The organism is Aliidiomarina celeris (assembly GCF_003316875.1).
GTDB classification, from domain to species: Bacteria; Pseudomonadota; Gammaproteobacteria; order Enterobacterales; family Alteromonadaceae; genus Aliidiomarina; species Aliidiomarina celeris.
The window spans coordinates 806,527-864,197 of the sequence record NZ_QMIL01000001.1; the positions used below are offsets into that span (position 1 = coordinate 806,527).

The window sequence follows — 57,671 nt, forward strand, 5'->3', positions numbered from 1 at the left end:
CTGTGCAGGCATTGGGCTGAGTGGCTGTCAAGGCACACCTTATGCTAATCCTGCATTAAACCTTAACGTAAGCATGGAACAAACAGCACCGGCCTTCCCCCTGCGCTTGGCTGCACAGAGCCTGCAGGTTATTGACCGTCGCCCGCAGCATCATGTGGTGCGCATACATCGTGGCAATAAACCCGCAGAGTTTGCCACGTCTAGCCAGCCCTTGGCTACTCTGATCAGTACCCCGCTGCACGCGTATTACCGAACCGAGAGCGCCCAAACCGATACCGACACAGGGCAATTAACCATTGCCATCGAGCAAACACTCTGTATCGTTCAACAGTCATTAACGCGGCATCATGCGGAATGTACCATTCGCTTAGAAGCCCAAGCTGAAAGTGACCAAGGCCGCTTAGCCAAAACCTATACCTACGCTCGGCAACGCGAAGGAAGCCTGAATGTTTCACTGCAGCATTTAAGTGACGACCTCTCCACCCTACTCAGTCAAGCCTTGCGCGACATTCAAGCCGACAACGCATTGCACGAATGGCTGCAACCCTTATCTTCAAACCCTAACAATGAGTTTTCCCAATGAAATTTCGCACCCTTTTTCTTCTTGCAGTTTTATTTTTTGGTGTTTTCGGAACCAGCCAAGCGCTCGCAAACGCTTCGGCAGACACACAGCCGAATAATATTTTCCCGCGCGTAAAGTTTGTTACCAACAAAGGCACCATGGTGGCGGAATTAAACCGTATGCGCGCTCCGCTCACAGTGCAAAACTTTCTCGAATATGTGGTCGACGGCAGTTACAACAACAGCCTTTTTCACCGTGTAATTAACGACTTTGTGGTGCAAGGCGGAGGTTTCGATACCGAATGGAACGAACTTCCAACCCGCAGCGCAATTGTGAATGAGTCGGGTAACGGCCTACCGAATCGTTATGGCACCCTCGCTATGGCACGAGAAAGCGCACCTCATACCGCTACCCGCCAGTTCTATTTTAATGCCAACGACAATGAGAGTTTAAACCCAAGCACACGTCGTTGGGGCTACACCGTGTTTGGTGAAGTGATTGAAAATGCAGAGCTACTGCGCGAATTAATGGCAGTAGAAACCGGTACCGACGACACCTACGGCTACAGCGATGTACCCGTGGAACCGTTAATTTTAATTCGCGTGGAACTGCTCCCAGAGGGCGGCACGGAATGACAAACACAAGCGCCGCGCCGAAGGGCTTTGTTGAAGCATTTAAATTTTATACCCAGCGCCGACTGCTCAGTATTTTCTTATTGGGCATGGCCAGCGGCTACCCTTGGGTACTCATTGGATCGTCGATGTCGGCGTGGCTGAACGAGTCGGGCATGAGTCGCTCAGCCATTGGCTACTTTGGTGCGGTGTTCGCCATGTACTCCATTAACTTTCTTTGGTCGCCACTTGTAGACCGTATTCGCGTGCCGCTGTTAAGCGCCTGGCTTGGTCATCGGCGCGGTTGGATTCTATTTTGTCAGCTCGGCATCGCACTTTCCTGTTTTGCACTCTCGGGGATTAACTTTGAGCAACACAGCTTAGTCACCGCTGGCTTAATTGCCCTGAGTATCGCTATTTTCTCCGCCACGCAAGACATTGCTATCGACGCGTTTCGAATCGACTCCATTGGCGAACACGAAGGCCACGTGCAGTCGGCGGGCGCCGCCATGACCACCTCAGGTTGGTGGACCGCGTTTGCCGGAATAGGCTCTATTCCGTTTTTCCTGAGCGACTTTACCGGCTGGAGTTGGAGCACTATCTACCAAGGCTTAGCCGTTATCATGTTGCTCCTCTCCGTTGGCGTTTGGTTTGCTCGCGAGCCGAAAACCAATCGTGCCGAGCAACAACGAGAAACCGAATTATTCTATCGCCAAGTGGCTGCCAACAAACCACAGGTTACTGCCACCATGCCAATTATTGGCGTAGCGCTCTTTGTCGCTATCGCCTATGCATTTAGCGGTATGGAAAACGCAGGGCTTGCCGGTTGGCTACTGTGGGTTGGCGTTGTGATTGTGCTCTTAGGCCTCCTAATTCGCGTACTTATTCGTTTGCAAAGCCAAGCGCCCACTACGCAGAACAGCGGCTCCTCGCGGCCCTTGCCCATTCGCACCGGTCACAAAATTACCGCATGGTTAATTGTCACCATGATCGAGCCCTTAGCGGAGTTCTTTCGCCGCAATGGTGTGCGCTTTGCACTCTCCATGCTGCTGTTTGTTTTGTTGTTTAAAATTGGGGAAGCCTTTCTTGGCCGCATGTCCATTGTGTTTTACCAAGAAGTGGGCTTTACCAACGCCCAAATTGGCCTTTACTCTAAGTTGGTGAACTGGTGGGTCACTATTTTATTTAGCCTCATCGGTAGTTACGTAACCATGCGCTCCGGTATTGTGAAGGGCTTGTTCATTGGAGGCTCTGCTATGGCGGCAAGTAATTTGTTGTTTTCGGCATTGGCACTTACCGGCCCCAGCGTACCCTTACTGCTCGCCGCTGTTATTACCGACGGCTTCACCTCTGCGTGGTCAACCGTGGCATTTGTTGCCCTTATTAGTTTACTGGCGAACCGCGCATTCACCGCGTCTCAGTACGCGCTGATGGCGTCTATTGCCACGCTTGGGCGCACCGTACTGGGCAGTTACAGCGGTGCGTTAGTCGATTTTCTCAACGGCAACTGGTCGCTCTTTTTCTTGCTCACCACCCTCATGGTTATTCCAAGTCTGTTGTTTCTTTGGACCATTCGCAAGTCTATCGCCAAGCTCGAACACGACAATAGGGAGCGGTTTCGCACATGACAAACTGGGTTGTCGTTGGCCCCGGCGCCGTTGCGAGCGTGGTTGCCGCGCGTCTTGTTGAGCAACAGCAGCCGGTATTCTGTGCTAACCGCTCCGGCGAGCCTCATGAGCTTCGGGTGACCGGCCATACTCAACACCAATCGGTGTTACCGAATATTAACGAGCAGCCTCATCGCGTTGCCGATGCTTCTTGGTTTATTGCCGTAAAAGCCTGGCAACTCCAAAGCGTTCTTTCTCAGTTCAGCGCGCCCTTGTCGCACGCCGGCGCCGTAATATTGAGCCATAACGGTTTTATTCATGATCCCTTAACCGCCCCCTCATTTCCCGCAGACCGCTGCTTCGACTGGGTGACCACCCATGGCAGTTATCGCCAGAATGGCACTGTTGTGCATAGCGGGCTCGGGGAAAGTTGGCTTGGCTTGCGTCAACCCGCGCAGCAACCCACCGAGCAGTGGCCCAGTGCACCGAATTGCCATGCCGTGCTCGCACAGGCCATTGCGCCCGTGTATTGGGATTCCAACATTGTCCAGCGGCGTTGGCATAAGCTTGCTGTGAACTGTGCCATCAATGCCATAGCGAGCCTCGCGAATAAACCCAACGGGGTTGTCCTTGAAGCGGAACATCGCAGTACTGTGGCAGGCGTGTGCCGAGAAGTAGCAGCCATTATGGTTGCCGAGCTGCAACTGGCGGTAGCGCCGCAAGCTTTGGCTGAAAGTATGTGCCTGCAGGCATTAAAAGTGGCTGAAAACACCGCCCAGAATACCAACTCCATGCTACAAGACTTGCGTAACCAGCAGCCTACTGAAATTGATTATTTAAATGGTTTTGTGCATAAAAAAGGCCAGCACTTACAGGTGCCGACCCCTTTTAACACAGCGCTTTACCAGCGCATAAAAGCCCTCGAAAACAAGGGGTTTTCATTGCCTTAGTTTTATCCCTGCCTTAGCAACTTATTTGTCTTCAATAAAATCGACCACTTCCAAACCAAAGCCCGACAATGCCGAATACTTTTTCGGGCTGCTTAATAGGTGCATTTGGTGCACGCCAAGATCTTGCAGAATCTGCGAGCCTACACCCACATTACGCGACTGATTCGACAGTGTTGCCTGTGGTGTGGTTTCGCCTTTGTCTTCCGCTTCAAAGTGGCGAACTTGGGCGATTAAGTCGCGCGGCGTTTGTTGCCGCCCCAGCAACACAAATACCCCACCTTCTTCCGCAATTTTGCGCATGGCGCGGTACATCGGCCAACTGCGTCGTTCTGCGCGGCTGGTCGCCAATAAGTCGTTAAAGGTGTCTTGCAAGTGTACCCGAACATTGGTTGGGGTGTCGCCATTAATCTCACCGCTCACCAACGCAAAATGCACTTGGCCGTCAACTGTGTCTTGGTAGGTTACACAGTCAAATTCGCCGTAAGCCGTTGGCAATTTGCAATGCCCCACACGCTCAACGGTTTTCTCGGTAACCGAGCGATACTCAATCAAGTCGGCAATGGTGCCCATTTTTATATCGTGCTGTGCGGCAAACTTCTCAAGATCCGCCCGGCGCGCCATAGTGCCATCTTCGTTCAGAATTTCCACAATCACTGAGGCGGGTTCAAAACCCGCTAAACGCGCTAAATCGCAACCCGCTTCCGTATGACCTGCACGATTTAACACACCGCCTTGGCGCGCCTTTAGCGGGAAAATATGGCCCGGCATAACTAGATCGGTAGGCTTCGCCTCTTTCGCGACTGCCGCAAGCACAGTACGCGCCCGATCCGCTGCAGAAATACCCGTGGTTACCCCTTCAGCCGCCTCTATCGACACAGTAAAGTTAGTGGCATACGGCGAGTTATTCTGGCCCACCATCAACGGCAAGCGGAGCTGCTGGCAACGCTCTTCGGTGAGCGTTAAACAAATTAACCCCCGGCCATATTTCGCCATAAAGTTAATCGCTTCTGGGGTGGCGCACTCCGCGGCCAAAATAAGATCGCCCTCGTTCTCACGATCTTCGTCGTCCATTAAAATCACCATTTTACCGGCTTTCATGTCTGCAATAATTTCAGCCGTGGTGTTCAATGTACCCATGCTTATTCGCTCCTCGCCACGCCTTCGCGCGAACTTAAGTCATAAATTAATTTTACGTCGTTTCCAATGGGGGTAACCGACTGTAAATTCAATGTCGGTAATTCTCCCATGTGTTCGTAGTTCGGTAATGCCAACATGGGTTGCGCACTCGGGCCCATTAACTTCCCGGCAATGTATACCCAAAGCTCATCCGCGAGTTTCTGTTCAATAACGGCGCCCGCTAAGCGGTGGCCAGCTTCAACCCACACCGTATGAATATTGCGCTCTGCCAAACGCTTCAGTAACGTTTTTAAGTCAACCTTGCCATGGTCGTCAGCCACTATCAGCTCTTCCACATGGTTTGGCATGCTTACATTAAGCGTGCGTGTACGCACCAAAATACACGGCACTTGATCAGCAAATATGCGGGCATTCGGCTGCACTCGGCCTTGGCTATCAATAATCACTCGAATGGGCTGTCGGCTGGCTTCCGCTAAACGCACATTCATTTGCGGGTCGTCGGCCAGTACGGTGTCGGCTCCGGTTAAAATGGCGCCAGCAGCAGCACGCCCGTACTGCACATCGGCCCGCGCCTCAGCACCGGTAATCCATTTACTTTCACCGTTTTGCAGTGCTGTTCTGCCGTCGAGGCTGGCCGCCAATTTCACCTGTACTAGTGGCAACCCCTGCTCGCAGCGCTGCAAAAAACCTCGGTTTATTTGCCGCGCGGCCTGTTCTTCAACGCCTACCGAAACATCAACTCCCGCAGCGAGTAGCTTCGCAATACCACGCCCCGCCACAGCTTCAAACGGGTCTCGCATTGCCACTACCACACGCGCTAAACCGGCCTCCACCAGCGCATCCGCACAGGGTGGTGTACGGCCAAAGTGACTGCAGGGTTCTAAGGTTACATAAGCAGTTCCGCCACGCGCCTGCTCGCCGGCTTGTCGCAGCGCGAACACTTCGGCGTGAGGCTCACCCGCACGTTCATGCCAACCTTCACCCACAATATCGCCACTTTTGTTCACGATCACGCAGCCTACATTCGGGTTCGGGTGAGTAGTAAAACGCCCGCGAGCGGCAAGCTCGAGGGCGCGTTGCATGTATTGGTTGTCGTGGGCCATTAACTTAGTCATCGAGCCGCGCTATTTCCTCACCAAACTCACGAATATCTTCAAACGAGCGATACACAGAGGCAAAGCGAATATACGCAACTTTATCAATTTGTTTAAGCTGTTCCATCACCAAGTTGCCGATAAACTTACTGCTAACTTCGCGCTCACCGGTAGCACGCAGGCTCGACTTAATGCGGTTGATGGTTTTTTCCATCACTTCCACGCTCACTGGCCGCTTTTCAAGCGCACGCAATAAACCAGCGCGCAGCTTGTCTTCATTAAACGGCTCGCGCGCACCGTTGGTTTTAATCACGCGCGGCATCACCAACTCTGCACTTTCAAAGGTGGTAAAGCGCTCTTTACAAGCATTGCATTCCCGCCGCCGACGCACAGACAAGCCATCGGCGACCAGCCGCGAGTCAATTACCTTGGTGTCTTGCGTGTTACAAAAAGGACAATGCAAAGCTTCTCTCCTGTATGTTGATTCGCGTCGCCGCGACATCGCCGCCGTAGGTGCGACATTGCCGCACCATCATCCCCGCGTAAATCCACACACCGCGGAGCGCGCTGCAATGCAGCGCCTACGCCACACCGTGACCAGCGCCTACGCGTATACGGGGAACTTAGCGCAAAGCGCTTTTACTTGATCCCGAACCTTGGCTTCAACGCTGTCGTTGCCCATATTATCGAGCACGTCGCAAATCCAATGGGCCACTTGCTCGGCTTCCGCCACTTTAAAGCCACGGCGGGTAATTGCTGGGGTCCCTAAACGCAAGCCCGAAGTAACAAATGGCGAGCGCGGATCGTTCGGTACTGAGTTTTTATTCACCGTAATGTACGCGCGACCTAGCGCAGCGTCTGCGTCTTTCCCGGTAATATCTTTATCGATTAGATCAACCAAGAACAAGTGGTTTTCAGTGCCGTTCGACACAATCTTGTAGCCACGTTCCTGCATCACCCGCACCATCGCCTTAGCGTTATCTAACACCTGCTGTTGGTACACTTTAAACTCAGGCTGCAGAGCTTCTTTAAAGGCAACGGCTTTGGCGGCAATAACGTGCATCAATGGGCCGCCCTGGTTGCCCGGAAACACCGAGCTGTTCAGCTTCTTGTGCAGCTCTTCGTCGTCTTTACCCGACAAAATCAAGCCACTGCGTGGGCCGGCAAGGGTTTTATGGGTGGTGGTGGTTACTACGTCTGCAATCGGCACCGGGTTGGGATAAAGCCCCGCCGCAACTAACCCTGCAACGTGCGCCATATCGACTAAAAAGTAAGCGCCTACTTCGTCAGCAATGTCACGGAACTTTTGCCAGTCAATCACACCCGAGAACGCAGAAAAGCCAGCAATAATAAGCTTAGGCTTATGCTCAAGCGCCAACTCGCGTACTTCCTCGTAATGAATATCGCCGGTTTCTGGGTGCAAACCATACTGCACCGCTTTATAGGTTTTGCCCGAGAAGTTCACATGCGAACCATGGGTTAAATGACCGCCATGCGCTAAGCTCATGCCGAGCACGGTGTCGCCCGCATTCAAAAGTGCCATAAATGCGGCTGCGTTTGCTTGTGAGCCGGCATGCGGTTGTACGTTGGCATACTTGGCACCAAACAGCTGCTTTGCGCGCTCAATGGCTAAGTTTTCCGCAACATCTACAAACTCACAACCGCCATAATAACGCTTACCCGGGTAACCTTCGGCGTATTTATTGGTAAGCTGCGAGCCTTGGGCTTCCATTACTGCCGCACTGGTGTAATTTTCCGATGCAATCAGTTCAATGTGTTGTTCTTGGCGTTCAACTTCGGCCTGCATTGCTTGCCAAAGTTCTGGATCAAAGTGTTCAATACTCGCTTTCTTTGCGTCAGTCATTCTATTTTCCCCAGCCGTGCGCTATCAAAATTAAGGAGTCAAGGTCGCTCTTTCGCTAAGCAACTACTTGGTTATTTTCTTGTACTTAATACGATGCGGTTCCATTGCATCTGAACCAAAGGTTTTCTTCATATACTCTTCATATTCACTGTAGTTCCCCTCGTAGAAGGTTACCTTGCCCTCGTCGCGGTAGTCGAGAATATGCGTTGCAATACGGTCGAGGAACCAACGGTCATGCGAAATCACCATGGCCGCACCGGGGAACTCCAACAACGCTTCTTCTAATGCGCGTAAGGTTTCCACGTCGAGGTCGTTGGTCGGTTCGTCGAGCAGTAACAGGTTACCGCCGGCTTTTAAAAGCTTTGCCAAATGCACCCGGTTACGTTCACCGCCCGACAATTCGCCAATGCGTTTTTGCTGATCATTGCCGCGGAAGTTAAAGCGCCCGCAATAGGCCCGGCTTGGAATCTCGTAATTGCCGATCTTTAAAATATCGTGGCCTTCGGAAATTTCTTCCCAAACGGTTTTCTTCGCATCCATGTCGTCGCGGAACTGGTCTACAGACGCCAATTGAACGGTTTCGCCTAGCTCTACCGTACCTGCATCTGGCTGCTCCTTGCCGGAAATCATTTTAAATAACGTCGACTTACCCGCACCGTTCGGACCAATAATGCCGACAATGGCGCCTTTTGGCATGCTAAAGGTTAAATCGTCGATCAGAACACGCTCGCCATAACTCTTTTTCAAACCGCTCACTTCCACAACCTTGTCGCCTAAACGTGGCCCGGGTGGAATAAAGAGCTCATTGGTTTCATTACGCGCTTGGTGGTCGGCACTTTGCAATTCTTCAAACCGCGCCATACGCGCTTTGCTCTTCGCTTGACGGCCCTTCGGATTTTGTCGTACCCATTCCAATTCTTTCTGAATCGACTTCTGCCGTGCGGCTTCGCTGCGCTCTTCTTGCTTCAAGCGCGCGTCTTTTTGTTCCAACCAGCTCGAATAGTTGCCCTCCCACGGAATACCATATCCGCGGTCCAGTTCAAGAATCCAACCGGCCACGTTGTCGAGGAAGTAGCGATCGTGGGTAATCGCCACTACGGTGCCTTCGTAGTCGTGCAGGAAGCGTTCGAGCCAGGCCACCGACTCGGCGTCTAAGTGGTTGGTCGGTTCGTCGAGCAATAACATATCGGGCTTTTCTAACAAGAGTCGGCAAATCGCGACTCGGCGTCGCTCTCCCCCGGAAAGATGCTCAATTTTCGCATCCCAAGGCGGCAAACGCAGTGCATCGGCGGCACGTTCTAATGCGTTGTCGAGGTTATGGCCTTCTTTTGCCTGTAAAATCGCTTCCAATTCACCTTGGCGTTTCGCAAGGGCGTCGAAGTCTGCGTCTTCTTCGGCGTAAGCGGCATATATCTGGTCGAGTTCGGTGAGCGCATTCTTTACGTCGGACACTGCCTCTTCGACAATTTCGCGCACTGTCTTTGCTGGGTCCAGTTGCGGCTCTTGCGGCAAGTAGCCAATCTTGGTGCCAGGCTGTGGGCGCGCTTCACCTTCAAACTCGGTATCTACACCTGCCATAATACGCAGCAAGGTAGACTTACCGGCGCCGTTAAGGCCGAGCACACCAATTTTTGCGCCGGGGAAGAAACTTAAAGAAATATCTTTTAAAATCGTACGCTTAGGAGGAACAACTTTGCTAACGCGTAGCATGCTGTAAATATATTGCGCCATGGCAATTCAACACCCTTTCACCAAGAAAATAAACATGCGCAAGTGTAACAAAAAAAAAGCACAGGGTCAGTAGGCGAGGCTTGCAAACGCTCCCAAAGGGCACGCCAACAATTTTGGGAAAATTGTTCCCGCGCTGAAAGGTCGCGTGGCGAGCTCCGCTGCTGCCCCTGCTAAAAAACGCTCCCAAAGGGCACGCTGGCTTAAATAGAGAACACGTCGAGCAGGTTACGCGGCGTATGAACCTCGGCGGTGGGCCCGGCGGCATGCACTTTCCCTTGGTGCAGAAAAATCAGGTGGTCACAAAACTGCGACGCAAGAGCCAAGTCATGTAGCACCACCAACACTGTTCTGCCCTGCTGCGCGAGCTGTTGAAAGCAGGCCATGGTGTCGAGTTGGTGGCGCGGGTCCAAGCCGTTCGTTGGCTCGTCGGCGAGAATGAACTCCGCATGGCCTACCAACAAGCGCGCCAATAACACCCTTTGTAGTTCGCCTGCCGACAGTTCGGTGACCTTACGCTGACTGAAGGCCAAGCAATCCGTTTGCGCCATGGCCTGCTCAACTGCGCTTTGCCGTTCATGTTTGGTCCACTCTGGGTAGGGTAATGCGCCAAGTTCAGTCAACTCTGCCGCAGATATGTCCCAGGCCGGTTGTGCGCGTTGGCTTAAGTAACTTACTTTGCGTGCCCGTTGCGAGCGGGAATAGCTGCTAAGGGGTACTGAATCGAGCAGAATATTGCCGCTTTGCTGAGCAGCTACTCCCGCAACCAGGCGCAACAAGGTAGTTTTCCCGGAGCCATTGACTCCCAATAAACCGGTTACTTGCCCGCGCGGCACCGCGGCACTGAAGTGATTAAGCACCAAGCGTTCACCGTAGGCGAACTTCACATTGCTAAACTCAAGCATAACCTTTCTCTTTGCTTATATTCATTGATCAGCTGGAACCAAAACCTAGATACCGTGCGCGGTGGTGCAGCAAGATCCATAAGAAAAACGGCCCACCGAGCAGCGTTAGCACGACCCCAACCTGTAATTCTGTTGTTGTGGGTATGAGTTGCACGGCAATGTCGGCCCACAGCACAAAGAGTGCACCGGCAAGGGCTGAATTGAGCAGTAATTTGCGGGGATCGGCACCGCCAACATGGCGCATTAAATGGGGCACGATAAGGCCTACAAAACCGATAATTCCGGTCATTGCCACCGAGCTGCCCACCAATAGCGCAACACCGAATAACAATTTAAGCCGTTCTACTGCCACTGCAAAACCCAAACTACTGGCGATTTCTTCGCCCAACGTTAGTGCCTGTAAAAACCGCCCTGAGCGCAATACCAGCACGCTTCCAAGCAGGAAGAACGGCAACAAATAGCCAAGTTGATTTAGATCACGGTAGGCCACTGAGCCCATGAGCCAAAACGTAAGTTCTTGCAGTGCAAAAGGATTCGGCGCCATGCTCAACAGCAGCGCAACCACACCAGACAAAAACGCCGCAACCGCAACGCCGGCTAAAATGAGTGTAACCACAGGGGCACCTTTGCCAGCAATTAACAATACTCCAGCCAGTGCCAGCACACTGCCGAACACTGCCCCAAGCGGCAATAGCCAGCTTTGCCAAAGGGCAAAACCAAAATACAGTAAAAATACCGACACTACAGCGGCCCCGCCACTTACCCCAATAATGCCCGGCTCTGCCAGCGGGTTTCGCAACAGCCCCTGCATGGCAGCGCCAGCGAGTGCGAGCGAAAACCCGACTAAAATGGCCAAGAGTACACGTGGCATTCGCACGTCGAGTAAAATTTGTCGCGCCCATTGAAGCTCTGGCTCCACACCTTGCTGGCCGATGAACAACACTTGCCAAACCGGTACATCCACCGGTCCCGCAAACAAGCCTAAAACGGCACTTGCAACGAGCGCGAGTACGAGCATGAAAAACAATAAGCGCTGTGACTTAACCACCGAGTAACTCCTCAAGTTTGGGAACCATTTCGGCCAAGCGCTGGGCCAAACAGCCGGTTATTTCCGGCGACAATTGAACCACGCGCACATGGTCTTGCTTTAGGCCTGCGTGCCACTGGCTAATATGAGCCAGTGCAAAGCTTCCCTCGCTCCCCTCGAGGAGCAGCCAATCGGGCTTCATGGCAATAATATGCTCGGGCGTTAAGCGTACCAACACTTGCGTACTGTCGGCTAAGTTCTCAAATCCCAGTGCGCTCATCAGTTCGCTTAGCAATGATCCACCACCCCACGCCCATTGGTTGGCTTGATAGGCGATAAAGCTGCCTCTCGAGCGTTCAACAGGCCGCGCCGAGAGAGCCGAAGCAAGCAAGGCTTCAAGCGTGGCAATATCCCGTAGTGCTTGCTCGGGTTCACCCAGCAGTTCGGAGAATTGCTGCCACAGTTGCAGTACACCAACAAGAGTGGATGGTTCATCGAGTATCTCAACCTGCATGCCGCGCGCTCGCAGCAGTCGAATACTGTCGGGGTTATTAAACCGGTTTGCCAGCACTAAGTCGGGATTAAACGCGAACACATGCTCCAACCGCCGGCCAATGTCGGTACTGGCGAGCAACTCTTGATGATCGTGCGCCCAACGTTGCAGCAAAAAGTCGTAGCAGTAGTTGAGCGACACAAGGCGTTCTGTGGCCTGAACTGAACTCAGCGGCTGAACGCCCAACACTGCCAGCACTATGAGCACGCGGAAAATAGAAGAACGCATTACGAGGAGGCAGTAGAAATGCCCAAGCGGAACATCACTTCGTCGGTTACGGGTACTACGTCTACAATGGCGATGTTGCTCCAAATTTCGGCCTCAATGGCTTCGGCACGGTGCGGTGCGTACTCATTTAAATAGCGAAATTCATTGGCGACAAATTCGGTGTCGGGTTTGCCGGTCCCCACCATAATATAGCGCAGTGCTGACACTTCCCCGCGCTCCATGCCTATTTGAATAAACTCTTTCGCTAAGGCGGGGTCTGTAGCGTCGGTCAACCGCAAGCGCCGTACCCTTAGCTTGCCTTTCTCGACCCAACGGGTAACCAGTACAATGGTCGACCACGGGCGCGACTGCTCATTCATAGCTTTTGCGTATTTAAACAAGCTGCCGTTCATAAAGTCTTCGTCGAGAATGGGCGTAAGATTCAATTTCGAGCCACGCGAGAACGCCATACAACTGGTTTTCACTGGTTCGTCGAGCAACGACACGCCGACTCGATGTAACTCGGTTACATCACCTTTCGGTTTTTTAATAAACAGCGGCAACGACATTAACGCGTTGCAATACAGGTTCCGTAAACACAATTGTAAGCCGTGTTGAGTTCCGGTTTGCTCGGCCATTTTCAGCGCTTTGGCATGGTTATGAATTAAGTGCGAGAAGAAGTTCTGACCATTGTGCTCGGCGCCTTTCTTTTCTACTTTCAGGTGCATAACCGTGCGATCGGGGCTGGCATGCATAACGCGGTAGGGGAGCTTTTTCAGGTCAAAGCTGGCGTGGCTTTTGGCAAACTGAAGTAAGTCAATGTCCACTACTGTGCCTTTCTGAATGTTCATTGGCCGCTCAACTTCTACTTGCATGCCCAGCGTGGAAAAGTCCCGTAACACACCGAGTTGCGACTCGCCGTCGGCAGAAACTCGCACTTGGCTGCGATAATTAAAACGGCTCTCCGAACGCACGTTTACATAGTTCAGCGGGGCGCGGCGCAGGGGCTTTAGCCCTCTGGTGGGGTGCGCAAACGCATTCAGTTGCGGCAGCTCTTCTTTCTCAAATTCATAACCATGGTACACCCGTGGGTCTGGGGTAATGTCGGTTAACACCCCAATGTGGGTAAGCCCGCCTAATTCTTTCATCACCACCGGCGACGGTGGCCGCTGCACCATACCTTCGCGCTCCGCTACGTCTTTGGGTAAGGTGGATGGAATCCACGCTTTACCGATATCAAGCTTGGCGAGGGTAAATCGGTACACTTTAAAATGCGCTCGGCGGCTAGCATAGCCTAAAAATACACGTTTCGTTTCCGGATTCTGTAGTTCATTTTGCGTAGCCGAGTAAAAGTGGCTGCGGCCATTTCTGAGCAGCTGAAAGCTATACACAACGACTTCCGCTACGCCTTTAGGGTTCGTTTTCAGTGCCGCTAATAACCGCGACAAACGAGCGCCAGAGAACATGCCGCCAACCACACAGCTGTTAGACTCGTTGGTCCATGCGTCCAGAATGTTGCCGTTCATTTCGGCTTCGAGCGCCAAGTACGGGAACATTCGTTTTTCTGCGCGCTTAAAGAATAACGGCACCGACACCATGCGCGGCAAATACAGTTGCTCGTGCGCCTTCGACGCCACGGCTTCTACAATATTGTCTACATTCACTTTGTAGCGATGCTTGTAGCCAGAAATAAAACGCGACAAAAACGCGTCAAAGTCGTCATAGGCTTCATCGCTATTGCGTTTTAAGCGCAAGTAAGTGCCTTTCGCCCGGCGGTCAATGCCCACCAGCGTATAGCCAACACCGTGGTTTATGTCGAGGGTGAAGTCTTTCGTAAACGCGGTAAAAAGTACCGTAACCTTGTTGCCTTCGGCCAAATTCAAGGCGCGAACCGCCACCGCGTCCATTTTCAGCCGCACACAAATACCGCTGAGTGAAATGTCGGAGGTAATTGCCGGAATTTTATGTTCACCAATACCTAGCTCTACGGCGCCAGCATAGTTCATCCGCTCTTCGCGGCGGGTAACGTAACGGCCAAAAGAAAAATAAGGAACCGCTAAAGCGTTACTACTAGGGGTGTTGGCTTCAGCCGGTTGCTCAGCAGCGGGAGCAGTATTACTTTTGCCGTCGTTGAGTCGCTCTTCTCTAATTTTTGCGGCAAGCAGCTGCTTCTTCTCACGCTCTGCCATTACCCGATAATTATTCTCCGCATTCATAATGCGGTCGTAGGTGTCTTGGGTAAACACCCCGTGGTAGCGCTCTAAACCATCTTCAAAAATGCTAATCGCTAGCGCGTCGAGGTAATGAATATGGCCCTTGTGCTCGTAGGGTTGCACCTCGCCGTCCACCCGCTTGCGTAAATCTATTTGGCGATTGCACGGCGCAGCCAAGCTTCTCAACTCAGACTTAAGTTGAAACCTTTTGGGTCCTGGCATGTCGGCCGTTAACATGGCGAAGATCTTATCGAACTCAGGCTCATGAACGAACGGTTTCAGCTGCTCAATAAGCTGCTTCCGCGCCGCTTCTTCCATTGTCATCTGTTCCTGATCAATTGCTTACGTTATTATTGTTTTCGGTCAATTATCAATACTCTGAAGGGCTATGTCGAGTTCTCTGGCTCGCTCCCTCTCTTGCAACCGAAAACTATACGCCGAGGACACCCAATAAACAATGGCAAAAGCTAAGCAAAAAACCGCCTTCGTGTGCACCGAGTGTGGTGCCGATTATCCTCGCTGGGCGGGCCAATGCTCCGCCTGTGGTAGCTGGAACACCATCAGCGAAGTGCGGCTGGGCAGTAGCCCCGCGCGGCAACACGTGCGCTCGGGCTTCGCTGGCCAAACCGAAGCCAAAGTGCAGCTACTCAGCGAAGTGGACTTACAGCAAGTACCGCGCTTTTCCAGTGGCTTCAATGAATTTGACCGCGTGCTTGGCGGCGGCATTGTGCCCGGTTCGGCGATTCTCATTGGCGGTTCACCGGGCGCCGGTAAAAGTACCTTATTGCTGCAAACCATGTGCTTATTGGCAGAGAAAATGCCTGCCCTCTACGTAACCGGCGAAGAATCGTTACAGCAGGTTGCCATGCGTGCCCAGCGGCTAAACTTGCCCACTAACAAACTAAAAATGCTAGCGGAAACCTCGGTGGAAACCATTTGCCAGTTGGCCGACCAAGAACAGCCCAAAGTTATGGTGATCGACTCCATTCAGGTCATGCATTTAAGTGACATTCAATCGGCGCCCGGTAGCGTTTCGCAGGTGCGTGAAACTGCAGCTTATCTCACTCGCTACGCCAAGCAGAACCACGTTGCCATTATTATGGTCGGCCATGTCACCAAAGACGGTACCTTAGCCGGGCCGAAAGTGCTTGAACACTGTATCGACTGTTCGGTAATGCTCGACGGCGACGCCGACGGCCGTTACCGCACCTTGCGTGGCACTAAAAACCGCTTTGGTGCGGTGAACGAGTTAGGCGTGTTTGCCATGACCGGCTCGGGTTTAAAAGAGGTAAAAAACCCTTCCGCTATTTTTCTTTCACGCGGCGACCAGCATGGCACCGGCTCGGTGGTACTGGTGGTGTGGGAGGGCACGCGGCCCCTGTTGGTTGAAATTCAAGCCTTAGTGGACCATTCGCAGCTGTCGAACCCACGCCGAGTGGCGGTAGGAACCGAGCAAAATCGGTTGGCCTTATTGCTTGCCGTATTGCACCGCCACGGCGGCTTAGCACTCGGCGACCAAGACGTATTCGTCAATGTGGTGGGTGGCGTACGTATTACCGAAACCAGTGCCGATCTCGCCTTGTTGCTCGCCATTGTGTCGAGCTTTAAAGACCAAGAGTTACCGCGCGATCTCATTGTATTTGGCGAGGTTGGCCTGTCGGGGGAAATTCGGCCCGTACCCAATGGCTCAGAGCGCATTAACGAAGCAGCCAAACATGGTTTCAGCCGTGCTATTGTGCCTATTGCAAATGTGCCCAAAAAAGCCCCTGAAGGTATGAGCGTACAGGGCGTACGCACAATTTCAGAGGCTCTGGAATTGCTGTAGTTAAAGGTTTTACGTATCGCTGCGCGAGCGATTTGCCAACCCTGCTTCAGGGTCATTGTAAATCGCTTCGTCCAGCTTGCCTTCGCTTTTCGCTACAACCGTGGTTACCATGGCGTCGCCGGTAATATTTACCGCAGTGCGAGTCATGTCCAGCAAGCGGTCAACACCGAGAATCAGTGCAATACCTTCCACCGGCAAGCCCACTTGCTGCAGCACCATGGCTAGCATAATCAGGCCTACACCCGGCACACCCGCCGTACCAATCGAGGCCAACGTAGCCGTACCAATCACCATTAAGTACTGCGCCATGGTCAGTTCAATGCCATAAATTTGCGCAATAAATACGGTCGCAACACCCTGCATAATGGCGGTGCCGTCCATATTAATGGTTGCGCCAAGCGGTACCGTGAACGAGGCCACCGAGTTATCGACTCCAAGCCGCTGTTTCACCGTACGCAAGGTTACCGGAATAGTGGCGTTACTGCTTGAAATACTGAATGCAAACACTTGGTTACCCGCCATTTTCTTTAAAAACATACGCGGGTTCAAACGCGTCAGCGCAGTGAGAATAAGGGGGTACATTACCCAACCGTGGAACACCAACAACAAGAATACGGTACCGAAATAAAGCAGCAAACCTTGCAGTACTTCGCCCCAACCTAGATCGGCAAATACCCGCGCCATTAACGCAAACACACCATAAGGTGCAACGTGCATAAGCAACATCACCAATTTCATGATGATTTCGTTCACGTCTTCAAATACCACCTTTAGGCGCTCGCCGGGTTTACCGGCAAGGGCCATCGCAATACCGAATAACAGTGCAAATACTATAATTTGCAGCATGTTGCCTTCAGCCATAGCATCAATGGGGTTACGCGGCACCATGTCGATTAGCACATCGAGAAAGCTAGGCGCTTCGCCGGCGTCAAATTCACCCACATTGGGCCGCTCGAGCGCACCACTACGGCCGGGCTTTACAATATTGGCGACAGCAAGCGCTAGCGTAATCGCAATTGCCGTGGTCATCAGGTACAACCCAACGGCCTTGCCCCCTAACCGCCCGAGGCTTGCAGGGTCGCTTAACGAACAGGTGCCCACCACTAACGAGAAGAACACCAAGGGCACCACAAGCATCATTAAGCTGGTAATGAAAAACTCGCCCAAAACACGGAAAATACCGTCTACAAATACAAACTGTACGGTACTGCCGTCGACATTCAGAGGGTTCAATATCACCCCTAAAATGGCGCCCGCCACCATACCAATCAAAATCTTACCGGTGAGTCCTAGCTTTTTTGCACTCATGAATACACCTTGTTGTTATTTTTATGAATTATTCAGGGTAAAGAATCGCCTCTACCGCATTTCGCGTTAACTGATGATAGCGCGGCTTGGCTTGCTCATAAATAGCCACAGCTCGCGCGTGCCCCGCAGGCGTTTCAACTAAGGCACCATACACAGGCGCAATCATCGAGTTACGGCCCATGCTGGTGAGCATTTGTTCTACCCGAGGCATCGCCGGTGCATAGTTGTGTCGAATGGCGATCGGCAGCCAAGTGCTCAGCACTTGATTATTACCACTTGCAGTGAGTGTAAACTCCTCATCGAGGCGTTCCAACTGCGCCGAACTCATGTCTGCAGGTAACTGTCGCAAGAAATAAATACGCTCATGAATAGACCACGCGCTTTTCTCAATCGTATCTCCTGCTAGCCATGCAGCTACTGCGGCGTCAACCTTCACAAAGGCGTCCACTTCAGGAATACGCATGGTGTCCGGTAAAGCAGGCTGATAAAGCCACTCGTCAACCTCCGCCAAGCTCACCACACCCGCATATTTAGCGAGTAAATTCGCTTGCAGGTAGGTTCTGAATTGGTCGGTGTTTACGCTTTGAAAGGCAAAATCCGCAAAGTATTGGCGCACAAAAGCATCAAACCGCTCACGGCCAAAACGATCTTCTAAAAAGAACAAAAACTGCTGCGCTTTGGTGTAGGGTACCGAGGTAAACACAGTGTCTGGATCTCGCTGGCCCAGCTCAATATAAAGCACCTGCTGGCGTTCTGTTAGCCCGGCCATGGCTGACACTAAAGACTGTGCGTCGAGCATACGCTCCATTAACGCGCGCTCTTCACCATAAACCGCTTCCATAATGCGGTTTTCCACATAGCTGGTAAAACCTTCATTCAGCCACAAGTCGCGCCAGCTGGCATTGGTTACCAAATTACCCGACCAACTGTGCGCCAGTTCATGGGCAATTAGGCTCACCAAACTCTGGTCGCCGGCAATTACCGTTGGCGTTAAAAACGCCAACTGCGGGTTTTCCATACCGCCCCAAGGAAAACTTGGCGGCAACACAATTTGGTCATAACGGTCCCACGCATAGGGGCCAAACAAGGCTTCGGTGGCGTCCATCATATCGGTGGTATAGCCAAACTCAGCCACCGCCGCGTCAATCACCGACGGCTCGGCATAAATAGCCATACGCTCATTCAATTCGGCAAAGGCCAAATCGCCCACTGCAATCGCCATTAAATAAGACGGAATAGGCTGGGTCGACTCAAATTGATAATAACCAGTGCGTTCTGGGTGTGGCGGATTATTCGCGCCCATTAAACCAATCAGCTCTGCTGGGGTGTAAAGCTCACCGGTAAAGGTAAAACGTTCGGCAGGTGTGTCTTGAATGGGAATCCAGGTGCGCGCGTAATGTGGTTGCGACTGGCTATATAAAAACGGATATTCACCACCCGCAGTACCTGCTGGGTCAACCCAGTCGAGCCCCGTGGCATTTGGCGAGCTGGCGTAGTGAATACGTACTTTCTCAGAGCCAGCGGGCAAGTCGACATACAGCGGCGAGCCCAATACTTGGTCGCGGTTACCCAACACAAAAACCGTATCAAACCATTGCGTGCCGTCGAATGCCTCTACCCGCTCAATTGTCAGGTAATCGGTATCAAACACAATTTGCTCAGCGTCTTCTTGAACAAAATCAAGCGTATATTCCGCTGTGCCAATTAATTGTTTACGCACAAAATTTACCTCTAAGCTTAGGTGTAAATGGCGCGTACGTACTTGGTTGGCATTGGCAAAACTATGGGCGTCTTGCGTGGGCGTGGCAACACGGTTGTGTTCACTCGGCTCAAAGCGGGCCGTTTCAGGGGCGTCGGAACATCCGGCAAGAAAAAGCAGCAACACTGCTGCGGCAGCATAAAAACGCATGTTACACCTCACGAGTTCGGTGGAATTGAATATCCGGGTAACGCTCTTGGGTGAGCGAAAGGTTGGCCATGGTCGGTGCAATGTAGGTTAAATTGTCGCCACCGTCGAGGGCCAAGTTGTGTTCGGCTTTACGACGAAACTCGTCAAGTTTCTTCGCGTCGCTACTGTTCACCCAACGTGCGGTGTTCACCTGAATGTTTTCATAAATGGCTTCCACGTTATATTCCGATTTTAACCGATGCACCACCACGTCGAACTGCAACACACCCACCGCGCCCACAATTAAATCATTGTTGGTGAGCGGTCGAAATACTTGCACCGCGCCTTCTTCGGCAAGCTGCACCAAGCCTTTCAACAGCTGCTTTTGTTTGAGCGGATCTTTCAACCGAATACGGCGGAACAGTTCGGGCGCAAAGTTCGGAATACCCGAGAATTTGAAGTCTTCACCCCAAGTAAAGGTGTCGCCAATTTGAATGGTGCCATGGTTGTGCAGGCCAATAATATCGCCCGGAAATGCCGTTTCTACGGCTTCTCGATCACCCGCAACAAAGGTTAGTGCGTCGGCAATGCGCACGTCTTTGCCTACCCGCACATGCTTCATTTTCATGCCTTTTTCGTACACCCCCGACACAATGCGCAAAAAGGCGACGCGATCGCGGTGCTTCGGGTCCATATTGGCTTGAATTTTAAACACAAAACCAGAAAACTTGGGTTCAGTCGCCACCACTTCCGTGCCTTGTTCCGTAGCTCGTGGCTGCGGGTTCGGCGCCCATTCCACCAACCCGTCAAGCATGTGGTCGACACCAAAGTTGCCGAGTGCCGTACCGAAGTACACCGGCGTAAGGTCGCCCGACAAAAACATTTCTAAGTCAAATTCGTGCGACGCGCCTTTCACTAATTCAATTTGCTCGCGCAACTCTTCGGCATAAACGCCAATGCGCTGATCAAGCGCGGGGTTGTCAATGCCCTTAATCACGTCGAGATCTTGAATACGGTGCCCTTGCCCGGTTTTATAGAAAATCGTTTCGTCGCGCAGAATATGGTAAACACCCTTAAAGTTCTTCCCCTGACCAATGGGCCAAGTAATAGGCGCACACAAAATATTAAGCACACTTTCTACTTCGTCCAACAATTCCAGTGGGTCGCGAATATCCCGGTCGAGCTTGTTAATAAAGGTAATAATGGGCGTGTCACGTAAACGCGTTACATCCATCAGCTTAATGGTACGCTCCTCAACACCTTTGGCGGCGTCTATAACCATTAAGCATGAATCCACAGCCGTAAGCGTGCGGTAGGTGTCTTCCGAGAAGTCTTCGTGGCCCGGCGTGTCGAGTAGGTTGACCAATGCATCATGATACGGGAACTGCATTACCGAGGTCGTTACAGAAATACCCCGCTCCTTTTCCATTTCCATCCAGTCTGACTTAGCATGCTGCCCCGACTTTTTGCCCTTTACCGTGCCGGCTTTTTGAATTTTCTGCCCGTGCAACAGCACCTTTTCAGTAATGGTGGTTTTACCCGCATCAGGGTGCGAGATGATAGCAAAGGTACGTCGCTTCTTGATTTCGTTAAGAAAATCTTGGTTTGTCATGAATAGATTCTTTTCGTTGATACGCGAATTTATACACATCAGTGCGAGCACGTTTCGCCCATGCTGCACGCGTGTTATTCGTAATATTAATCAGTAGTAGCCGCTATTTTCGCTGATCTTCGCTTTATAAACAATCAATACCCCATTTCTGTTAAAGTTTGCGATATTCACCCGTCGTTCGCGGCGCGCAGTTGGATGCGGTCGCGGTTTCAACTCAAGAGCGCGAGCTTGTACCGAGTGCTCCTCCCCCGGCTTCACTTTTTACCAAGCAACCAAGCTCAACCAAAGCCGCTAGATGACGACAAGCGGTTGGCTAAAATCCTTACTGGCATTGTATAATAACGGATTGATTGACGCTCAGCCTGTGCCAGTGCCAAATCAGTAAGTAAGCGGGTGATTCTACCATTTACGTCATCCAACGGGTGGAGCGTCACAAACCAAAAGTGAGTTATCGCAGCCCAAGCAAAGAATCTAGAGCGGCGAGTCTAAATTTTCCACCGCATCTAACATTAATTCTGCTAGACCATCTGTGCGTTCACCGAGTGACATAAGCCACTGCAACGCCTCCAATCTGTGGGAAAGCCAGGCATGGGAGCTCTTGAGTATGCACCAGCTACAAAGTTACGATGTTTAAATGCTTCACAACACGTAGAAATTTAATCACTCGTTTCAATTGCACAAAAAATCATGGTTCGCAAAGTCGCAAAGCTTGGTTAAACTAACGCATCTTTCTACTAAAGAAGCTATTCGTAAAGTTAGCCGTTAAACAACGGTAACCTACCCGTATCGCAAAGGAACACCGATGAAAACTTATTTACAGTGGCTTATTAAAGGCGCAGCTATGGGCATGGCCGACGTTGTACCCGGTGTATCGGGTGGAACCTTGGCGTTTATTTTAGGCATTTACGAGCGCTTTATTAATGCACTCACCTCGTTTAATTTAACGGCGATCAAGCTCCTGCTACGCGGCCAACTTAAAGCCACTTGGCGGCATATCGACGGCACCTTTTTACTCTGCATTTTCGCCGGCATTCTTACTGCTATTTTTACCCTTGCGAGCTTAATTAGTTACTTGCTTGAATTTCATCCCGTTCCCTTGTGGGCGTTTTTCAATGGCTTAATCATCGCCTCCTTTCCGCTATTGGTTCGCAACGTAAAATGGAACGCCGCGCGTGCCTTTATTTTTGCGCTTGGCGCCGTGTTCGCCGTACTTATTACCACCCTTACACCCATGCACAGCAACCCTTCTGCATGGCTGTTTTTCTTCGCTGGATTTATCGCCATTTGCGCCATGATCCTACCGGGCATTTCGGGTAGCTTCCTGTTATTAATCATGGGCATGTACGCGCCCATAACCGAGGCCGTCAGCAATTTACAACTCGGTATTTTAGCCTTGTTCGCACTCGGCTGTGTCAGCGGGCTGATGCTGTTCTCAAGGGTGCTCAAATGGGCACTAGCGCACGCCCACAATGCCATGCTTGCCTTCCTTTCGGGCATTGTACTGGGGGCGTTATTTCGAATTTGGCCGTGGCAGGTCGACAACAACTTAGTAAGCCCTGCCCGTTTCGCGGAACTCACAGGCGGCAGTGCGTCGCTCGCACTGGCTGTGCTGGCCTTTTTTGCCGGCGCACTACTTATTCAAGCGCTGTTGCATTTAGAAACACTGTTCTCCGAAAAAACCGAAGCACAATAACCGCTTAACCCTGCTTGCGGGCGCTCGCCGAATGTGGTCAGATTGCACACAGTCATTCCACATTCGGTTAGGTTAAGCTCATGCTGTTTACTCTCGAAACCCTGTTCTTGCGCGGCTACATGCGCATATTCAAGTTCGTTACTGCTAAATTACCCATTGTTTGGCCACAAGAATTTATCGGCGCCGGTGCCATTCAAGAATTACTCCGCCATATACAAAGCCAGGGTTTCACCCGTGTATTCGTGGTTACCGACCACAATTTGGTTAACGCCGGCGTAGTAGCTCCGGTACTGGCCGAACTCGATGCACTTAAACTGAGTTACAGCGTTTACGACACAATTCAACCCGACACGCCAGCGGAACAAATTGAGGCCGGACTGCTCGCTTTTGTGAATTCTGGCGCCGAAGCGGTTCTGGCGATAGGTGGAGGTTCGGTTATTGACGCCGCCAAGCTTATTGCCGCTCGCGCTTTAAACCCAAAGCCGGTTCTAAAATTAGCGGGGCTTTTCAAAGTGCGTAAAGGCATTCAACCGCTTTTTGTCATTCCCACTACAGCGGGCACCGGCTCCGAAGTCACCATCGCCGCCGTGGTGTCCGACACCGCAGCGCAACGCAAGCTCGCCGTTATCGACCCTCGACTCATTCCCAGCGCTATGGCACTCGACGCACAAATAATGCTCGGTTTACCGCCGGCAATTACCGCTGCCACAGGTATGGATGCGCTCACTCATGCTATTGAAGCCTTTGTGTCGAAAAATGCCACCGCCGAAACCGATGTGCGCGCACTCAATGCCGCCAAGCGCATTTTTAAATATCTGCCCGAGGCCTTTCATAACGGCAGTAATGAACAAGCCCGCCAACAAATGGCCGAAGCCTCAAAACTTGCGGGCCAAGCCTTTACCATTGCGGGTGTGGGTTATGTGCATGCTATTGCCCACAACCTCGGTGCACGTTACCACCTGCCGCACGGGCTCGCCAATGCCATTGTTATGCCGCATGTGCTCAGCGCTTCTCTGCCCCAAGCCGCACCAAGGCTGGCCAAGCTCGCGCAGCACTGCAGTATCCACACGAGCGCCAAAGCCGAAGGGGCGAACGACATGGAACAGGCAAAGGCGTTGATTGAAAAAATAAAGGAGATGAACAAGGAGTTCGCAATTCCAACCTATGTGGAAGCGTTACAGCCTGGCGACATTGCTGCAATTAGCAAAGCCGCCAGAGCAGAAGCGCGGTTCACTTATGCTGTACCGCGCTATTTTACTCATGCCCAAATGCAAATGGTTTTGCACGGCATGTTAAAACCTACAGGGTAAACTTAGTAAAAACGGCTGTTTTGGTACCATTTCAGTACCGAATGTTCCACTGCAGCCGTCGCTTGTTGAGCAATTTTCTCGCCTAGCTTCACTTTCGGCTTGTAGCGCACGCGAATTACGTCTTTACTCTTCACCGCTTCCAATAACAAATCGTCGCTAGTAGCAATACGGTCAACTAAGCCTTTCGCAAGCGCCTCTTCCCCGTACCACACCTCACCGGTTGCCACGGCGTCAATGTCGAGCTGCTCGCGCTGGCTTTTCACAAAGCGCTTAAACATGTCGTGAATCGACTCAATTTCTTCTTTAAACTTCTCCCGCCCTTTGTCGGTGTTCTCGCCAAATACCGTTAACGTGCGCTTGTATTCACCGGCGGTAATTTGCTCAAAGTCGATATCGTTCTTTTTCAGCACCTTATGAAAGTTTGGAATTTGAGCCAACACACCAATAGAGCCAATCACCGCAAAGGGTGCCGCTACTATCTCTTCGCCCACACAGGCCATCATGTAACCGCCACTGGCCGCCACTTTGTCCACCGCAATGGTCACCTTCAGCTTATGATCGCGCAAGCGCTTAAGCTGCGCCGCAGCAAGCCCATAACCATGCACAACACCACCTGGGCTTTCCAGCTTCACCAATACTTCGTCTTTGTCGCTGGCTACGCTAATAATCGCCGTTACCTCGCGGCGTAAACTCTCAACTTCTTTGGCGTCCATTGAGCCTTTAAAATCAATTAAAAACAAACGACTCTTCTCAGCGTCGCTCGGCTTCTCTTTCTTTAATGCTTTCGCAAGCTGCTTACGCGCCTTACCCGACGCTAAGCTTAGGCGCATGTCATTTACCGTATCGCGCAAGCCATCGCTTAAGTTATCGATCTGCAGCTCACCCTCACTCGACTTCTGGCGCTGCGCTGCATTCGCCACCATCCCCACCACAAACACCACAGCAAACACGATCGTCACCGTTTTCAATAAAAACGAACCGTAGTCCGCCCACAACGCCAATAAAAAATCCACCATACACACCTCTCAAAACCAAAACCAAATCATACCACCAACCACGGGGTCAGATAACACTTCCGCCCCCCCAGTTCCACTATTTCCGCGCCCTCCAAGCAAGGGGGTCAGATACAATTCAACGCTGTAATCCGAAATTCATCAACAAAACATTGAAATCTGGAGCGAAAAAGTTTGCTCTGACCCCGTTGGAGTGTTATCTGACCCCGTAGTTGGGGTTAAAAAAAAGCCTGCGCGAGGCAGGCTTTTCGTCCGTTACCTAGCGGTTAGTCCACAAGTTCTGGATTTACCGGTAACATCAACATGTTGCTCTGGAACCAAGTTCCGATGACTTGTTGTTGGTTGGCTGTGGTAGCAGGGTCAACCGGCGCTAGCAAGCCGCTGTGGCCGCCTAAGCGATAGCGCGCAGCACCTGAAATCGGTGAACCGTCTTCAGACTGAGTGAGCCCCGTAATACCCGGCAAGCCTAATTCACGAATCAGTGGCTCTGTTCCACCCAACGGGTGTGCAGTGCTGTTCGGAATGGTAGCATCACCCTGTGCTTGAATTAAGAATACAGGCGTTTCAGTTGCCACCATGGTGCGAGCAAAGTTAATGGGGTCAGCGGAATCTATCACGGTTTGCGCCGCAAACTGGAATTGCCCCAACAAACCTTGTAAAGCCGCAACTTCTTGTGCAGAGGCAATACCGCCTTGGTAATACGCCATGTAATAAGCTGGTAAGCTCGCCATAAACGCATCGCTACCTGGCACCACACCTGAGTTGGTTGCTTCTTCTAAAGCATACTCCGCAAAGGCAGGGAAGCTTTGGAAGCTTAACAAGGCACCAATCAGTGGGCTAAAGCTTTGTGACTCAAGCAAGAACGGCGCAATACCGCCACCCGGCATGCCTAAAGCAGCAGCACGAACGCTAAACAGCGGCGAAGCAGGAGCAGCGTCACCCGTTAACGGCGTGTTCGCAATGGCTACAAAGTTATGACCCGCCATTGCACCAAGTGAATGGCCCACAAACTTCACGTCGTTACCGTTAATGGCCGCACCACCAAAGTTCGCAGCACCATTCGACAAGCTCAAACGCAAGCCCAACAAGTCGGAAACCGACTGGCGTAGGTTATCACGCGCAGTGAGCAAGCTCGCAAGGTTCAGGTAGTTAGTTGGCGAACCTTGCCCTGAAGTGGCGTTAATACCACCTGGGAAGCCACGCTCACCGTGCAGGGGATGGTCAATGGCGACAGCCGCATGACCAAACAACGCTAAGGTACCCGCGATAGGCAAGAAGTTTTCTTTCGTGCCGGTAATACCGTGCTGGAAGATTACAATCGGCCAACCGCCCGCCGGCTCACTAATTGGGTCCATACCCTGCGCACCACGAATGGCGTTTACCACATTTACGTCGGGTACCGACATCCACAATGGCACGTTTTGCAGCGTTTGTGGGCGTGGAATAGGGTTGAACTTGGTGAGGTGACGACCTTGGTCATAACCACGCGCGCCTTCTGCCGGCCAGTTCGGGTTGTAAAGGGCTTCAGGTGCCATTTCGTAAGGAATTGCCCCAGCAAGTAACGCAGGGTTCGACAGCACTTGCGCTGGGTCTAAACCAAGCTGTACCAAAATACCGGCAATTTCTTCTTGCGTAACTACACCATTTTGTAAACCAATTTGAATCGACGCCGGGCTTACTGCAGTTGCCTGCCAGCGGCCTGTCAATGGCGCCTGTGGATTGGCATCTGTGGGTAAGGCGCTGAAGTATGGCAGACGTACCGAGCCTGCATAAAGCTGCGCCGCACTGGCAATTTGCACATTCGGGTTGCTCGGATCCGCCGGTAGTTGACCTGCGCCAATAAGCGCGTCGGCCGCTGTAATGCCCGCAGGGCCTGCTGTAAGCACCGGTGCCAACTCTTGAGTAAGCATCATTTGCTTCACAACACCCAATACGTCATTCACCGACTGTGTGGTAAATGAGTTGGTGTGTACGATAGTGTCAACGTCTACACCCGCAGCCGCTAGCGCACCGCGTTGGCTGTTAATAATACCTTGCAAGGCCTGCTCTTGCGCACCGCCAATAGGGTCGGTCGCAATCGGCTTGCTCAGCGTGTAATACGTTGTAGAAGGCTTAATAGAGCGGCCTAACGCGTCTTCAATATTGTCGGTTAGGGCAACAACATAGCCAGTTTTTGGCTTGTAAGGACGCAGCGGCACAATTTGCGCCTTGCCGTTGTTCCACACTACGGTAAAGTCGACTCCTTGCTGTAGCTCTCCGGTAATGGTACACACCGCGCCAGCAGGAACCGCCGCACACTCCTCAACCGACTGATCAGCACCCATTACAGCTTCAAAAATACGAATACCGCCGGTTGCGGTTACCGTTCCCGAGTCCACTGCAATTTGGTTGCCGTCTTGGTCGAATGCTAAATCGAATTCGAATTCGAATGGCATGGCCGTCGACCAGCCGTCAAGCGCCGCAATAGCAGCCTGTGGGTCCGCATAGTTGTCTGGGTTGGCAACCGGCAGATTGAGGGTACCGTCTGTCGTTCCACCCAACAAAATATCGGTAGGAATTGTAAGTTTGCTATTACCTGGGTCAAACACCACCCGGGTGGCTGAGATATTAATTTCTTCTTCAGTTACTGGCGCACGTTCGCCGTCTGACAAACAGCCGGTTAAACCGAGCGCTGAAGTGACTGCCAATGACAGAAACAATTTTTTCATGAGGTTTCCCCAATCCTTGTTGTTCTAATTCTAGCCCTACGAGGGCTTATTTTGGGCCCACTTTGGGTATTTGTTAACGAGTTTTATACACTGCCCGCCGTAAAGATTAAAGATTTTTCTTTAAACTTCATGCGTTCAAGCTGAGATCAACAACCGTCTTACTGTACAATATGTAGAATACTAATGCACAAGTCTAATCATAAAGTTGGAAATATGCAGTTACATCAAAACTATCAAGCTCCTGCAAATGCCCTTACCGGCAAAGTTATTCTGGTTACAGGTGCCGGCGACGGCATTGGCCGTGAAGCGGCAAAAACCTACGCCGCCCATGGCGCAACCGTTATTCTACTCGGTCGCACGGTCAAAAAACTAGAAGCCGTGTACGACGAAATTGTCGCCGCCGGCGGTCCAGAACCCGCCATTATTCCGCTCGACATGAAAGGCGCCATCGAGAATCACTATCGCGACATGGCCGCCACTATTATTGACCAGTTTGGCAAACTCGACGGGGTGTTACATAACGCCGGCATACTTGGCGTCTTGTCGCCCTTCACGCATATCGACCTTCCCACATGGAACGACGTACTGCAAGTGAATGTAACGGCCCAATTTATGATGACCAAGGCGCTCATTCCAGCGCTGGAAAAAGCGCCACACGGTTCCATTGTATTCACCTCCAGCGGTGTTGGCCGCCAAGGGCGCGCGCACTGGGGGCCTTACGCGGTATCCAAGTTTGCCATCGAAGGCTTGGCGCAGGTTATTGCCGACGAATACGAAAACAGCAGCATTCGAGTGAATGTTATCAATCCCGGCGCTACCCGCACCGTGATGCGCTCAAAAGCCTATCCGGCGGAAGACGTAGGCCTACTTAAAACCCCAGCTGATCTCATGCCAACCTATTTATACCTTATGGCCGACGACAGTGTTGATGTAACAGGAGCGTCTCTCGATGCGCAAACTCGCTAGTATTGCTCTTCTTATTATCGCCCTTGCCGCGCCAAAAGCATTCAGCTGGGGCTTTCAAGGCCATGAATATATTGGCAACGTCACCTGGGCCTACTTGTCGCCCCAAGCGCAAACTTGGGTTGCTAAGCACCTGGAACTGGTGGGTGAAGAATCGCTCGCTACCACGGCCACATGGGCCGATCGCGTGCGCGGCACGGAAGAAGGCCGCTGGATGGGCCCTCTGCACTTTGCCAACATTCCGCCAGAACAAACCGAAATGGACCTCGAACGCGACTGCCCAAATCGCCGTTGTGTGGTGGGCGCCACCTATAACGACCTCGACGTGTTGTTAAGCACCAGCGCCAGCGCGCAAGAAAAAGCCGAAGCGCTGCGCACCCTTACCCACTGGATCACCGACATTCATCAGCCGCTGCATTTAGGCTTTGCCCGCGATCGCGGAGGGAACAGTTTGCGCTTAACCTACCGCGACAACGAAACCAACTTACACTCGTTCTGGGACTCGGTTATTATTCGTGGCAAGAACTTACCCGAACCGGCCCGCATGGCAGCAGAATATCCATTGCCAAGCGCCCCGAGTGACCTGTACGCCGCGGTATTAAGTTGGGCCAATGAGTCAAACCACTTAGCGCGCGAATATGCCTATGCCGGCATTGAGCAAGGCAGCGTCGTCAACGAAGCTTACGTTGAGCGCGCAAAACCCATTGTTCGCCAGCAACTGGTTCACGCCGCCCAGCGCCTTGCCTTTATTATTGAAGCGGCTGCAGCGCAAGACCGCTCTTAATCTTCGTCTGTTGCCAATATCGTTCCGTGGTAGTCTGCTTCGCGCAGCTCTACCCGGAGCGGTAACTCCTCATGAAACCACCGGCCGTTCTCGGCCGCAATTTGCCACTGGTGTATCGGTTGTTCTTCGCCCAAAGCATAAACGCGTATGGTTAAAACCTCGGCATGCTCGGCGTGTTTGGTTACCTGTACCTGATAAGGCAATAACTGCTGTTCCGCTACGGTTCGTAAGTTAATGCGCTGACCGTGATCATGAACGCGCTTGTCACCCTCTACCGCAATCCACTCGTTGTCGTTCTCTCCATTTGCGCCCGAGGGTAAAAACGTTACTGTCATGTCAAAAAAGCGAATAGGCTCACTCACCATTGCGCCACCAGAGCCCCCTTCTGCGGTTTCCACTGGCTCGCGCGCTGCGTCGTATAGCGTTTCAATCACCGACACCCGCTCAGGCTCTACCCTAAGCTGGCTCTCAAAATAAATTTGCGCACCGCTCTCGTCTTGAAAATAGCACTGCTCTGGGTCGCGATAGCCTTCATAGGCGTCGTTTTGCTGGGTCCATTTTACTTCACAGCCTGGCAAACGCTGTAAATCTGCCAGCGCAATCGGCTGCTCGATATTCACAGGCCCTGCGCTCTCCTCGCTAAAGACGAACGTATACTGCACTAATGTTTGTTCGCTCGAAAACAACCGCGACTCCACCACAAACCGATACACCTGCCGGCGAAAATACTGGCTTTCATGCAAAAACCGTTGTTCCACTAATAACACCGTTTCACCGGTATCCAGTTTGGCGGGCCTAACCCGCTGCACCACAGGCGGAAAGCTCGCGACCGCGTCTGGGTCGCGCGTCGACGGGAAAAAGTTCGAATAGGTGCCAGGGTAGAGCGCTAACAGCTGCTCCCGCTGTTGTTCTTTTGAAAGCGGCGCAGGCGCTACATCGGCGCTGGTTTCAGCCGCCACTAAAGGGCTTGAGATCAGAACAGTGAAAGCGATTGAAAGTTGTTGCAAACGGGTCATGAAAATCCTGTTCATTCTAGCAGAGGCCTATGCCGCTGCGTTACAAAGGCATTAACCTACCCTAGATTGGGGGTAAAAGTGAACACTTCACCGAGAACTTACGTATTTGTAGCGGGTCAGATAATCGGGCACTATGGCTCATCATTCCTATTTGCAATACAGGCAGTCATCGCAAACTATGAGAAAAACCAAAAAAAACACCTTCATGTTGTCTTTCTTAGCAAGCGCTATTGCCACAGTAACTCTCGCCGCTTCAGCGCACGCAAGCCCGAGTATAGAAGCGGAGCTTATTCTTCCCGAAGGCCAATGGGTAAGCCTTTCGGCGCCCACTGAACACATTATTTGGCTCGGCTCGAACAATGGCGTGGTGGCGCTTTCCACCGACGGCGGGCAAAACTTTGAGTTACAGACCCCCGCTGGCGCAAGTAATCATCCGGTTATTCGGCAAATCAGCGCGCAAGACGACCGCCATGCTTATGTGCTCACTTCCGGGCGCGGCGAATTGTCGCGCCTTTATATTACCCGTAATGCCGGCTTCAGTTGGCGTCGGCTCTATCGCGGGAACGGCGACGAGCAATTGCGCTGCTTCGCCATGATCCCAGACGGCGAAGCTTGGATTCTCGCCGACACCCTGCACGACAACTGGCATGTGGTGCGGAGCAGTAATGGCACCCATTGGATCAGTTCTCGCAGCGGCTTTTCCGAACGGCCGCAGCATGCGGAGCAAGCCAGCAACGACAGTCAGTCTTGTGCACGTTTTGAAAACGACACCTGGCTTATGGGTACCCGCAACGCTGAGCAAGCGCGCATGATCTACAAAGGCCGCAATAGCCTGCGTTTTCAAGTTGAGAACACACCTATGGCCGCGGGGCTTAACGCCGGCATAGAAGCGGTGTGGCCATACAGCGAGAGCGAGTTTCTGTTAGCCGGTGGCAGCTCCGAGCGCGCACAACTTCTACATGTTCGGCGCAACAGCGACACGCCCTTCACTGCTGTACCACTGCCCGCTACTTACTCAAGCGCACTTAAACTGCTCCTACACAGTGGTAACCAGGTTATGATTGGCAACGCTGAAGGCTTTCACACCAGTGAAAAGCCCATAGAAAACAACGAATGGAATTGGCAACAGATAGGTAACTTTGGCGTGCAAGCATTAAGTTGTTATGCAGAAGAAGCCTGCTGGGCGCTAACGCACGGCGGCGATCAAGCAGGCCAAACTTTGGTGCGGATTCAATTTTAATGAATCCGCTTTTCTTGCCAGGCCTTTTCTTTCGCTAAGCGCTCTTGCTCTTTCGCTAAGCGCTCGCTGTGTACTTTCTCTTCAGCGCCCATGCGCTTTAGCTTTTTGTCGCACGGGTTGTCGCAGTCGCACGCTTTTTCCATGCCTAACGCGCCAATACCACCGCAACTGCCCGCTATAGATTTGCGCTGTACCATCACCCCAATGGCCATACCGCCAAATACCAGTAGCATTAGAATGAAAGCTAAAATTAGGGTTTGCATGCGTTACCTCTCAGTGCGTGCTTTATAGCGAAACAGCTTGAATAGTTTGCCCAGTATAACGCGTTGCCGCGCCATTTTCACCTTGCCCAATGGCTGCAGGTAGCCCTAACCGTGCGGTAGTTGCGCGCGCGTCTTGCTCACTCATACTCGCCAGCCAGGCACTTAATGCACTCGCCATGGCTGCGCTTTCATGAGTAACAACCAGGTTGGTTCCGTTCTCGGCAAAGCGGGTGGCACTCTGTGCAACATGTTGCAACTGCCTTTTTTCCACATGGCCCACGCGGCGCTGGCCATTAATTTCAATGTCGTAATGCTCAACACTCATCAATTCCATCAATTCCGCTACCCGGTCTACCATAAAGCCGTGCAGCAGCATGTCATAGTTGAGGGTTACGTTGCGGTCGGCTTTTACCAATTGATGGTTCTGAATGCGAATGGGTGCGCTGTTGCTACCGCCCTCGCTAAATAAAGACAATTCACCTTGGGTAAGTAAATAGAGCTCAACGCCAGTGGTTAAATAGGCTTCCAACTCGCGAGTAAGCACCATAGGCTCAGTAGAGCGCCATAAATTCACTTTATTTACTTCTGAGTTTTCGTACTCACTCGAAAATTGCAGTTCAATATGCTCTACCAAGCCACGCACGCGCTCACTTACCCGCGCTTCGGTTTGGTTACTGTTGGCCGTTACATAAACCACATTGAACTGTAAATCTCGCACTTGCCCTTGTGCAATACGAGGCTCAGGCATTTCTGTACATGCAGACGCAAAAACGGCCAGCCCCAACGGGGCCAGCCATTTCATTACCTGACACGAAATTAAACGCATCATTGCTTTCAAGCCCTAGCCGCCGAAATCATCAAGCATGATGTTTTCGTCTTCTACGCCAAGCTCTTTTAGCATATTGATTACCGCTGCGTTCATCATGGGTGGACCACACATGTAGAACTCACAGTCTTCTGGGGCTGGGTGGTCTTTCAGGTAATTCTCCAACAGAACGTTGTGAATAAACCCAGTGTAACCTTCCCAATCGTCTTCCGGCTGCGGGTCAGAAAGTGCTACGTGCCATTCAAAGTTGTCGTTTTCACGCGCCAACATGTCAAAGTCCTCAACGTAGAACATTTCTTTCTTCGAACGCGCACCGTACCAGAAGGTCATTTTGCGCTTCGAGTTTAAGCGGCGCAGTTGGTCAAAAATGTGCGAACGCATGGGCGCCATACCAGCACCACCGCCCACAAATACCATTTCAGCTTCGGTATCTTTGGCGAAGAACTCACCAAATGGACCCGAAATGGTAACTTTGTCGCCCGCTTTTAGGCTGAAAATGTACGACGACATTTTGCCCGGCGGTAAGCTCATATCACGCGGAGGCGGCGTAGCAATACGCACGTTCAACATGATAATGCCTTTCTCGTCTGGGTAGTTCGCCATCGAGTACGCACGAATGGTCTCGTCGTCTACCTTAGACTCCAGTTTAAAGAAGCCGAAGTGCTCCCAGTCGCCACGGAATTTGTCTTCAATTTCGAAGTCTTTAAATTTCACATGGTGGGGTGGCGCTTCAATTTGAATATAACCACCGGCACGGAACGGTACTTCTTCGCCTTCTGGCAACTGCACCACAAACTCTTTAATAAAGGTGGCCACGTTGTTATTCGACTTAACCGTACAGTCCCACTTCTTGATCCCGAAGATTTCTTCTTCAAGTTCAATTTTCATGTTCTGCTTCACGTTCACCTGACAAGACAAACGCGCACCGTCACGGGCTTCACCACGCGAAATATGGTCACGCTCAGTCGGCAGAATTTCACCGCCACCCTCTTTAATATGAACGATACACTGGCCGCATGAACCACCGCCACCACAGGCAGAAGACACGAAAATACCCGCATTGGCGAGTGCACCAAGCAACTTGGTGCCCGGCTGTGTGGTAATGGTTTTGTCTGGGTCATCGTTAATCACGATCTGCACATCACCAGAAGGGACTAGCTTGGATTTTGCGAATAAAATCACAACCACCAAAGCCAGTACAATTATGGTAAACATGCCTACGCCAAGATATATTTCTTGCATCGACTTGTTCCTTTTATTCCTGCTACTACTTTACACCGAGGTTTACAGAGATACGCCGGAAAACGACATAAAGCCCAAACCAATCAGACCCGTGCTGATAAAGGTAATTCCAAGGCCACGCAAGCCGTCAGGAATATCAGCGTATTTTAGCTTTTCGCGTACAGCGGCCAACAACGTGATCGCTAACGCCCAGCCCACACCCGAACCTACGCCGTAAACGACCGATTCGGTGAAGTTATAGTCGCGCTCAACCATGAACAACACACCACCAAAAATGGCACAGTTCACGGTAATTAACGGCAAGAAAATACCCAGCGCGTTGTAAAGTGCAGGCAAGAATTTATCCAGCGTCATTTCTAAAATCTGAACCAACGCAGCAATAATGCCAATGAAGGTTAAGAAACGCAGGAAGCTGAGGTCTGCATCTGGAAAACCTGCCCACGCCAAAGCGCCAGGGGCAAGAACATAAGTATTCACCAAGTTACCGGCTGGCACGGAAAGGCCCAACACCACAATAACGGCAACACCCAATCCAAATGCGGTAGTTACTTTTTTAGATACCGCGAGGAATGTACACATTCCCAGGAAGAACGAAAGTGCGAGGTTCTCAATGAACACGGCACGCACGAACATGCTGATATAGTGTTCCATGAATTAAGACTCCTTCGCTTCAACTTGTTCTGGGCGGAACACGCGTAACACCCAAATAAAACCACCAATAATAAAGAAAGCACTTGGCGGCATCACCAAGAGGCCAACCGGCGTATACCAACCACCTTCACTAATCAGTGAGAAAATTTGGTAGCCAAACAAGCTGCCCGAACCAAACAATTCACGAATGAAACCTACCGTCAGCAATACAATGGAATAGCCCAAACCATTTCCGATACCGTCAAGGAACGACATCATGGGTGGCTCTTTCATTGCAAAGGCTTCTGCGCGGCCCATTACAATACAGTTGGTAATAATCAAACCTACAAATACCGACAGCTCTTGTGCGATATCGTACGCGTATGCTTTCAAGATTTGGTCAACCACAATTACCAAGCTGGCAATAATCGTCATTTGCACAATAATACGTACACTCGACGGAATGTGGTTGCGAATAATCGAGATAAACAAGTTTGAGAACGCCACCACTAAGGTTAAAGCGATACACATTACCAAGGTTTTATCTAAAGTTGAGGTAACCGCCAAGGCAGAACACACCCCAAGAATTTGTAACGCAATTGGGTTATTGGCAAAAATAGGCCCAAACAGCGTTTGTTTTACTTCTTTCGCGCTAGCCATTATAAAATCGCTCCTTGTTCACGGAGTTTAGCAAGCAACGGGCCGTAGGCAGAGTCACTCAACCAGAACTGCAAGGTGTTGTTCACACCGTTACTGGTAATGGTTGCACCCGACAATGCGTCTACACCGTTGTCACGGTTACCGGCGCCCTTCGCCACTTCAATCACCACCTCGCCGTTACTGTTTACCGCAGTAAGGCCTTTAAAGTTTGCCGTCCAGCGCGGGTTTTGAATTTCGCCGCCCAAGCCAGGGGTTTCTTGGTGTTGATAAAAGTATATGTCGCGAATGGTTTGGCCGTCAGGCTCAACCGCTAAATAAGCGTACATCATGCCCCAGAGGCCAGCACCACGAATATCCATAAGGTACGTTTGTACCGAGCCTTCCGCATCGGTTACGGCGTACACTGGAATTTCCGCGCGCATGTCACGAACACCAGCTTGCTGAGCACCGTCAACACCCGACAAGATCGCTACGTTGGCAAGGTGTTGATCCATTGCAGTTAAGGTATCAAACGCCTGTAACTCACCGGTTTGCTGATTAAATGCCGCCACACGAACGCGCTCGGCGAAAACCACGTCGGCCGCACGGCCTTCGCGGTCAACACCCGCGGTGTTCAGAATGTTAACCTGCTTGGCAAGCGCCGCATTGGCTTCTTGCTTACTTTTTAAACCAACAGCTGAACCCGCAACAATAATCGAGCACACTAAACAAAGTGCAATTACAACTGTGAAGGTTTTGCTAATACTGTCATTGCTTTTAGACATGGCGTGCAACCCTCCGCTTAATGTTGGCCTGTACTACAAAGTGGTCAAACAGCGGTGCAAATACGTTTGCAAACAGAATTGCAAGCATAATGCCCTCTGGGAAAGCAGGGTTAATTACCCGAATCATTACGGTCATTAAACCAATAAGAATACCGTATGCCCATTTACCACTGTTGGTAAACGACGCCGACACAGGGTCTGTCGCCATAAAGAACATACCAAAGGCAAAGCCACCAATAACCAAGTGCCAATACCACGGCATTGCAAACATGGCGTTGGTTTCGCTGCCAATCAGGTTCAACAGGCCAGAGAACACCACCATACCGATGAACACACCGCCGACAATGCGCCAAGACGCAATGCGGAAGTAAATCAGTGCCAAACCACCAATGGCGATGGCTAAGGTAGAAACCTCACCTACAGAGCCAGGGATACGGCCTAAGAAAGCGTCCATCCACGTCCACGCGCCAATCACTTGGCTCGAGAGGTCGGTTGCATACGTCGCGTTACCATTAAACGCTTCGGTTAATGCGGTCGCACCGGTGTAACCGTCGGCTGCAGTCCATACTTGGTCGCCAGAAATTGCTGCTGGGAACGAGAAGTATAAGAACGCACGACCGGTTAACGCGGGGTTCAAGAAGTTACGGCCCGTTCCGCCGAAAATTTCTTTACCCATTACGATACCAAAGGTGATACCGAGGGCCACTTGCCACAATGGAATGGTCGCCGGCAGAATCAACGCGAACAGCACCGAGGTTACGAAGAAACCTTCGTTAATTTCGTGCTTACGAATAGAGGCGAAGAGTACTTCCCAGAAACCGCCCACAACGAAGGCCGTTGCGTAAATCGGTAAGAAGAAGCACGCGCCGTACCACATCATAGCGCCCCAACCTGCATTGGCGCCGAGCTCACCACCGAGTAGCTGGAACAAACCAACCTGCCAGATATCGGCGAGTTGATAGCCTTCAACCACTGCAAGGTTTGCCTGAAAACCTACGTTATACATGCCGTAAAACATGGCTGGGAAGGTCATCATCCACACAAAGATCATGATCCGCTTCAAGTCCACGTTATCGCGAACGTGCGTAGCACCTTTGGTGGTTGTACCTGGGGTGTACAGAATAGTCGCTACTGCTTCGTAAAGCGCATACCACTTTTCGTGTTTGCCGCCTTTTTCGAAGTTTGGCTCAATCTGCTCAAGATAATGCTTCAAGCTCATGATTAGCCCTCTTTCTCGATCGTCGTCAGGCATTTGCGAAGCAACGGCCCGAAATCATATTTGCCGGGGCACACATAGGTGCACAGCGCTAAGTCTTCTTCGTCCAACTCAAGACAGCCCAACGCTTGTGCGCTTTCGATATCGCCTGCACAAAGGTCACGAAGTAACAAGGTTGGCAGAATATCTAATGGCATAACCCGCTCATAGTTGCCAATGGGCACCATGGCACGGTTTGAACCGTTGGTTGAGGCATTCATGTTGTAAAGTTTGTTCGGGCTTAAGTGGCCCGCATAGGCGCGAGTGATCGAGTGCATTTCTTTACCCGGCCAAATCCAACCGAATAACAACTTCTCGTCACCCTCTTCCAACACACTTACTTGTTGGTGGAAGCGGCCGAGGAATGCGTGAGGCCCTTGCGCTTTGTGGCCGTTCAGTACAGAACCCGACACCACACGCTGGTTGCCTTCAGCAATTTCGCCTTTCAGCAAGTCGTTTAAGTTAGCGCCTAAACGGGTACGCAGCAAACGCGGATGCTTCACACCTGGGCCACCAATGGCAACCACGCGGTCAGTGAACAATTCGCCGGTGGTGAAGAGTTTACCGATAGCAATCACGTCTTGCGCATTTAAATGCCAAACGTGGTGCTGCATACTCACCCCTTCGAGGAAGTGAATGTGCGTGCCTACGTTACCCGCAGGGTGAACGCCCTTGAAGGTTTCGTGGGTTACGGGAGCGCTACCGAAGTCTAGGTTTGCGTCCGGCGCGCTCGCAACGTACAGTTTGCCTTCGGTCAAGCGGCTTACCACTTTGAGGCCGTCGACAAACGCGTCGCTGTTTTCTTTAATCGCTAGCACCGGGTCGCCCGCGAGCGGGTTGGTGTCCATCGCGTTCACGAAAATCGCTTTTGGCACTGAGTCAAGCTTTGGCGAGCGTGAGTATGGCCGCGTTCTGAACGCTGTCCACAAACCCGAATCTACGAGATTCTGCTGCACGTTTTCGCGGCTGAGTTGCAGCAGCTTATCGGCAGAGTATTGCTCGAACGTTTCCTGCTCGTCGCCGTCAATTTCAATAACGACAGACTGCAAAACTCGTTGCTTGCCTCGGTTAATTTCTTTAACTACACCGGCTGCAGGAGCAGTGAATTTAACACCGGGGTTCTTCTTGTCTTCAAAAAGAACCTGACCTTTTTTGACCCGGTCATCAACCTGGACATACATGGTCGGGCGCATACCCACATACTCTTCACCCAGTACAGCTACGGATTTGATGGCAGGGCCATCCTCGATAATCTGCTGTGGAGCACCCGCAATAGGGATGTCCAGTCCTTTCTTTATCGTAATCATACGCGTCTGCACTACTCAATTTTAGGGAAGATTGAAAGCTCAAAATTCGTTACGCAACAGAATAAAAAAACCCTGTACTTTACAGGGTCGATATTCTATCACTTTCTAAACAAAATTAAATGCCAATTATGGGGTCAGATAACACTCCCCCCTCTAACTTCGGGGTCAGATCCCACTTTTCAGCCGTTTTTCCCAGTTTTCGCTGACTCCGCGGGTTTACTCTGACCCCATCAAGCTGGGGTCAGATCCTCATCTTTGTGCGCAAATGCTGAAAAGATCGGCATTAGTGGATTCGCCAGTCTAAATTTAAAGCCCCAACAACAAGGAGGTAATTATGGCCAGACGAAAACGAGTCGATATTCCGGGTTTTCCGTATCACATTGTGCAACGCGGTAATAACAAGCAGAACTGCTTCGCCGACAGTGAAGACTTTTCCTTTTACGCGCACCTTATGAAAATTTATAAAGAAAAGTTTAATGTCGACATTCATGCTTGGGTGTTCATGACCAACCACGTGCACATGCTCGTAACACCCCATGAAAAACAGGCAGTTAGTAAAATGATGCAATCTATCGGGCGCAGATACGTGCAGCGTTTCAATAAAAAGCGAAAACGAACTGGAACACTCTGGGAGGGTCGTTTCCATTCCAGCATAGTGGATAGCGATGAGTACTTACTTACCGTGTATCGCTACATAGAATTGAACCCTGTCCGAGCTGGCATGGTGAACACGCCGAACGAGCATCACTGGTCAAGCTTCGCCACCAATGGTTACGGGCGCCGGTCAAACCTCATTACACCCCACGAGCTGTATTTAGGGTTGGGGGAGTCTGAGGAAGAGAGGCTCAAAGTCTATCGCTCTTTGTTTATGCACGACGTAAAAGGCGAGGTTCTTCAACAAATTAGAACCGCGTTGCAGGCTAACATTGCCTTTGGGGGCGAGAAATTCAAGAAAACGATCGAATTAGCGACCGGAATATCACAACACCTCAAAACTCCAAAAAACAAGGGGTCAGATACACAACAAGGGGGTCAGACCCCCTCCGCTACAGCGCCCAAAAAACGTTCTTCGTAGCGGAAAAGTTTACTCTGACCCCAAGGTTAGGGGGTTACCAGTCGGCGAGTGGTGATACGTCGGCGTCGTAGTCGACGCCGTCAACGCCAAAGCCGAACAAGCGCAGGAAGTCGGCGTGGTAGCCCTCATAATCGGCGAGTTGATGGAAGTTCTCTTGAGTCACTTGGTTCCACAAACCTTCAATCACCGCCTGGGTTTCATCATTGGTTTCTTTTGCGTCCATTCGCAAGCGGCCGGCCTCATCGAGCTCTGGCGAAGGCACATAGAGCCCCTCAATAAACAACCGATATGCCTGTTCAATACAGCCCTCATGCGTGCCGTCTTCTTTCATCACCTTGTACATTAACGAAATATACAAAGGCATTACCGGAATGGCTGAGCTCGCCTGTGTCACCACCGCCTTTAACGATGACACATAGGCTTTTAAACCCAACGACGCATAATCGTTACGCAACGCCGCAGCAGCCCGGTCTAGATCTTCCTTCGCCTTACCAATGGTGGCATGGCCGTAAATTGGCCAAGTGAGTTTCTTACCAATATAGGTGTAAGCAGTGGTTTGCACGCCATCCGCCAACACGCCCGCCGCCGACAACGCTTTTATCCAACGCTCCCAGTCTTCACCGCCCATTACTTTTACAGTATTGGCAATTTCCTCTTCATTAGCAGGCTCCAGCGACACATCGTGCACGCGGTCTTTGTCGGTGTCGTAAGTTTTTGTGGTGTAGGCTTGGCCCACCGGCTTCAACGTTGAGCTGTACACTTCGCCAGTTTCCGGATCACGCCGCTTCGGCGACGCCAAACTGTAAATCACCAAGTCTACTTGCCCTAAATCCGCCTTAATGCGCGCTATCGTCTCGTCTTTCAGCTCGTCAGAAAAAGCGTCGCCATTTAAGGTTTCCGCGTAATGCCCCGCCGCACGTGCCTTTTCATGAAACGCCGCAACGTTATACCAGCCCGCAGTACCGGTTTTCTTCTCGCTCGGCTCTTTCTCAAAGCACACGCCTAAGGTTTTTGCGCCCGCTCCGAACGTAGCTACAATGCGCGACGCCAAACCGTAACCGGTTGAGCAGCCAATCACCAACACACGTTGGGGGCCTTTCACTGGCGCCAATTTCTGCACGTAATCTATCTGCTCTTGTACGTTTGCCGCACACCCTACCGGATGCGAGTTCGTACAAATAAACCCACGAATACGAGGCTTAATTACCATAATTTCAATCTCTTTTTGGTGTTTATTATTGCGCTCATCATAACCCAACCCATGCACAAAACAGATCAGATGATCGCCCTATACCCGCAACGCTTACTCGCCGCCATGGCAGGGTGGGCTTTGTGGTGCGTTATTCTGGCGTTTTTGCCATTCCTCCGGAGTGTAGGTATGCAGCGCCAATGCATGCACTGAACCCGCGAGCTCCGCAGCCAAAACAGCATTCACCTCTCGGTGCCGTGCCAACAAGCGCTTACCCGTAAATACTTCTGTAACAAGTGTCACCTTAAAATGCGATTGCGCCTTCGGGCCCGCGGCATGCATGTAGCTTTCATCGTCTACTTGTAAAAAACTGGGTGAAAACGCCTGTGCCAGTTTCTCTTCTATTATTTCTCGCATCGTCATACAAACTCCTCAAACCTCTTTTATATACATTGCTTATTTCGTAATAAATGCTAAACATTGAGTAAGAACCGACCGATACAAACTTATTGCTAGTGAAGTTAAAATAAGGAAAAAAACATGTCTGCTGTTTGGCAACGCCTTGGTTTCAAAGGCCGTCTCACTACCTCTATTGTATTACTCGTTGTGCTCTCGGTTTTGGTTGTCGCCTCTATTGTGTACATAGAATACCGACGCGCCGCTACCGAAGCCACTATGAATCGCCTTACCGGCGCCGGCGAACAAGCTGCGGAGTCATTCACCGACTGGCTTATTGCCCGCCAAGACGAAGTAAAATTTGCCGCCAATTTACCGGCAACCGCGAGTCTCGACACAGACCGTTTGCGCAATATCCTCACCATTCTTGCCGACGCGCACGGTTACTACGACTCCATCTATATCGTTGACACGGGCGGGCGCGGCATGGTCGGTGTTTCCCATGCCAATGGGCAAACCACCTATATTCCACCCAATGAAGCCTCAAGCTTTAATGTTGCTGACCGCAGTTGGTTCCAAAACGCCATGCAAGGCAACGACACTATTTCCAACCCTTTGGTGTCGCGTGCGACCGGCAATCGTATCAGTAATATCGCCATACCCATTCGCAACAACGGCCGTATTGTCGCTATTTTCCGCGCCGCCGTGATGCTCGAGAATATTACAAATCAAGTGCAAGACCTCAGCATTCCCGGCGACCCTAATGTTTTCCTTATTGCCAAAGACCGCTCGCTCATTACCCCTTCGCGCTACCAAAGCAACCTCGAAGCGAAAATTGACTCTCTCGCTGCACAGGGTATCGCCAGCGGCCGCTCGGGAATTACCACCTACAACAATTCTGCGGGTATTTCTGTTATCGGAAACTTCAATTACCTCGAGCTACTCGGTTGGGGGCTAATTATCGAACAGCGCGAAGACGAAGCCTTAGCTGCCGTAAACCGTATGTTCTGGACCCTAGTGGTTATCGTGGCGGTAATTATTGGCTTAAGCGTAGCTATGTGCTTCTGGATTACCGGTACCGTAATTAAAATCCTTGGCGGCGACCCAAATTATGCCAACGAGGTGGTTGGCGTGGTGGCCAGCGGCGATCTCTCCCACGACCTCAACCTCGAAGGCGCCGACGAAAAAAGCTTACTTGCGGCCATTGGGCGTATGCAAGCCCAGCTGCGCCACATTATGAGCGACATCAGCAGCTACTCCGAGCAAGTAGCCAGCGCTGCCACTGAACTTTCGCAAATTAACGAAGGCACCGAAGCTGGAATCCAAAATCAAACCGACCAGCTCAACCACGCGGCCACCGCCGTTAATGAAATGAGCAGCACCGCCATTGAAGTCGCGCGCAATGCACAAGAAGCCGCCGGCGCTGCCAATCGTACAAACGACGAGGCCCGCCACGGCCAGAAAGCCGTGCGCGACACCATTAATAGCGTGGAAGAGCTCGATCTCGAAATTCAAAACACCAGCAATATTATCAACGAGCTAAAAACCGACTCCGACCAAATTGGGCAAGTTCTTACGGTTATCGAAAACATTGCCGAGCAAACCAATCTACTCGCGTTGAACGCCGCCATTGAGGCGGCACGCGCAGGTGAAAGCGGCCGTGGTTTCTCGGTGGTCGCCGATGAAGTTCGGACTCTCGCAAGCCGTACCCAAGAGAGCACCAAGCAAATTCAAGACGTGATTGTACGCTTGCAAAGCGCGGCGGAGCGTTCAGTAAAAGCCATGGAAATTAGTCAGAAAAAAGCCGACAGCTCACGCGACAAAGCGAACTTAGCGGGCTCGTCACTAGAACAAATTACCGAAGCGGCCACGGTGATAAACGACATGGTGCACCAAATTGCGAGTGCCACCGAGGAACAAACCGCCGCAACCAAGGAAATCACGGAGAACATCCACGCCGTGGCAGACGTAGCCTCACAAACCGCAGAAAGCGTTAGCCAAAGCGCCGAAGCCAGCGAGTCATTGGCCGGCCTCGCCGAAAAACTACAAGAGTTAGTGCGTCAGTTCCGCGTACGCCGGTGAGTAAACCGCGCGCAAAAATCGTGCGCGCGTTCAACAGCCCGAGCCCAACGCAGCACAGGCGCGGGCATTTATCGAAATTCGATATCGCGGAATGCACGGCGGTGCCGTGATTTCCACGAATTCGGAATCTCGTAGGTACGGCGGTGCCGTACCTACGCGTAATACCTGCTCACGGCGTCGATAAACCGGCCGAGATCTGCCAACGGCAACGCATTTACACCCGCGGCGCCAGCACGCCCACCCCCCGTTGGAAAAGCGCTACAAATATCGCCAGCACCTTGCAAATTCGACTTCGGCGCGCGCAAGCTAATAGTTAACGTTTTACCGTCGGCGTTTGGCGTTGCAATTACAATGGCCTTATCTGGCGACGCGTGTGCAAGGTCATTACCCAACGTACCGCTAATCCGCCGCGCCCAAGCCTCATCTTCGAGCATAATAGCCGTGAGGCCATCATCGTCACGCAATGTGTCCGCGCGCTGCGCCTGCTCCATGTCCTCGCCATAGCCCTGTTGCAGCTTTACAAAAGGCGAGTCCGTGTCTTCTATCACGTCAAAAGGTGAGTCGTACAACGCTAGCTCTCGGTACAAGGCTTCCGGTGCAAAATGTAAGTCTTGAACACTCGCACCATAACCATTGTAGTTCACCAACACACCGAGCTCTTTTACCTTCTGCGCGCTCTCCCTGTGCCAGCCCAGCTTGTCACTCTCTGCCAAAGCCACAGTGTCGAGGCTGTCACCAAACGCAGCGGCAATTGCCCACGGATGGTACATCCCACCTAAGTGCTTACTCACTAACAAACCTGTACACACAGTTGGGGCAAAATCGATAACTGCGTTTAACTTTTCATGGGTAAATAACGTTTTCGCTTGGTGATGGTCGCAGTAAAAAATCGACTCAGCATGGTTGAGCACACGCTCTAGATCTGCCGTATTCTTGTCGAACGAAATATCTAACGCAGTAATCACTGCACCCTGGGCCTGCTCATCAGAAATTCGCCGAATCAATGCGTTATCACGCTTCACACCACTAATCAGCAACTGGTCTTTCGCCGCAACCGGCGCAGCCTTGCGCATCTGCAACAAAGAAAAAATACCATCCGCATCGCCATTAAAAACATCAATGAACATCAACCGTCTCCGTTCCTTACAACCCTGGGGTCAGAGTACACTTTTCGCCTCACCCTCCCAAAAATAAAGGGCTGTAGCGTTTTACTCTGACCCCAGTTTGTGGTTTTGAATTAAATACGCAACGACTTGTTCAGCAGCCGCCTCTACGCTAATTTCTGCCGTTTTCAAATGGATTTCTGCGTTTTTCGGCGCTTCGTACGGCGAAGAAATACCCGTGAAATGCGGAATGTCACCCGCGCGGGCTTTTTTGTACAAACCTTTAGGGTCGCGCTGCTCGCAGATTTCCAACGGAGTGTCTACAAATACTTCAATAAAGTGAGCACCCGCTATCGCCCTAGCCTGCTCTCTATCCGCAATAAATGGCGATATAAAGGCAGTTCCAACAATCAGGCCTGCCTCTGCAAAGAGCTTGGCCACCTCGGTGATCCTGCGGATATTTTCAATCCGCGACGCATCGTCGAAGCCTAAATCTTTATTCAACCCGTGACGCACGTTGTCGCCGTCGAGCAGGTAGGTATGGCAGCCCCGCTCAAATAATTTAAGGTCCACAGCATTCGCAATAGTCGACTTCCCCGAACCACTCAACCCCGTGTACCAAAGCACCGCAGGCTTATGCCCATTCAGCCTCACCCGATCATCAAACGACACCGCCGTATCATGCCAAACAATATTCTCGCTCATCTCGCTCCTGCTCCAACTACGGGGTCAGAGTAAAGTTTCCGCCCCTTCTTCCAGTAAAACTGCGCCTTTCAAAGCGCGGGGTCAGACCCCAAGCGCTCCCGTAATCCAAAAATCGCGCACAACTCATTGACACCAAAAAGATATCAAGTGTATCTGACCCCGCGCAGCTGGGGTCTGACCCCGTGGTTAAAAGGGAAAAACCATGGGGATGAGCACGATGCACGCCACAACGTAGGTTATTGCTACGGGTGCGCCGGTGACTAAAAAATGCTTAAGCCGATAGGTGCTCGCGTTAAACACCATCAAATTGGTTTGATATCCGTAAGGCGTTAAAAAGCTCGCCGACGCGGCAAAAGCCACCCCCATCACCATCGGAAACGGATCCACGCCCATCCCCACCGCCAAGCTATATGCAATCGGGAACATCAACGCTGCTGCAGCGTTATTGGTAATCAACTCGGTCAACAAATAAGTGAGCAAAAATACACCCACAAAAGTTACTAGCGGCGCATACCCCGCCAACGCGCTCGCCGCAAAATCACTAATCCCCTGCGACAGCCCAGTGCTCGTCATTGCGGTGGCAATACACAGCGCACTGGCAACAATCACCCAAATCTCCACCGGAAACCGGCGTTTAATCTCGTTACTGTGCAAACACCCGGTAAACAACAAGCCCGCAAGCAAAAACAAAGAACCTGTAAACAGCGACGTGCCCGTAACCACACTCACCGCAATCATGCCCACAAAGCCCCACAACGTAAGCTTCTCGCGCCAGCCACTCAACATGTTTTCGGGGCTCACCCCACTCAACACATAAAAGTTTTTAGTAATGTTATGGCGTGTTGAAAAGTCGGGGCCCGTCGCAAGCAATAAAAAATCCCCCGGCTGCAACACCACCTCGCCGAGTTTTCCGGTAACCCGCTCCCCTTCACGGCGAATCGCCACCACAGCCGCGTCAAAACGAGCCCTAAAGCCAGTGCTCTTCAGCGTTTTACCAACCAATACCGAGTCTTCCTTAACAATAACCTCGGTTAACTTGTGCGTTTCTAACCCTTGCTCTTCTGCGAACAAACTCAAACCCGGAAACTGTTTCAAAGCCATAACCTTGCCCACATTTCCCGAAAACACCAATTTATCGCCGGCTTGCAGTACATCGTATCGGGCTACAGGCCTTAAAATCTCGGCTTTTCGAATAATTTCAGCAAGAAAAAGCTCATCGAGGTGGCGAAGCCCCGCGTCTTCCACGGTTTTACCCACCAAAGGCGAGTCTTCTGCCAGTTTTGCCTCTACAAAATACTCTGAAATTGCGGATTTTTCTTCATGCTCGTCCGGCAGAAAAAACGTCATCACAAACAGCACAAATAAGCCGGCGCACGTCACGCCAAGGCCCACCAAGGTAAAGTCAAAAAAACGGAAGCCGGCATGGCCGGTATCGGTAAACATCGAATTCACAATCAAGTTTGTCGACGTACCAATAAGGGTTAAGGTGCCACCCATAATCGCGGCATAAGAAAGCGGAATCAGCAACTTAGTGGGGGCAATGTACTTATTCGAGCGCACGGCGTTGAGCATAGCGGCAACAACCGCGGTGTTATTCAGCACCGACGACGCCAACGCAGAAAAACCCATGGTGCGCAGAATACTTGCACTTTGCGAAGGTGAAAAAAGATACGCAGAAACACGCCGCAACAGGCTGGTTTTTTCGAGCGCAAAGGAAATCAACACCAGCATAATTAACGTAGCCAGGCCGGGGTTTGCCGCGTTGCGCAACAGCGCCTCAGGGCTTACCCAACCCACCGCAACGGTAATCAGCATGGCGCCGCCAAATATTGCCGCCGACCGCGTTTGATAACGAACGAGCAGCGCGATCATCGCAATAATCAACAGGGTTAAAAAAAGCATTTCACATCACCATTTCTGTAAGCGCGGCGGCCCCACGCGTACAGCGCTTCGAAGATGCCCGCTCCATAGCCCGGAACTAACCCCATGCGCACGCGCGGCAATGCCGCGCATACAATGCTCCGAGCCGGCGCGCCCAAAAAGCCGCACCTAGCCAAGCAGGTCCTTCGCTCCCCAATGCGGGAAGTGCTTGCGGATCAGCTGGTTAAGCTCAACCTCAAACTCACTAAACTCCGCCTTTGGCTCCGTCGATTCTTCATGCCCTTTCAGCGCGGAATCAATCATTCCGGCACCCACGGTCACGTTACTCATCCGGTCTATCAGAATAAAACCGCCGGTTTGCTTATTGGTTTGGTACGCATCAAAGGCAACCGGCTCCGTTACCTGCAAGTCCACCAAGCCAATTTCGTTCAGCTCCAACTTGCCAGCATCCACTTCTTCCAGCGTATTTACGTCTATGCGGTGGTGCAGCTTCTCAACCTGGCCCGTGGTGAGCTTACAGGTAAACTTCACGTAATATTCGCGATGCGGCTCCAGCGCCTTTTCATGCATCCATACCACTTTGGCGCGCATTCGCGTCGACACATGGGGTAACTCGTCTTTGCGCACAATCATGTTACCGCGGCTTACGTCTACTTCGTCATTCAACGTTAGCGTTACGGCCATCGGCGCGCGGGCTTCCTCAAGCTCGCCGTCGAAGGTAACAATCGACTTCACGGAAGAAATAGTGCCCGACGGCAATACTCGAATGGTATCTCCCACCCGAATCGACCCCGACGCAATCGTGCCTTGGAAGCCACGAAAATCGGAGTTCGGCCGCGACACTAACTGCACAGGAAAACGGAAGTCATGGCTTTCCGCGTCACCCGCAACCTCAATGTTTTCCAAATACTCCATCAAGGTTGAGCCACGGAACCAGCTCAAATGCTCCGAAGGATTCACCACATTGTCGCCTTTCAGCGCCGAGATCGGCACAAAGCGAATGTCAGGAATGTCGAGCGAGCCCGCCAGCTTTAAATATTCATCTTGAATTTCTTTATAACGCTCTTGCGAATAGTCCACCAAGTCCATTTTATTAATGGCTACAATGACATGCTTAATACCCAACAAGGAGCAAATAAAGCTATGGCGGCGCGTTTGCACTTGTACGCCGTGGCGCGCATCCACCAAAATAATCGCTAAGTCACAAGTCGAAGCGCCGGTCGCCATATTGCGCGTGTACTGCTCGTGGCCCGGAGTGTCCGCGATAATAAACTTGCGCTTGTCGGTCGAGAAATACCGGTACGCAACGTCAATGGTAATACCCTGCTCGCGCTCGCTTTGCAGGCCATCCACCAAAAGCGCTAAATCCACCTCATCGCCTTGCGTGCCTGACTTTTTCGAGTCTTCTGTAATAGCCGCTAGCTGGTCTTCAAAAATCATCTTACTGTCGTGCAGCAAACGCCCAATAAGGGTACTTTTACCGTCGTCCACCGAGCCACAGGTAATAAAGCGCAGCAGCTCTTTGCTTTCGTGCTGCTTCAAATAGGCAAGAATGTCTTGTTCAATTAAAGGAGATGCGTGGCTCATATTAGAAATACCCTTCCATTTTTTTCTTTTCCATCGAACCCGCGCTGTCGCGGTCAATCACACGGCCTTGCCGCTCAGAGGTTTTGGTTAACAGCATTTCCTGAATAATTTCAGGCAAGGTCGCTGCGTCCGACTCCACCGCACCGGTCAGCGGGTAGCAACCTAAAGTACGGAAACGCACCATACGCATGTCCGGCGTTTCGCCTGCTTCTAACGGCATACGCTCGTCGTCTACCATCACCAACATGCCGTCGCGCTCCACCACCGGTCGCTCTTTGGCCAAGTAAAGCTCTGGAATTTGAATATTCTCAAGGTAAATGTATTGCCAAATATCCAGCTCGGTCCAATTCGACAACGGGAACACGCGAATACTCTCGCCCTTATCCACCTTGCCATTAAAAATATTCCACAACTCAGGGCGTTGGTTTTTCGGGTCCCAACGGTGATTCTTGTCGCGGAACGAATACACCCGCTCCTTCGCCCGAGACTTCTCTTCGTCACGGCGCGCGCCGCCAAAAGCCGCGTCAAACTTGTACTTATTGAGCGCCTGCTTCAGCGCTTGCGTTTTCATTACGTCTGTATGCTTGGCCGAACCATGGCTAAATGGCCCTATGCCCGCGTCTACACCGTCCTGATTAATATACTCAATCAGCTCAAAGCCCATTTCCTTGGCCATACGGTCACGAAACTCAATCATTTCCCGGAACTTCCACGTGGTATTCACATGCATGAGCGGAAACGGAATTTTGCCCGGATAAAACGCCTTACGCGCCAAATGCAACAACACCGATGAGTCCTTACCCACCGAATACAGCATGACAGGGTTTTCGAACTCCGCAGCAACCTCGCGGAAGATTTGGATCGACTCAGCTTCGAGCGCTTTTAAATGGCTAATACGGTGGGTTTTAAGCATGAAAATACCTTAGGCCAATACAAAGAATATTGGCCTAAGTGTACTTGATTTAGAGGGGTGATTCTACGCAATGCCGCGCCTGCGCCGAATCCAACTTCAACATCCAAAAACGCACCTTACCAGCGGTACCACACACCCAGCATCAGGGTGTTTACGGTGTCGTTCAATTGATACTGACGCCATTGCGCACGCAATCCGTAACGCGCTGACCATTGGTATCCAACACTCGCGCCAAAATAAAGGTCGCTCCCTTCCTTTCGAGTCCGTTGGGTTAAACCCGTATCGGTTACGCTGCGGCGATGCGCCAACCAGTCATAAACACCGGCGTCGATATTAACTTGCCAAGCGTCATAAAAACTAAACTGTCGACTCATACCAAAGGTTACGCCGCTTCCTAACACTGGGGTTTCTCGCTCAATTGCTGCGAAAGTTTGCGCTGGGGTGGTGGTATCCACTTGTGCCGTTAAGTCTCCACTGCCCAAGTCAACATAACCAACCGTCGCGCGCCAGCTGTCACTTAGCCAATAGCTGGCGTGCAGCGACATGGCTACATCTGAGCGTTGATAGTCGCGCACCTGCACGCCAAGCCCTGCCAAAGCCGAGAGATCATGGTCAGCAGAACTTCGGCCAGCGGCCAATTCCACTTCCCATGAACTCGCGTTCGCCGCCGGCATAATCAACACCAATGCCGCAGCCAGTGCTGCACCGCGGCGAGCGAAACCACTGCATCGAGCAAAACCAGCACGGCGCGCGAATGCGATCAGCAACGCCAATGGAATCATCCACCAATGCCAACTACCACGCGACACTTTCGCTTTCACCTCAATGGTTTCCACTACAACCAACGACACCCGTGCTTCACCTATAGCCTGCGCTCCACCTTCATCTTGCACTGTGTATTGAATGGTGTCGACACCACCAAAGCCCACCGCTGGGGTATAACGCAAGCGGTAATCTGCTAACACTTCAACCTCCCCTTGCTGCGCACTCGCCGAAATAACAATCAGCGCCGTGCCTTCTGGATCATAGTCATTGGCCAACACGTCAATGGTAATCGGCGTGCGGTCGTCGGTAGCCACATTTTCGTTCTGCACAACAGGCAACTCATTGGCCGACACTACCACGCGAATTTCGCCAAATTCGACACCACCATTACCGTCGCTTACGCTGTAGGTAATCACGGTACTGCCAGCAAAGTTCGTTGGCGGCTCGTAACGCAGTGTTAGCGGTCCATCTATGGTTACCACACCAATATCCGCTGTCGCCGCGCGTAACTGCAACGCATCGCCGTCTTCGTCACTCACCTGTTCTTGTAAGTCGATAAAGCTCGAGCGGTTCCACAACATGGTTGCCTCGAAGTTAAGCGCTACCGGCACTGTATTGCCGTCGTTCAGTACCGCTACGCCACCCGGGTCTACTACCGTTCCATTAGCCACGCCGTCTGCGTCATTCGGGCCACCGTCTTCAATATAAAGCTGAACACAGTAATGCCCCTCTTGCAGTCCTGGCTGCCACGCTGCACTGGCTGGCGGCGGACAAATACCCGGTTCACCAACCGCACTGAACAACGCATTGCGTTCATTCTCTACAAACGCCGCCCACTCACCGTTAAGGTACTTACGGTAAACGCCTGCCGCCGGTATTGCTTGGCGCTGCGGAATCACCACATAAACGCTGTCACTGGCTTGCGAAAGGTTGTCGATAACGAAGTCGAACATGCCGCCGGTATTGCGGTATTCTTCGTCTTCAATTTCAATACCTTGCGGGTTCTCTAAATTTAATTGAATGGCACCGAGCTCGCTCAACATGGCAACACCACCGCGGCGAATACATGCACTGGCTTCCGTTTCCGTTAGGTAACGCGTGCGTTCATTCACTTGCTGTGAAATTACGTTACAAGAGCCAACACCATCAAGGTAGTCCGGAATTCCATTCCGGTTGCTGTCACCACGGCCTACTAAGCGGTCAGGTATTCCGTTCCCGTTGGAATCTTCGTCACCTAGGTTCGGCAACTCAGCTACAACCTCAACAAACATAGTCGCTTGCTTGCTTACGCTGCTGTCACTGGCGTGGCTAACCGTTACTTGTACCTCGTGCACACCTAATGCGGCGGTGCTTGGATCGAAGCTAAACACCCGCGGATTTTCGTTCGCCGTTCCGGCCAACTCAGTGCTCCACGTATAGTGAAGTTCTCCGTCAGCACGGGTTTGTGCCAACTGTGCCACCACGCTCGCATTGCCGCCATGTTGAGCAATTTGAGCTTGCCCTTGGTCACCTTGGAATACCGCAAGCTGAACATCTGGCACCGTCGGAGCGGACGCTGCAGTAATCACACTGCGGCTTCTCGCACCACGGTTAAGCTGTTCGTCGAGTACCACAACAATGGTTGGATTCCCTTCACCCAGCTGATCGCCATAAAGTTCAAATGTTAGCGACGCTTCCCGACCGTCCTCGATATAGATCACGCCGTTAAACAAGTTGTGACCGGCCATATCGGCGGTTCCTTCCACATAGTAAGGCACCGCAACAGGGTATTCGGGCGCGTTACCATTCAAAATCGCTCTTATGGTGACTTCACCGGTACGCGGTACGGTTTGGTCACGGCTTAACGACACCAGAGGATCAACCCAAACTTCTTGCCCTGCCAATGTCTCGCGGCCCTCTGCGTCTTCCGCACGCCAGTAAACAACATGCCGGCCGGGTGCAAAAAGAACATTCCCGTCAACAGTCGACACCGGCAGTAAATCGCCGTTTACGTCCACTGCCGAGGTTGTGCCCAGCTCAACCCGCGTTAACAAGCCAGTGGCGTTCACGCGTACATTAGCCGGCACATCAATTTGTGGTGCCTGTTCATCTTCCGGATCACCCGTAATCACTAAGCGCACATCTGCAGTGTCGGTCGCTTCGCTTTCATCCATAATGTTGTAGGTTAAGTTCACAACCCCGACAAAATTACTCGGTGAGCGATACAACAACTGCCCGTCTTCAATGCTTACGCTGCCAATACTCGCGTTTGCACTCAAAATGGTAAGCTCCTGTTCGTCTACGTCGGTGTCATTGGCCAACACGTCTAGCAGATATTCGCCGTTTTCATTGAGCGGAAGCTCAAACACATCGTCCATCGCAACAGGCGCCGTATTCACCCAAAGCACTTCAATGCTTACGCTGTAATCCACAGACGAATATTCGCCGTCCATCACTCGATAAGTGAAGTTATCAAAGCCACTGAATAGCTCTGCTGGGGTATATAACCAGCCGCCGTCGGTGGAATCGAGTGTACCTTCGCTAGTTTCGGTTACTAACACGAGCTCGAAAGTGCCCCCCTCAGCACCGGAAACTTCCGGTGTAATGGTTATGTCAGTATCTTGATCCAAACTTACCGACAGGTCTTGGCCTACAGGGTTCATGTAGTACTCTGCGGTTACCGTTAAGTCTTCAACAACCGAATCAAACTCCGTATCCCAACCTGTGAAGGTATAACCGGTACGGGTTGGATCTTCAGGCGCTGTCGCTGCGGTTAAGTACTCCACAGTGTCGGTGCCCAGCTCTGCACCGTCAAAGTCTACGAAGGTCACCGTGTAGCTGTTGATCGTGTACTGCGCGGTTACCGTCATATCTTCCGTGACTGACGTGAATTCTGCATCCCATCCGCTAAAGGTGTAACCGGTACGGGTTGGATCTTCAGGCGCTGTCGCTGCGGTTAAGTACTCCACAGTGTCGGTGCCCAGCTCTGCACCGTCAAAGTCTACGAAGGTCACGGTGTAGCTGTTGATCGTGTACTGCGCGGTAACCGTCATATCTTCCGTGACTGACGTGAAGTCTGCATCCCAACCACTGAAGGTATAACCCGTGCGCGTTGGATCCGCTGGCGCGGTAGCCGCGGTTAGATATTCCACAGTATCCGAGCCTAGCGGTGAACTGTCGTAATCCACAAAGCTCACGGTATAGCTGTTGATCGTGTACTGAGCAGTAACTGTGATATCCACAGTGACCGAGTCAAACGCCACATCCCAACCACTGAAGGTATAACCCGTGCGCGTTGGATCCGCAGGTGCAGTGGCGGCTGTTAGATATTCCACAGTATCCGAGCCTAACGGCGAACTGTCGTAATCCACGAAGCTCACGGTATAACTGTTGATCGAGTACTGAGCAGTAACTGTGATATCCGCAGTCACCGAATCAAAGGCCACATCCCATCCGCTAAAGGTGTAACCCGTGCGCGTTGGATCCGCAGGTGCAGTGGCACCTTGCAGATATTCCACAGTATCGGAATCAATGAAGGTTCCATCAAAGTCATTAAAGGTCACGGTGTAGCTGTTAATGCTGTATTGCGCCGTAACTGTGATATCCGCAGTCACAGAATCAAACGCCACATCCCAACCACTAAAGGTATGACCGGTACGCGTTGGATCCGCCGGTGCAGTGGCGGCCGTCAAGTACTCAACCGTATCCGAGCCTAGCGGTGAACTGTCGTAATCCACGAAGCTCACGGTATAGCTGTTGATCGTATATTGAGCAGTAACTGTGATATCCGCAGTCACAGAATCAAAACCAACATCCCAACCACTAAAGGTGTAACCCGTACGCGTTGGATCGGCAGGTGCAGTCGCACCTTGCAGATATTCCACAGTATCGGAATCAATGAAGGTTCCATCGAAGTCATTAAAGGTCACGGTGTAGCTGTTGATCGTGTACTGCGCGGTAACCGTCATATTCTCAGTTACAGAATCAAACGCAACATCCCAACCACTAAAGGTATAACCTGTACGGGTTGGATCCGCAGGTGCGGTAGCCGCGGTTAGATATTCCACAGTATCCGAGCCTAGCGGTGAACTGTCGTAATCCACGAAGCTCACGGTATAGCTGTTGATCGTATATTGAGCCGTAACCGTCATGTTCTCGGATACAGAGCCAAAATCAACATCCCAACCACTAAAGGTATGACCGATACGCGTTGGATCGGCAGGTGCAGTCGCACCTTGCAGATATTCAACGGTATCCGAGCCAAGCGGCGAACTGTCGTAATCCACGAAGGTTACGGTGTACGAATTAATCGTATATTGCGCAGTAACTGTGATATCCGCAGTCACAGAATCAAAACCAACATCCCAACCCGCGAAGGTGTAACCGGTGCGCGTTGGATCCGCAGGTGCAGTCGCACCTTGCAGATATTCAACCGTATCCGAGCCTAGCGGTGAATTATCATAATCCACGAAACTGACTGTGTAGCTGTTGATCGTGTACTGCGCCGTAACCGTCATATTCTCGGTTACAGAATCAAACGCCACATCCCATCCGGTAAAGGTATAACCGGTACGCGTTGGATCCGCAGGTGCAGTCGCACCTTGCAGATATTCAACGGTATCCGAGCCTAGCGGTGAACTGTCGTAATCCACGAAGCTCACGGTATAGCTATTAATACTGTATTGCGCCGTAACCGTCATGTTCTCGGATACAGAGCCAAAATCAACATCCCAACCACTAAAGGTATAACCTGTACGGGTTGGATCCGCAGGTGCGGTAGCCGCGGTTAGATATTCCACAGTATCCGAGCCTAGCGGTGAACTGTCGTAATCCACGAAGCTCACGGTATAGCTGTTGATCGTATATTGAGCCGTAACCGTCATGTTCTCGGATACAGAGCCAAAATCAACATCCCAACCACTAAAGGTATGACCGGTACGCGTTGGATCCGCAGGTGCAGTCGCACCTTGCAGATATTCAACGGTATCCGAGCCTAACGGTGAACTGTCGTAATCCACGAAGCTCACGGTGTACGAATTAATCGTGTACTGCGCGGTCACCGTCATATTCTCGGTTACCGAATCAAACGCCACATCCCATCCGCTAAAGGTGTAACCCGTGCGCGTCGGATCGGCAGGTGCAGTCGCACCTTGCAGATATTCAACGGTATCCGAGCCTAACGGTGAACTGTCATAATCCACAAAGCTCACGGTGTAGCTGTTGATGCTGTATTGCGCCGTAACTGTGATATCCGCAGTCACAGAATCAAAAGCCACATCCCAACCACTAAAGGTATAACCGGTGCGCGTTGGATCCGCTGGCGCTGTAGCCGCGGTTAAGTACTCAACCGTATCCGAGCCTAACGGTGAACTGTCGTAATCCACGAAGCTCACGGTGTAGCTGTTGATGCTGTATTGCGCCGTAACTGTGATATCCGCAGTCACAGAATCAAAAGCCACATCCCAACCACTAAAGGTATGACCCGTGCGCGTTGGATCCGCTGGCGCTGTAGCCGCGGTTAAGTACTCAACCGTATCCGAGCCTAACGGTGAACTGTCGTAATCCACGAAGCTCACAGTGTACGAATTAATCGAATACTGAGCGGTAACCGTCATGTTCTCAGTTACAGAGTCAAAAGCCACATCCCAACCCGCGAAGCTATATCCCGTACGTGTTGGATCGGCAGGTGCAGTCGCACCTTGCAGATATTCAACCGTATCCGAACCTAACGGCGAATTATCGTAATCCACGAAGCTCACAGTGTACGAATTAATCGTGTACTGCGCCGTAACCGTCATATTCTCGGTTACAGAATCAAAGGTCACATCCCAACCACTGAAGGTATAACCCGTGCGCGTTGGATCCGCAGGCGCGGTCGCACCTTGCAGATATTCAACCGTATCCGAGCCTAACGGCGAACTGTCGTAATCCACAAAGCTCACGGTATAGCTGTTAATGCTGTATTGCGCGGTAACCGTCATGTTCTCAGTTACCGAATCAAAGCTAACGTCCCATCCGCTAAAGGTGTAACCCGTGCGTGTTGGATCCGCAGGTGCGGTAGCCGAAGCTAAATACTCAACCGTGTCAGAGCCTAACGGTGAATTATCATAATCCACGAAACTGACTGTGTAGCTGTTGATCGTGTACTGCGCGGTCACCGTCATATTCTCAGTCACCGAATCAAAGCTAACGTCCCAACCGCTAAAGGTATAACCAGTACGCGTTGGATCCGCAGGTGCAGTCGCACCTTGCAGATATTCAACGGTATCCGAGCCTAGCGGTGAACTGTCGTAATCCACGAAGCTCACGGTATAGCTGTTGATGCTGTATTGAGCCGTAACTGTGATATCCGCAGTCACAGAATCAAAGCTAACGTCCCAACCGCTAAAGGTGTAACCCGTGCGCGTTGGATCGGCAGGTGCAGTGGCACCTTGCAGATATTCAACGGTATCCGAGCCTAGCGGTGAACTGTCGTAATCCACGAAGCTCACGGTGTACGAATTGATCGTGTACTGAGCGGTAACCGTCATGTTTTCGGTTACAGAATCAAAACCAACATCCCATCCGCTAAAGGTATAACCGGTACGCGTTGGATCCGCAGGCGCTGTAGCCGCGGTCAAGTACTCGACCGTATCCGAGCCTAACGGCGAACTGTCGTAATCCACGAAGCTCACGGTATAGCTGTTGATGCTGTATTGAGCGGTAACCGTTATATTCTCGGTTACAGAATCAAACGCCACATCCCAACCACTGAAGGTATGACCCGTGCGCGTTGGATCCGCTGGCGCAGTGGCGGCCGTCAAGTACTCAACCGTATCCGAGCCTAGCGGTGAATTATCATAATCCACGAAGCTCACGGTATAGCTGTTGATGCTGTATTGAGCGGTAACCGTCATGTTCTCGGATACAGAGCCAAAATCAACATCCCAACCACTGAAGGTATAACCGGTACGCGTTGGATCCGCAGGTGCAGTGGCCGCGGTCAAGTATTCAACAGTATCCGAATCAATGAAGGTTCCATCAAAGTCGTTGAAGGTAACCGTGTACGAATTAATCGTATATTGAGCCGTAACCGTGATGTTCTCAGTCACAGAATCAAACGCCGCATCCCAACCACTAAAGGTATGACCGGTTCGCGTCGGATCGGCAGGTGCAGTGGCACCTTGCAGATATTCAACCGTGTCAGAGCCTAACGGCGAATTATCGTAATCCACAAAGCTCACGGTGTACG

The 57,671-nt window shown here is 51.6% G+C and carries 43 protein-coding genes and 1 pseudogene (2 of these 44 only partly in view); 12 read left to right on the top strand and 32 right to left on the bottom strand.

The genetic code is table 11. The features are described from left to right. The 4 genes in view from DQW12_RS03810 to DQW12_RS03825 are tightly spaced (each overlapping or abutting the next) and all read left to right on the top strand, a layout consistent with a single transcriptional unit that may run on beyond the window. Positions 1-583 carry the 3' portion of a YajG family lipoprotein gene (locus DQW12_RS03810; protein WP_157957841.1) on the top strand. The gene continues 35 nt to the left of window position 1, outside the view, so only the last 583 of its 618 coding nucleotides appear in the window; its start codon lies beyond the left edge, outside the window; it ends in the stop codon at positions 581-583. Continuing rightward, the gene (locus DQW12_RS03815) at positions 580-1,197 is read left to right on the top strand and encodes a peptidylprolyl isomerase (protein ID WP_113906507.1); all 618 of its coding nucleotides are present in this window, start codon (positions 580-582) and stop codon (positions 1,195-1,197) included. The genes DQW12_RS03810 and DQW12_RS03815 overlap by 4 nt, the downstream gene beginning before the upstream one ends. Continuing rightward, positions 1,194-2,801 carry an AmpG family muropeptide MFS transporter gene (locus tag DQW12_RS03820; protein WP_113906508.1) on the top strand — a complete coding sequence of 536 codons (1,608 nt, stop codon included), beginning with the start codon at positions 1,194-1,196 and terminating at the stop codon, positions 2,799-2,801. The genes DQW12_RS03815 and DQW12_RS03820 overlap by 4 nt, the downstream gene beginning before the upstream one ends. Beyond that, positions 2,798-3,730 (top strand): ketopantoate reductase family protein, encoded by a 933-nt coding sequence (locus DQW12_RS03825; RefSeq protein WP_113906509.1) that lies wholly within the window; start codon positions 2,798-2,800, stop codon positions 3,728-3,730. The genes DQW12_RS03820 and DQW12_RS03825 overlap by 4 nt, the downstream gene beginning before the upstream one ends. A 21-nt stretch (positions 3,731-3,751) precedes the next feature. Here DQW12_RS03825 and ribBA read toward each other — a convergent pair whose 3' ends face one another. The 9 genes from ribBA to DQW12_RS03870 form a co-directional block, all read right to left on the bottom strand. After that, entirely contained in the window at positions 3,752-4,867 is a 1,116-nt protein-coding gene (ribBA, locus tag DQW12_RS03830; RefSeq protein ID WP_113906510.1) for a bifunctional 3,4-dihydroxy-2-butanone-4-phosphate synthase/GTP cyclohydrolase II, read from the bottom strand. A gap of 2 nt (positions 4,868-4,869) precedes the next feature. After that, complete coding sequence (ribD, locus tag DQW12_RS03835; RefSeq protein WP_198683886.1) at positions 4,870-5,982, bottom strand: bifunctional diaminohydroxyphosphoribosylaminopyrimidine deaminase/5-amino-6-(5-phosphoribosylamino)uracil reductase RibD; 1,113 nt, start codon at positions 5,980-5,982, stop codon at positions 4,870-4,872. Continuing rightward, the gene (gene nrdR, locus DQW12_RS03840) at positions 5,975-6,424 is read right to left on the bottom strand and encodes a transcriptional regulator NrdR (protein ID WP_113906511.1); all 450 of its coding nucleotides are present in this window, start codon (positions 6,422-6,424) and stop codon (positions 5,975-5,977) included. Before nrdR ends, ribD begins: the two co-directional genes overlap by 8 nt. Positions 6,425-6,565: 141 nt before the next feature. After that, on the bottom strand, positions 6,566-7,825 hold the full coding sequence (gene glyA / locus DQW12_RS03845) for a serine hydroxymethyltransferase (RefSeq protein ID WP_113906512.1): 1,260 nt from the start codon (positions 7,823-7,825) through the stop codon (positions 6,566-6,568). A 63-nt stretch (positions 7,826-7,888) separates the two neighbouring features. Beyond that, positions 7,889-9,556, bottom strand: a complete 1,668-nt coding sequence (gene ettA, locus DQW12_RS03850; RefSeq protein WP_113906513.1) for an energy-dependent translational throttle protein EttA — start codon at positions 9,554-9,556, stop codon at positions 7,889-7,891. Positions 9,557-9,756: 200 nt separating this feature from the next. Beyond that, the gene (locus DQW12_RS03855) at positions 9,757-10,458 is read right to left on the bottom strand and encodes an ABC transporter ATP-binding protein (protein ID WP_113906514.1); all 702 of its coding nucleotides are present in this window, start codon (positions 10,456-10,458) and stop codon (positions 9,757-9,759) included. Between the two features lie 28 nt (positions 10,459-10,486). Then, positions 10,487-11,506 (bottom strand): FecCD family ABC transporter permease, encoded by a 1,020-nt coding sequence (locus DQW12_RS03860; protein WP_232819869.1) that lies wholly within the window; start codon positions 11,504-11,506, stop codon positions 10,487-10,489. Continuing rightward, positions 11,499-12,266, bottom strand: coding sequence for an ABC transporter substrate-binding protein (locus DQW12_RS03865; protein ID WP_113906515.1), 768 nt, complete (start codon positions 12,264-12,266; stop codon positions 11,499-11,501). Before DQW12_RS03865 ends, DQW12_RS03860 begins: the two co-directional genes overlap by 8 nt. Continuing rightward, positions 12,266-14,782: a PilZ domain-containing protein gene (locus DQW12_RS03870; RefSeq protein WP_113906516.1), complete on the bottom strand. Its 2,517-nt coding sequence runs from the start codon at positions 14,780-14,782 to the stop codon at positions 12,266-12,268. The genes DQW12_RS03865 and DQW12_RS03870 overlap by 1 nt, the downstream gene beginning before the upstream one ends. Positions 14,783-14,915: 133 nt before the next feature. On the opposite strand from DQW12_RS03870, the gene radA reads away from it, so the two are divergent. Continuing rightward, entirely contained in the window at positions 14,916-16,283 is a 1,368-nt protein-coding gene (gene radA / locus DQW12_RS03875; RefSeq protein WP_113906517.1) for a DNA repair protein RadA, read from the top strand. A 9-nt stretch (positions 16,284-16,292) separates the two neighbouring features. On the opposite strand, the gene DQW12_RS03880 is transcribed toward radA, so the two are convergent. From DQW12_RS03880 to DQW12_RS03895, 4 genes and pseudogenes are all read right to left on the bottom strand, one after another. Continuing rightward, the gene (locus tag DQW12_RS03880; RefSeq protein WP_113906518.1) at positions 16,293-17,591 is read right to left on the bottom strand and encodes a dicarboxylate/amino acid:cation symporter; all 1,299 of its coding nucleotides are present in this window, start codon (positions 17,589-17,591) and stop codon (positions 16,293-16,295) included. A gap of 28 nt (positions 17,592-17,619) precedes the next feature. Next, positions 17,620-19,500 carry a M1 family metallopeptidase gene (locus DQW12_RS03885; RefSeq protein WP_113906519.1) on the bottom strand — a complete coding sequence of 627 codons (1,881 nt, stop codon included), beginning with the start codon at positions 19,498-19,500 and terminating at the stop codon, positions 17,620-17,622. A 1-nt stretch (position 19,501) separates the two neighbouring features. Next, on the bottom strand, positions 19,502-21,091 hold the full coding sequence (gene prfC, locus DQW12_RS03890) for a peptide chain release factor 3 (RefSeq protein WP_113906520.1): 1,590 nt from the start codon (positions 21,089-21,091) through the stop codon (positions 19,502-19,504). Between the two features lie 305 nt (positions 21,092-21,396). Beyond that, positions 21,397-21,555 (bottom strand): annotated as a pseudogene (locus DQW12_RS03895) (Fic family protein); the annotation flags it as partial. A gap of 338 nt (positions 21,556-21,893) precedes the next feature. On the opposite strand from DQW12_RS03895, the gene DQW12_RS03905 reads away from it, so the two are divergent. Both DQW12_RS03905 and DQW12_RS03910 read left to right on the top strand, forming a co-directional pair. After that, on the top strand, positions 21,894-22,784 hold the full coding sequence (locus DQW12_RS03905) for a DUF368 domain-containing protein (RefSeq protein WP_113906521.1): 891 nt from the start codon (positions 21,894-21,896) through the stop codon (positions 22,782-22,784). A gap of 80 nt (positions 22,785-22,864) precedes the next feature. Further along, on the top strand, positions 22,865-24,094 hold the full coding sequence (locus DQW12_RS03910) for an iron-containing alcohol dehydrogenase (RefSeq protein WP_113906522.1): 1,230 nt from the start codon (positions 22,865-22,867) through the stop codon (positions 24,092-24,094). A gap of 2 nt (positions 24,095-24,096) precedes the next feature. Here the strand turns inward: DQW12_RS03910 and sohB are convergent, their stop codons facing one another. Together sohB and DQW12_RS03920 are read right to left on the bottom strand one after the other, a co-directional pair. Further along, positions 24,097-25,110, bottom strand: a complete 1,014-nt coding sequence (gene sohB, locus DQW12_RS03915; protein ID WP_198683887.1) for a protease SohB — start codon at positions 25,108-25,110, stop codon at positions 24,097-24,099. Between the two features lie 263 nt (positions 25,111-25,373). Continuing rightward, positions 25,374-27,815 carry a VolA/Pla-1 family phospholipase gene (locus DQW12_RS03920; RefSeq protein ID WP_113906524.1) on the bottom strand — a complete coding sequence of 814 codons (2,442 nt, stop codon included), beginning with the start codon at positions 27,813-27,815 and terminating at the stop codon, positions 25,374-25,376. Positions 27,816-28,028: 213 nt separating this feature from the next. Between DQW12_RS03920 and DQW12_RS03925 the strand changes: the two genes are divergently transcribed. Then, positions 28,029-28,781 carry a YciK family oxidoreductase gene (locus tag DQW12_RS03925; protein ID WP_113906525.1) on the top strand — a complete coding sequence of 251 codons (753 nt, stop codon included), beginning with the start codon at positions 28,029-28,031 and terminating at the stop codon, positions 28,779-28,781. Then, positions 28,765-29,562: a S1/P1 nuclease gene (locus tag DQW12_RS03930; RefSeq protein ID WP_113906527.1), complete on the top strand. Its 798-nt coding sequence runs from the start codon at positions 28,765-28,767 to the stop codon at positions 29,560-29,562. The genes DQW12_RS03925 and DQW12_RS03930 overlap by 17 nt, the downstream gene beginning before the upstream one ends. On the opposite strand, the gene DQW12_RS03935 is transcribed toward DQW12_RS03930, so the two are convergent. Continuing rightward, the gene (locus tag DQW12_RS03935; protein WP_157957842.1) at positions 29,559-30,578 is read right to left on the bottom strand and encodes a CpcT/CpeT family chromophore lyase; all 1,020 of its coding nucleotides are present in this window, start codon (positions 30,576-30,578) and stop codon (positions 29,559-29,561) included. The genes DQW12_RS03930 and DQW12_RS03935 overlap by 4 nt on opposite strands. Before the next feature lie 205 nt (positions 30,579-30,783). Here DQW12_RS03935 and DQW12_RS03940 point away from each other — a divergent pair, with 205 nt between their 5' ends. Beyond that, positions 30,784-31,818 (top strand): WD40/YVTN/BNR-like repeat-containing protein, encoded by a 1,035-nt coding sequence (locus DQW12_RS03940; RefSeq protein WP_157957843.1) that lies wholly within the window; start codon positions 30,784-30,786, stop codon positions 31,816-31,818. Here DQW12_RS03940 and nqrM read toward each other — a convergent pair. The 8 genes from nqrM to DQW12_RS03980 are packed head-to-tail and all read right to left on the bottom strand — an operon-like array spanning position 31,815 to position 38,765. Continuing rightward, the gene (gene nqrM / locus DQW12_RS03945; RefSeq protein ID WP_113906530.1) at positions 31,815-32,081 is read right to left on the bottom strand and encodes a (Na+)-NQR maturation NqrM; all 267 of its coding nucleotides are present in this window, start codon (positions 32,079-32,081) and stop codon (positions 31,815-31,817) included. The genes DQW12_RS03940 and nqrM overlap by 4 nt on opposite strands. Positions 32,082-32,103: 22 nt before the next feature. Further along, a complete protein-coding gene (locus DQW12_RS03950) occupies positions 32,104-32,910 on the bottom strand; it encodes an FAD:protein FMN transferase (protein ID WP_113906531.1) in 807 nt (268 codons plus the stop codon). Positions 32,911-32,922: 12 nt separating this feature from the next. After that, positions 32,923-34,149 carry an NADH:ubiquinone reductase (Na(+)-transporting) subunit F gene (nqrF, locus tag DQW12_RS03955; protein ID WP_113906532.1) on the bottom strand — a complete coding sequence of 409 codons (1,227 nt, stop codon included), beginning with the start codon at positions 34,147-34,149 and terminating at the stop codon, positions 32,923-32,925. A 42-nt stretch (positions 34,150-34,191) separates the two neighbouring features. Next, positions 34,192-34,800, bottom strand: coding sequence for an NADH:ubiquinone reductase (Na(+)-transporting) subunit E (gene nqrE, locus DQW12_RS03960; protein ID WP_113906533.1), 609 nt, complete (start codon positions 34,798-34,800; stop codon positions 34,192-34,194). A 3-nt stretch (positions 34,801-34,803) separates the two neighbouring features. Then, positions 34,804-35,439, bottom strand: a complete 636-nt coding sequence (locus tag DQW12_RS03965; protein WP_113906534.1) for an NADH:ubiquinone reductase (Na(+)-transporting) subunit D — start codon at positions 35,437-35,439, stop codon at positions 34,804-34,806. Beyond that, entirely contained in the window at positions 35,439-36,203 is a 765-nt protein-coding gene (locus DQW12_RS03970; RefSeq protein WP_113906535.1) for a Na(+)-translocating NADH-quinone reductase subunit C, read from the bottom strand. The genes DQW12_RS03965 and DQW12_RS03970 overlap by 1 nt, the downstream gene beginning before the upstream one ends. Beyond that, a complete protein-coding gene (locus DQW12_RS03975; protein WP_113906536.1) occupies positions 36,196-37,422 on the bottom strand; it encodes an NADH:ubiquinone reductase (Na(+)-transporting) subunit B in 1,227 nt (408 codons plus the stop codon). Before DQW12_RS03975 ends, DQW12_RS03970 begins: the two co-directional genes overlap by 8 nt. 2 nt (positions 37,423-37,424) lie before the next feature. Continuing rightward, positions 37,425-38,765 (bottom strand): Na(+)-translocating NADH-quinone reductase subunit A, encoded by a 1,341-nt coding sequence (locus DQW12_RS03980; protein WP_113906537.1) that lies wholly within the window; start codon positions 38,763-38,765, stop codon positions 37,425-37,427. A 334-nt stretch (positions 38,766-39,099) separates the two neighbouring features. Here DQW12_RS03980 and DQW12_RS03985 point away from each other — a divergent pair, with 334 nt between their 5' ends. Next, entirely contained in the window at positions 39,100-39,840 is a 741-nt protein-coding gene (locus tag DQW12_RS03985; RefSeq protein WP_113906538.1) for an REP-associated tyrosine transposase, read from the top strand. 34 nt (positions 39,841-39,874) lie between these two features. Here DQW12_RS03985 and fabV read toward each other — a convergent pair whose 3' ends face one another. Both fabV and DQW12_RS03995 read right to left on the bottom strand, forming a co-directional pair. Continuing rightward, positions 39,875-41,050, bottom strand: a complete 1,176-nt coding sequence (gene fabV / locus DQW12_RS03990; RefSeq protein WP_113906615.1) for an enoyl-ACP reductase FabV — start codon at positions 41,048-41,050, stop codon at positions 39,875-39,877. A gap of 93 nt (positions 41,051-41,143) precedes the next feature. Next, positions 41,144-41,452 (bottom strand): BolA family protein, encoded by a 309-nt coding sequence (locus DQW12_RS03995; protein ID WP_113906539.1) that lies wholly within the window; start codon positions 41,450-41,452, stop codon positions 41,144-41,146. A gap of 117 nt (positions 41,453-41,569) precedes the next feature. Between DQW12_RS03995 and DQW12_RS04000 the strand changes: the two genes are divergently transcribed. Beyond that, a complete protein-coding gene (locus DQW12_RS04000) occupies positions 41,570-43,507 on the top strand; it encodes a methyl-accepting chemotaxis protein (RefSeq protein ID WP_113906540.1) in 1,938 nt (645 codons plus the stop codon). A 152-nt stretch (positions 43,508-43,659) separates the two neighbouring features. On the opposite strand, the gene DQW12_RS04005 is transcribed toward DQW12_RS04000, so the two are convergent. From DQW12_RS04005 to DQW12_RS13670, 6 genes are all read right to left on the bottom strand, one after another. Beyond that, on the bottom strand, positions 43,660-44,634 hold the full coding sequence (locus DQW12_RS04005; protein WP_113906542.1) for a DHH family phosphoesterase: 975 nt from the start codon (positions 44,632-44,634) through the stop codon (positions 43,660-43,662). A gap of 81 nt (positions 44,635-44,715) precedes the next feature. Next, positions 44,716-45,315, bottom strand: coding sequence for an adenylyl-sulfate kinase (gene cysC, locus DQW12_RS04010; protein WP_113906543.1), 600 nt, complete (start codon positions 45,313-45,315; stop codon positions 44,716-44,718). Positions 45,316-45,501: 186 nt separating this feature from the next. Then, on the bottom strand, positions 45,502-47,217 hold the full coding sequence (locus DQW12_RS04015; protein ID WP_113906544.1) for an SLC13 family permease: 1,716 nt from the start codon (positions 47,215-47,217) through the stop codon (positions 45,502-45,504). 147 nt (positions 47,218-47,364) lie between these two features. Further along, complete coding sequence (cysN, locus tag DQW12_RS04020; RefSeq protein WP_113906545.1) at positions 47,365-48,783, bottom strand: sulfate adenylyltransferase subunit CysN; 1,419 nt, start codon at positions 48,781-48,783, stop codon at positions 47,365-47,367. Position 48,784: 1 nt separating this feature from the next. Further along, positions 48,785-49,696 carry a sulfate adenylyltransferase subunit CysD gene (cysD, locus tag DQW12_RS04025; protein WP_113906548.1) on the bottom strand — a complete coding sequence of 304 codons (912 nt, stop codon included), beginning with the start codon at positions 49,694-49,696 and terminating at the stop codon, positions 48,785-48,787. A 116-nt stretch (positions 49,697-49,812) separates the two neighbouring features. Further along, a protein-coding gene (locus DQW12_RS13670) for an InlB B-repeat-containing protein (protein WP_269800915.1) crosses the window boundary here: on the bottom strand, positions 49,813-57,671 show its 3' portion. 1,336 nt of this gene lie beyond the right edge of the window; 7,859 of the gene's 9,195 nt are visible here — the last part of the coding sequence; its start codon lies beyond the right edge, outside the window — the gene reads right to left on this strand; its stop codon occupies positions 49,813-49,815.

Bases quoted from the DNA above. Each gene is read 5' to 3' on its own strand.
- DQW12_RS03815 (WP_113906507.1), top strand. From the start codon at position 580: ATGAAATTTCGCACCCTTTTTCTTCTTGCAGTTTTATTTTTTGGTGTT.
- DQW12_RS03820 (WP_113906508.1), top strand. From the start codon at position 1,194: ATGACAAACACAAGCGCCGCGCCGAAGGGCTTTGTTGAAGCATTTAAA.
- DQW12_RS03825 (WP_113906509.1), top strand. From the start codon at position 2,798: ATGACAAACTGGGTTGTCGTTGGCCCCGGCGCCGTTGCGAGCGTGGTT.
- ribBA (WP_113906510.1), bottom strand. From the start codon at position 4,867: ATGGGTACATTGAACACCACGGCTGAAATTATTGCAGACATGAAAGCC.
- ribD (WP_198683886.1), bottom strand. From the start codon at position 5,982: ATGACTAAGTTAATGGCCCACGACAACCAATACATGCAACGCGCCCTC.
- glyA (WP_113906512.1), bottom strand. From the start codon at position 7,825: ATGACTGACGCAAAGAAAGCGAGTATTGAACACTTTGATCCAGAACTT.
- ettA (WP_113906513.1), bottom strand. From the start codon at position 9,556: ATGGCGCAATATATTTACAGCATGCTACGCGTTAGCAAAGTTGTTCCT.
- DQW12_RS03855 (WP_113906514.1), bottom strand. From the start codon at position 10,458: ATGCTTGAGTTTAGCAATGTGAAGTTCGCCTACGGTGAACGCTTGGTG.
- DQW12_RS03865 (WP_113906515.1), bottom strand. From the start codon at position 12,266: ATGCGTTCTTCTATTTTCCGCGTGCTCATAGTGCTGGCAGTGTTGGGC.
- DQW12_RS03870 (WP_113906516.1), bottom strand. From the start codon at position 14,782: ATGACAATGGAAGAAGCGGCGCGGAAGCAGCTTATTGAGCAGCTGAAA.
- radA (WP_113906517.1), top strand. From the start codon at position 14,916: ATGGCAAAAGCTAAGCAAAAAACCGCCTTCGTGTGCACCGAGTGTGGT.
- DQW12_RS03880 (WP_113906518.1), bottom strand. From the start codon at position 17,591: ATGAGTGCAAAAAAGCTAGGACTCACCGGTAAGATTTTGATTGGTATG.
- DQW12_RS03885 (WP_113906519.1), bottom strand. From the start codon at position 19,500: ATGCGTTTTTATGCTGCCGCAGCAGTGTTGCTGCTTTTTCTTGCCGGA.
- prfC (WP_113906520.1), bottom strand. From the start codon at position 21,091: ATGACAAACCAAGATTTTCTTAACGAAATCAAGAAGCGACGTACCTTT.
- DQW12_RS03905 (WP_113906521.1), top strand. From the start codon at position 21,894: ATGAAAACTTATTTACAGTGGCTTATTAAAGGCGCAGCTATGGGCATG.
- DQW12_RS03910 (WP_113906522.1), top strand. From the start codon at position 22,865: ATGCTGTTTACTCTCGAAACCCTGTTCTTGCGCGGCTACATGCGCATA.
- sohB (WP_198683887.1), bottom strand. From the start codon at position 25,110: ATGGTGGATTTTTTATTGGCGTTGTGGGCGGACTACGGTTCGTTTTTA.
- DQW12_RS03920 (WP_113906524.1), bottom strand. From the start codon at position 27,815: ATGAAAAAATTGTTTCTGTCATTGGCAGTCACTTCAGCGCTCGGTTTA.
- DQW12_RS03925 (WP_113906525.1), top strand. From the start codon at position 28,029: ATGCAGTTACATCAAAACTATCAAGCTCCTGCAAATGCCCTTACCGGC.
- DQW12_RS03930 (WP_113906527.1), top strand. From the start codon at position 28,765: ATGCGCAAACTCGCTAGTATTGCTCTTCTTATTATCGCCCTTGCCGCG.
- DQW12_RS03935 (WP_157957842.1), bottom strand. From the start codon at position 30,578: ATGACCCGTTTGCAACAACTTTCAATCGCTTTCACTGTTCTGATCTCA.
- DQW12_RS03940 (WP_157957843.1), top strand. From the start codon at position 30,784: ATGTTGTCTTTCTTAGCAAGCGCTATTGCCACAGTAACTCTCGCCGCT.
- nqrM (WP_113906530.1), bottom strand. From the start codon at position 32,081: ATGCAAACCCTAATTTTAGCTTTCATTCTAATGCTACTGGTATTTGGC.
- DQW12_RS03950 (WP_113906531.1), bottom strand. From the start codon at position 32,910: ATGATGCGTTTAATTTCGTGTCAGGTAATGAAATGGCTGGCCCCGTTG.
- nqrF (WP_113906532.1), bottom strand. From the start codon at position 34,149: ATGCAAGAAATATATCTTGGCGTAGGCATGTTTACCATAATTGTACTG.
- nqrE (WP_113906533.1), bottom strand. From the start codon at position 34,800: ATGGAACACTATATCAGCATGTTCGTGCGTGCCGTGTTCATTGAGAAC.
- DQW12_RS03965 (WP_113906534.1), bottom strand. From the start codon at position 35,439: ATGGCTAGCGCGAAAGAAGTAAAACAAACGCTGTTTGGGCCTATTTTT.
- DQW12_RS03970 (WP_113906535.1), bottom strand. From the start codon at position 36,203: ATGTCTAAAAGCAATGACAGTATTAGCAAAACCTTCACAGTTGTAATT.
- DQW12_RS03975 (WP_113906536.1), bottom strand. From the start codon at position 37,422: ATGAGCTTGAAGCATTATCTTGAGCAGATTGAGCCAAACTTCGAAAAA.
- DQW12_RS03980 (WP_113906537.1), bottom strand. From the start codon at position 38,765: ATGATTACGATAAAGAAAGGACTGGACATCCCTATTGCGGGTGCTCCA.
- DQW12_RS03985 (WP_113906538.1), top strand. From the start codon at position 39,100: ATGGCCAGACGAAAACGAGTCGATATTCCGGGTTTTCCGTATCACATT.
- fabV (WP_113906615.1), bottom strand. From the start codon at position 41,050: ATGGTAATTAAGCCTCGTATTCGTGGGTTTATTTGTACGAACTCGCAT.
- DQW12_RS03995 (WP_113906539.1), bottom strand. From the start codon at position 41,452: ATGACGATGCGAGAAATAATAGAAGAGAAACTGGCACAGGCGTTTTCA.
- DQW12_RS04000 (WP_113906540.1), top strand. From the start codon at position 41,570: ATGTCTGCTGTTTGGCAACGCCTTGGTTTCAAAGGCCGTCTCACTACC.
- DQW12_RS04005 (WP_113906542.1), bottom strand. From the start codon at position 44,634: ATGTTCATTGATGTTTTTAATGGCGATGCGGATGGTATTTTTTCTTTG.
- cysC (WP_113906543.1), bottom strand. From the start codon at position 45,315: ATGAGCGAGAATATTGTTTGGCATGATACGGCGGTGTCGTTTGATGAT.
- DQW12_RS04015 (WP_113906544.1), bottom strand. From the start codon at position 47,217: ATGCTTTTTTTAACCCTGTTGATTATTGCGATGATCGCGCTGCTCGTT.
- cysN (WP_113906545.1), bottom strand. From the start codon at position 48,783: ATGAGCCACGCATCTCCTTTAATTGAACAAGACATTCTTGCCTATTTG.
- cysD (WP_113906548.1), bottom strand. From the start codon at position 49,696: ATGCTTAAAACCCACCGTATTAGCCATTTAAAAGCGCTCGAAGCTGAG.